This is a genomic window from Acidobacteriota bacterium (assembly GCA_026707545.1).
Lineage (GTDB): Bacteria > Acidobacteriota > Thermoanaerobaculia > Multivoradales > Multivoraceae > Multivorans.
The window spans coordinates 229,799-287,469 of sequence record JAPOWR010000005.1; the positions used below are offsets into that span (position 1 = coordinate 229,799).

General features: G+C 68.4%; 48 protein-coding genes, 2 tRNA genes and 1 pseudogene (2 of these 51 running past the window's edge). 24 read left to right on the forward strand and 27 right to left on the reverse strand.

The window, feature by feature from the left end; genetic code table 11:
- From OXG83_17030 to OXG83_17075, 10 genes are all read right to left on the reverse strand, one after another.
- Positions 1-337, reverse strand: partial view of a transglycosylase SLT domain-containing protein gene (locus OXG83_17030; protein ID MCY3966726.1) — the 5' portion only. 1,913 nt of this gene lie to the left of the window's left edge; only the first 337 of its 2,250 coding nucleotides appear in the window; it begins with the start codon at positions 335-337; its stop codon lies beyond the left edge, outside the window.
- A 222-nt stretch (positions 338-559) separates the two neighbouring features.
- A complete protein-coding gene (locus OXG83_17035) occupies positions 560-1,117 on the reverse strand; it encodes a hypothetical protein (protein ID MCY3966727.1) in 558 nt (185 codons plus the stop codon).
- Positions 1,118-1,763: 646 nt separating this feature from the next.
- Entirely contained in the window at positions 1,764-2,627 is an 864-nt protein-coding gene (gene prmC / locus OXG83_17040; protein MCY3966728.1) for a peptide chain release factor N(5)-glutamine methyltransferase, read from the reverse strand.
- 16 nt (positions 2,628-2,643) lie between these two features.
- Complete coding sequence (gene prfA / locus OXG83_17045) at positions 2,644-3,726, reverse strand: peptide chain release factor 1 (GenBank protein ID MCY3966729.1); 1,083 nt, start codon at positions 3,724-3,726, stop codon at positions 2,644-2,646.
- Between the two features lie 51 nt (positions 3,727-3,777).
- Positions 3,778-4,461 (reverse strand): methyltransferase domain-containing protein, encoded by a 684-nt coding sequence (locus OXG83_17050; GenBank protein MCY3966730.1) that lies wholly within the window; start codon positions 4,459-4,461, stop codon positions 3,778-3,780.
- 1 nt (position 4,462) lies between these two features.
- Complete coding sequence (locus OXG83_17055; GenBank protein MCY3966731.1) at positions 4,463-5,260, reverse strand: hypothetical protein; 798 nt, start codon at positions 5,258-5,260, stop codon at positions 4,463-4,465.
- Entirely contained in the window at positions 5,257-5,703 is a 447-nt protein-coding gene (locus OXG83_17060) for a hypothetical protein (protein ID MCY3966732.1), read from the reverse strand. The genes OXG83_17055 and OXG83_17060 overlap by 4 nt, the downstream gene beginning before the upstream one ends.
- A 36-nt stretch (positions 5,704-5,739) precedes the next feature.
- Positions 5,740-5,892, reverse strand: coding sequence for a hypothetical protein (locus OXG83_17065; GenBank protein MCY3966733.1), 153 nt, complete (start codon positions 5,890-5,892; stop codon positions 5,740-5,742).
- 11 nt (positions 5,893-5,903) lie between these two features.
- Positions 5,904-7,124: a DNA methyltransferase gene (locus OXG83_17070; GenBank protein MCY3966734.1), complete on the reverse strand. Its 1,221-nt coding sequence runs from the start codon at positions 7,122-7,124 to the stop codon at positions 5,904-5,906.
- Positions 7,121-8,110, reverse strand: coding sequence for an IS1595 family transposase (locus OXG83_17075; GenBank protein MCY3966735.1), 990 nt, complete (start codon positions 8,108-8,110; stop codon positions 7,121-7,123). The genes OXG83_17070 and OXG83_17075 overlap by 4 nt, the downstream gene beginning before the upstream one ends.
- 81 nt (positions 8,111-8,191) lie before the next feature.
- Between OXG83_17075 and OXG83_17080 the strand changes: the two genes are divergently transcribed.
- Both OXG83_17080 and OXG83_17085 read left to right on the forward strand, forming a co-directional pair.
- Positions 8,192-8,452 carry a DUF2513 domain-containing protein gene (locus tag OXG83_17080; GenBank protein ID MCY3966736.1) on the forward strand — a complete coding sequence of 87 codons (261 nt, stop codon included), beginning with the start codon at positions 8,192-8,194 and terminating at the stop codon, positions 8,450-8,452.
- An 800-nt stretch (positions 8,453-9,252) separates the two neighbouring features.
- Positions 9,253-9,708: pseudogene (locus OXG83_17085) on the forward strand (M12 family metallo-peptidase).
- Between the two features lie 1,701 nt (positions 9,709-11,409).
- On the opposite strand, the gene OXG83_17090 reads toward OXG83_17085, so the two are convergent.
- From OXG83_17090 to shc, 3 genes are read right to left on the reverse strand one after another with little or no spacing between them, the layout of a single operon-like run.
- Positions 11,410-12,342 carry an NAD-dependent epimerase/dehydratase family protein gene (locus OXG83_17090; protein ID MCY3966737.1) on the reverse strand — a complete coding sequence of 311 codons (933 nt, stop codon included), beginning with the start codon at positions 12,340-12,342 and terminating at the stop codon, positions 11,410-11,412.
- Positions 12,343-12,365: 23 nt separating this feature from the next.
- Positions 12,366-13,367 (reverse strand): adenosyl-hopene transferase HpnH, encoded by a 1,002-nt coding sequence (gene hpnH, locus OXG83_17095; protein MCY3966738.1) that lies wholly within the window; start codon positions 13,365-13,367, stop codon positions 12,366-12,368.
- Positions 13,368-13,372: 5 nt separating this feature from the next.
- Positions 13,373-15,358, reverse strand: a complete 1,986-nt coding sequence (shc, locus tag OXG83_17100; GenBank protein MCY3966739.1) for a squalene--hopene cyclase — start codon at positions 15,356-15,358, stop codon at positions 13,373-13,375.
- A gap of 356 nt (positions 15,359-15,714) precedes the next feature.
- Here shc and OXG83_17105 point away from each other — a divergent pair, with 356 nt between their 5' ends.
- Both OXG83_17105 and OXG83_17110 read left to right on the forward strand, forming a co-directional pair.
- The gene (locus OXG83_17105) at positions 15,715-19,038 is read left to right on the forward strand and encodes a carboxypeptidase-like regulatory domain-containing protein (GenBank protein ID MCY3966740.1); all 3,324 of its coding nucleotides are present in this window, start codon (positions 15,715-15,717) and stop codon (positions 19,036-19,038) included.
- A gap of 16 nt (positions 19,039-19,054) precedes the next feature.
- Entirely contained in the window at positions 19,055-21,373 is a 2,319-nt protein-coding gene (locus tag OXG83_17110; protein ID MCY3966741.1) for a carboxypeptidase-like regulatory domain-containing protein, read from the forward strand.
- Between the two features lie 1,178 nt (positions 21,374-22,551).
- Here the strand turns inward: OXG83_17110 and OXG83_17115 are convergent.
- Together OXG83_17115 and OXG83_17120 are read right to left on the reverse strand one after the other, a co-directional pair.
- Positions 22,552-23,220: a response regulator transcription factor gene (locus tag OXG83_17115; protein ID MCY3966742.1), complete on the reverse strand. Its 669-nt coding sequence runs from the start codon at positions 23,218-23,220 to the stop codon at positions 22,552-22,554.
- Positions 23,123-24,895 carry a GAF domain-containing protein gene (locus tag OXG83_17120; GenBank protein MCY3966743.1) on the reverse strand — a complete coding sequence of 591 codons (1,773 nt, stop codon included), beginning with the start codon at positions 24,893-24,895 and terminating at the stop codon, positions 23,123-23,125. The genes OXG83_17115 and OXG83_17120 overlap by 98 nt, the downstream gene beginning before the upstream one ends.
- Positions 24,896-24,994: 99 nt before the next feature.
- On the opposite strand from OXG83_17120, the gene OXG83_17125 reads away from it, so the two are divergent.
- The 6 genes from OXG83_17125 to OXG83_17150 all read left to right on the forward strand — a co-directional run bounded on the left by OXG83_17125 (position 24,995) and on the right by OXG83_17150 (position 30,609).
- Positions 24,995-26,239, forward strand: a complete 1,245-nt coding sequence (locus OXG83_17125; protein ID MCY3966744.1) for a thiol-disulfide isomerase — start codon at positions 24,995-24,997, stop codon at positions 26,237-26,239.
- 365 nt (positions 26,240-26,604) lie between these two features.
- The gene (hydA, locus tag OXG83_17130; GenBank protein ID MCY3966745.1) at positions 26,605-27,999 is read left to right on the forward strand and encodes a dihydropyrimidinase; all 1,395 of its coding nucleotides are present in this window, start codon (positions 26,605-26,607) and stop codon (positions 27,997-27,999) included.
- A gap of 57 nt (positions 28,000-28,056) precedes the next feature.
- A complete protein-coding gene (locus tag OXG83_17135) occupies positions 28,057-28,938 on the forward strand; it encodes an acyltransferase (GenBank protein ID MCY3966746.1) in 882 nt (293 codons plus the stop codon).
- Between the two features lie 125 nt (positions 28,939-29,063).
- Positions 29,064-29,279: a hypothetical protein gene (locus tag OXG83_17140; protein MCY3966747.1), complete on the forward strand. Its 216-nt coding sequence runs from the start codon at positions 29,064-29,066 to the stop codon at positions 29,277-29,279.
- A gap of 20 nt (positions 29,280-29,299) precedes the next feature.
- Positions 29,300-29,932, forward strand: coding sequence for a hypothetical protein (locus tag OXG83_17145; GenBank protein ID MCY3966748.1), 633 nt, complete (start codon positions 29,300-29,302; stop codon positions 29,930-29,932).
- Positions 29,933-30,030: 98 nt separating this feature from the next.
- Positions 30,031-30,609 carry a hypothetical protein gene (locus OXG83_17150; protein MCY3966749.1) on the forward strand — a complete coding sequence of 193 codons (579 nt, stop codon included), beginning with the start codon at positions 30,031-30,033 and terminating at the stop codon, positions 30,607-30,609.
- Positions 30,610-30,612: 3 nt separating this feature from the next.
- On the opposite strand, the gene OXG83_17155 is transcribed toward OXG83_17150, so the two are convergent.
- The 4 genes from OXG83_17155 to OXG83_17170 form a co-directional block, all read right to left on the reverse strand.
- Complete coding sequence (locus tag OXG83_17155) at positions 30,613-31,992, reverse strand: sigma-54 dependent transcriptional regulator (protein MCY3966750.1); 1,380 nt, start codon at positions 31,990-31,992, stop codon at positions 30,613-30,615.
- A complete protein-coding gene (locus OXG83_17160) occupies positions 31,989-34,745 on the reverse strand; it encodes an ATP-binding protein (GenBank protein ID MCY3966751.1) in 2,757 nt (918 codons plus the stop codon). The genes OXG83_17155 and OXG83_17160 overlap by 4 nt, the downstream gene beginning before the upstream one ends.
- A 248-nt stretch (positions 34,746-34,993) precedes the next feature.
- On the reverse strand, positions 34,994-37,045 hold the full coding sequence (locus OXG83_17165) for a carboxypeptidase-like regulatory domain-containing protein (GenBank protein ID MCY3966752.1): 2,052 nt from the start codon (positions 37,043-37,045) through the stop codon (positions 34,994-34,996).
- Position 37,046: 1 nt separating this feature from the next.
- Positions 37,047-37,763, reverse strand: coding sequence for a phosphoribosyltransferase family protein (locus OXG83_17170; protein ID MCY3966753.1), 717 nt, complete (start codon positions 37,761-37,763; stop codon positions 37,047-37,049).
- Between the two features lie 186 nt (positions 37,764-37,949).
- Between OXG83_17170 and OXG83_17175 the strand changes: the two genes are divergently transcribed.
- Both OXG83_17175 and OXG83_17180 read left to right on the forward strand, forming a co-directional pair.
- Positions 37,950-38,516, forward strand: coding sequence for a hypothetical protein (locus OXG83_17175; protein ID MCY3966754.1), 567 nt, complete (start codon positions 37,950-37,952; stop codon positions 38,514-38,516).
- Between the two features lie 160 nt (positions 38,517-38,676).
- Positions 38,677-38,752: transfer RNA gene (locus tag OXG83_17180), tRNA-Ala, on the forward strand.
- A gap of 15 nt (positions 38,753-38,767) precedes the next feature.
- Here the strand turns inward: OXG83_17180 and OXG83_17185 are convergent.
- Complete coding sequence (locus OXG83_17185) at positions 38,768-39,370, reverse strand: hypothetical protein (protein MCY3966755.1); 603 nt, start codon at positions 39,368-39,370, stop codon at positions 38,768-38,770.
- Positions 39,371-39,424: 54 nt separating this feature from the next.
- Between OXG83_17185 and OXG83_17190 the strand changes: the two genes are divergently transcribed.
- Positions 39,425-39,523, forward strand: a tRNA-Sec gene (locus OXG83_17190).
- Between the two features lie 272 nt (positions 39,524-39,795).
- Here OXG83_17190 and OXG83_17195 read toward each other — a convergent pair.
- The 4 genes from OXG83_17195 to OXG83_17210 are packed head-to-tail and all read right to left on the reverse strand — an operon-like array spanning position 39,796 to position 43,291.
- Entirely contained in the window at positions 39,796-40,128 is a 333-nt protein-coding gene (locus OXG83_17195; protein ID MCY3966756.1) for a zinc ribbon domain-containing protein, read from the reverse strand.
- A 52-nt stretch (positions 40,129-40,180) separates the two neighbouring features.
- Complete coding sequence (locus tag OXG83_17200; protein ID MCY3966757.1) at positions 40,181-41,407, reverse strand: molybdopterin molybdotransferase MoeA; 1,227 nt, start codon at positions 41,405-41,407, stop codon at positions 40,181-40,183.
- A 15-nt stretch (positions 41,408-41,422) separates the two neighbouring features.
- Positions 41,423-42,565: a type II secretion system F family protein gene (locus tag OXG83_17205; protein MCY3966758.1), complete on the reverse strand. Its 1,143-nt coding sequence runs from the start codon at positions 42,563-42,565 to the stop codon at positions 41,423-41,425.
- Between the two features lie 36 nt (positions 42,566-42,601).
- Entirely contained in the window at positions 42,602-43,291 is a 690-nt protein-coding gene (locus OXG83_17210; protein ID MCY3966759.1) for a hypothetical protein, read from the reverse strand.
- 15 nt (positions 43,292-43,306) lie between these two features.
- Between OXG83_17210 and OXG83_17215 the strand changes: the two genes are divergently transcribed.
- The 3 genes from OXG83_17215 to OXG83_17225 are packed head-to-tail and all read left to right on the forward strand — an operon-like array spanning position 43,307 to position 47,338.
- Entirely contained in the window at positions 43,307-44,671 is a 1,365-nt protein-coding gene (locus OXG83_17215; protein MCY3966760.1) for an asparagine synthase-related protein, read from the forward strand.
- 14 nt (positions 44,672-44,685) lie between these two features.
- Positions 44,686-45,678, forward strand: coding sequence for a radical SAM protein (locus OXG83_17220; protein MCY3966761.1), 993 nt, complete (start codon positions 44,686-44,688; stop codon positions 45,676-45,678).
- A gap of 34 nt (positions 45,679-45,712) precedes the next feature.
- Positions 45,713-47,338 carry a tryptophan 7-halogenase gene (locus OXG83_17225; protein MCY3966762.1) on the forward strand — a complete coding sequence of 542 codons (1,626 nt, stop codon included), beginning with the start codon at positions 45,713-45,715 and terminating at the stop codon, positions 47,336-47,338.
- Positions 47,339-47,668: 330 nt separating this feature from the next.
- On the opposite strand, the gene OXG83_17230 is transcribed toward OXG83_17225, so the two are convergent.
- Both OXG83_17230 and tmk read right to left on the reverse strand, forming a co-directional pair.
- Positions 47,669-48,556: a hypothetical protein gene (locus OXG83_17230; GenBank protein ID MCY3966763.1), complete on the reverse strand. Its 888-nt coding sequence runs from the start codon at positions 48,554-48,556 to the stop codon at positions 47,669-47,671.
- Positions 48,553-49,200, reverse strand: coding sequence for a dTMP kinase (gene tmk, locus OXG83_17235; protein MCY3966764.1), 648 nt, complete (start codon positions 49,198-49,200; stop codon positions 48,553-48,555). The genes OXG83_17230 and tmk overlap by 4 nt, the downstream gene beginning before the upstream one ends.
- Before the next feature lie 52 nt (positions 49,201-49,252).
- Here tmk and OXG83_17240 point away from each other — a divergent pair, with 52 nt between their 5' ends.
- From OXG83_17240 to OXG83_17255, 4 genes are all read left to right on the forward strand, one after another.
- Positions 49,253-50,338: a DsbA family protein gene (locus tag OXG83_17240; GenBank protein MCY3966765.1), complete on the forward strand. Its 1,086-nt coding sequence runs from the start codon at positions 49,253-49,255 to the stop codon at positions 50,336-50,338.
- A gap of 58 nt (positions 50,339-50,396) precedes the next feature.
- A complete protein-coding gene (locus OXG83_17245; GenBank protein MCY3966766.1) occupies positions 50,397-51,029 on the forward strand; it encodes a nitroreductase family protein in 633 nt (210 codons plus the stop codon).
- Positions 51,030-51,045: 16 nt separating this feature from the next.
- Entirely contained in the window at positions 51,046-52,101 is a 1,056-nt protein-coding gene (locus tag OXG83_17250) for a sugar phosphate nucleotidyltransferase (GenBank protein MCY3966767.1), read from the forward strand.
- A 65-nt stretch (positions 52,102-52,166) separates the two neighbouring features.
- Entirely contained in the window at positions 52,167-52,838 is a 672-nt protein-coding gene (locus OXG83_17255) for a tRNA (guanosine(46)-N7)-methyltransferase TrmB (protein MCY3966768.1), read from the forward strand.
- Here OXG83_17255 and OXG83_17260 read toward each other — a convergent pair.
- On the reverse strand, positions 52,805-53,992 hold the full coding sequence (locus OXG83_17260) for an HD domain-containing protein (GenBank protein ID MCY3966769.1): 1,188 nt from the start codon (positions 53,990-53,992) through the stop codon (positions 52,805-52,807). The genes OXG83_17255 and OXG83_17260 overlap by 34 nt on opposite strands.
- An 83-nt stretch (positions 53,993-54,075) precedes the next feature.
- Here OXG83_17260 and OXG83_17265 point away from each other — a divergent pair, with 83 nt between their 5' ends.
- The 4 genes from OXG83_17265 to secD all read left to right on the forward strand — a co-directional run.
- Complete coding sequence (locus OXG83_17265; GenBank protein MCY3966770.1) at positions 54,076-54,816, forward strand: outer membrane lipoprotein carrier protein LolA; 741 nt, start codon at positions 54,076-54,078, stop codon at positions 54,814-54,816.
- Positions 54,817-54,823: 7 nt separating this feature from the next.
- Complete coding sequence (tgt, locus tag OXG83_17270; protein ID MCY3966771.1) at positions 54,824-55,960, forward strand: tRNA guanosine(34) transglycosylase Tgt; 1,137 nt, start codon at positions 54,824-54,826, stop codon at positions 55,958-55,960.
- A gap of 66 nt (positions 55,961-56,026) precedes the next feature.
- Positions 56,027-56,338, forward strand: a complete 312-nt coding sequence (yajC, locus tag OXG83_17275; GenBank protein MCY3966772.1) for a preprotein translocase subunit YajC — start codon at positions 56,027-56,029, stop codon at positions 56,336-56,338.
- On the forward strand, positions 56,335-57,671 hold the 5' portion of the coding sequence (secD, locus tag OXG83_17280) for a protein translocase subunit SecD (protein ID MCY3966773.1). Its footprint extends 241 nt past the window's final position; the window shows 1,337 of its 1,578 coding nt (coding positions 1-1,337); the start codon lies at positions 56,335-56,337; its stop codon lies off the right edge, out of view. The genes yajC and secD overlap by 4 nt, the downstream gene beginning before the upstream one ends.

Sequence of the window (57,671 nt, forward strand, 5' to 3'; positions counted from 1 at the left end):
CGCCGGCGGCGATCTCCGGGGCGCCGAGCCGGGTCTGGGCGACCGCCAGCCGGTAGCGGGCCCAGGGTTCGAGCGCCGGGGTTTCGGTCAGGCAGGTGGCGTAGGCCTCGGAGGCGTCTTCGAGCCGCCCGAGTTCCTCCAGCAGCGTCCCCTCCAGGTAGCACATGCCGTAGGCGGCCCCGAGGTCCGGCTGCTCGCCGCGAAGCCGCCTGGTCTCCTCGAGCGCGGCCTGCTGCTGCCCGTCGGACTGTAATTCGACCAGGCGAATGCGCGGATCGTCCTCGGCTGCCAGCACGAGCAGCGGCAGCGTCAAGGCGATCGTGGCTGACGCGGCCATACGAAACGATAACCGGAAAGCCCGATTCTACATTCCCGCGGCGGGGGGAGACTACATACGAGAATTGCCACGGCCCGTCGCCCGGCTCGTGGCCGGTTCTAGGAGCCGTGCTTCTTCTGCTGGCGTATGGACGGGTCGGGCGGCTTGGCCTGGGAGAACAGCTTGCGGGCAATCTCCTCCGGGGCCCTGACTTGACCCAAGCCTAGCGAGTCGTCAGCCTCTTCACCATTCCTCCCTCGGATCGGCCGGTTCATCAGGCTGCACCACTCTCGCTCCTGCCGCGGCTGCTTCGCGGAACCAGCCCCACTCCGTCTCATCCATGTTAGACACAGAGTCGGAAGATCTCCTCAGCGAGGGCTTGGTCCACGAGGCCTCCCGCAGGTTCATCCGATATGAGAACCTGCGGCTCTCCCCCGAGGCGAAGTACATGACGACACGGCAATCCAAATTCGGGACAACGAGGGCTCTGATGCCCGTCAGGTGTCCGCTACCTGACGATCGAGCCCATGTCACGTATTCGCCGGAAAACTCGCTGTAGCAGCGGACACTCAGGTCTACGAAGTAGACGGCGTTCACGTTCCAGTAGAGGTCCACGAGGACCTGAGACGTGTCGTCCGCCGTGGTGAACTCGTAGATGTCGATCTGGTTGTAGGTGTCGAACTCGTAGTCGTAGTCCGTCGTGATGGTGCGGACAATCGAGTGTGGGTGCCTCTGGGCATAGCCAGAGGTGGCCAACAGACCCAGGGCGAGGAGGATGGGGGCAACTCTGCGTGTGATCATGTGCGATCTCCTGTTGTTGTCCGACTCCGGTGTTGCAACCGGCTGCCGGACGTACTATCTGGGTGCTGACTCAGCAACCCTGCCGATCAGAAAAACGGGCGGCGGGCCTGCTTCGAGACCCGTGACGGAACCTATGTGATGGGCCGTCGCCAGCACTCGGCAGCCCGCCGGACCAGACGGCCCCCTCTTGGGCTTCATATCGACAGTCGCTTCCATCGGCCAAGGCGGGCCACGGCGTTGCCGCCGTCGGGCGTTGTGGCTTGGGGCCATCACCCTTCGACCGGCCAAGCTAGCGCATCGTGAAGCCTTGTCAAGGCGGGTGGAACCGGCCCCCTCGTGACCGTCTCCGCACAGCGCGTCAGCCTGCCGGGAGTGCTCGGCTTTCAGCCGGTCAACTCGTCGTAGCGCATCCGCTTGCCGATCAAGCCTCGGGCGATGACCACCATCTGGTCGAGCGTGTCCAGCTCCCGGATGTTCTTCCGGCCGGAACACCGACCGGTCGAGCTCGAGGGCGACCAGGCCCGAGATCGGGTTCGTCTCCAGGAAAGGCGCGACGGTTCCTTCCTCTTCGTCGGTTATGGAGACGAAGCGAATGTCGTGCTCCGCGAGATCGTCCGCCAGTCCGCGGCGGGGGAGCCGCGCGTCGTCAATCCCGCCGCAGACGCATCACCCGGGCAATGCCCGCCAGGTCCGCCACGACCCCCTCCACGACGAAGCCGCCCTCCCTCGCCAGCTCCAGCACGCCGTCGAGCTGCCCCTTCCCAATCTCCAGCAGCAGCCGCTGACCGGCAGCGAACCGGCTCCCGGCCCCAAAGAGGCGACGGAAGAAGTCGAGTCCGTCGCCGGCGAACAGGGCCTCCGGCGGCTCGTGGTCCCGGATCTCCGGCATCAGGGTGTGCCATTCGCCGGTGTCGATGTAGGGCGGGTTCGAGACGACCACGTCGAAGGGCCGCAGGCGGAGAGCCGAGAGAAGGTCGGCTTGGACGAGACACACCCGGCCGTCCACGCCGTGCCTGCGGCAGTTCGCTGCCGCCACCGCGAGCGCGCCGAGCGAGAGGTCCGTCGCGACCACCGAGGCGTCCGGGCGCTCCAGTGCCACAGTGACTGCGATACAGCCGGATCCCGTCCCCAGGTCGAGCACCCGGGTGTCGGCGCCCGTGCAGTCGAGGGCCACCTCCACCAGGTGCTCCGTCTCCGGCCGCGGAATCAGCACCCGCGGATCGACTTCGAAGCCGCGGCCGTAGAACTCGCGGCGGCCCAGGAGGTAGGCCATCGGCACCCGGTCCGCCCGGCGCCGGATCAACTGTCCGTAGCTCACGCCGGCGGGTTCGGGCACGTCCTCGTCCGAGCGCGCATAAATCTCCGCCTCTTCGAGACCCAGGACCTCCCCGAGCAGCAGCGCCGCCTCGCGGCGCGGCAGTTCGACCGAACCGCTCAGGTGATCCCGACCCAGGTCGAGCAGATCGACGATTCGAGCGGCCCCTCGCAGAGGCCCACGGCCTTCCGGCACCGGGCTGGCGGCTTCCTCAGCTCGCGCTGCCGACCGACTGCTGCAGCCGCTCCGCTTCGAAGTGCTGGTGCAGCGGAACGATCAGCGGATCGAGGTCGCCTTCGAGAATGGAGGGCAGCTTGTGGACCGACAGCCCGACGCGGTGGTCGGTGACCCGGTTCTGCGGGAAGTTGTAGGTCCGGATCTTCTCGGAACGGTCGCCGCTGCCGACCATCCGCCGCCGCTCCTCCGACATCTCGGACTCGGCCCGGGCCTGTTCGATCTCGAGCAGGCGGCTCTTCAGAACCCGCATCGCCTTCGCCTTGTTCTTGATCTGGCTTCGTTCGTCCTGGCAGGTGACGACCAGGCCCGTCGGCTGATGCGTCAACCGCACCGCGGAGTAGGTCGTGTTGACGCCCTGGCCGCCGGGACCGGATGCACAGTAGGTGTCCACGCGCAAGTCCGAAGGATCGACCGCGATCTCGATGTCCTCCGCTTCGGGCAGCACGGCGACCGTGACCGCCGACGTGTGAATGCGGCCCGAGGCCTCGGTCTCCGGCACCCGCTGCACGCGGTGGACGCCGGCCTCGTAGCGCAGGGTGGCGAACGCCCCCTGGCCCTCGACGATCGCGGACACGTCCTTGATGCCGCGAATGCCGGACTCGGAGAGGTCGAGGATGTCGACCTTCCAGCCGTTCGCATCGGCGAAACGGCTGTACATCCGGAAGAGTTCCGCGGCGAACAGGGTCGCCTCGTCGCCGCCGGTTCCCGCGCGAATCTCCAGGACGGCGTTGCGCTTCTCGTTCGGATCCTTGGGCGCCAACTCCTCCTTCACCCGTTCCTCGAGCGTCGCGAGGGTCGCCTGCAGCAGGCGCTGCTCCTCGGTCGCCACCTCGAACAGATCGTCGTCACGGTCGAGTTCACTGAGGAGTTCCGCGGTCTGATCGAGTTCTTCCTGGGCCCTCTTGTACCGGTGGAAGAGCTCGACCACCGGGTTCAGCTCCGCCAGCGCCCGGCTCGTGTCGCGATACACGGCGGGATTCCCCAGCACATCCGGATCGGCGAGCTTGGCCGTCAGCTCGTCGAAGGTCTGCTCTATCTGTTCGAGCTTGTCGAGCATGGCCCGAAGATCCTCCTGCCCGTATCCTGCCACGGAAGGGGTGCGCCGGCGTCAGCCGTCACCGCCCTTGCGCCCCACCAGCACGGCAATCCCGACCTCCAGCCACACGCACTCGGTCTCGAACCCCGCGGCAGCAACGGCCGCCAGCTCGTCTTCGAGCGGAAAGTAAGTGTCCTCCTCCGACCATTCCTCGAAGTGTTCGAACGCCTTCTGCTCGTCGATGCCGTGGCTCATCAGGTGGTCGGCCCAGCCGCGCCAGGTGGCCTCGCGGGCGGCGGGTTCGGTCGGCATCGTCGCGTCGGCGTTGACGAAGAGGCCGCCCGGCTGGAGCGCGTCGTGGATTCGTCGGTAGAGCGCCCGCTTCGCGTCGAGTTCCGGGATGTGGTGGAGCGCCAGGGACGCCGCCACGCCGTCGCAACGGGGCAGCGGCTCGAGGAAGGACGCCTCGGTGAAGCGCGCGCGGTCGCCGAATCGCGCCAGCCGGGTTCTGGCCTGCTCGAGCATCTCGGCGTCGACGTCGACGAGCTCGACCGTCCCGGACTGCGACGTCTCGAGGATCGCCTCCGCGAGCGCGCCGGTGCCGGCCCCGAGATCAAGGACCAGACCCGAGGAAACCGGCGCCAGTTCCCGCGCGGTGGTCCGGAGCATCTCCTCGTAGCCGGGAATGAACTGCCGGATCGTCGCGTCGTACTCGTCGATGGCGACGCGGAGGTGGCGGCGGACGGAATGAGGCACGCTACTGCTCATTCTGGGACATTGCCGGGGCCGGTTGGTGGGACAGGGCGGCGGCTACTGCCGCGAGTCGCCGCACACAGCGAGCGGCTCGCAGGCGGAAGGCGGCCAGGGCGGCCCAGTTCGCCGGGCGCATGATCGCCGCGCGAAGGATGCGGCCTCGACCAGTTTCGCCTGCGTCCGGCGCGTCGACGCGCTGGAGGAACCCTGGCAGCTCCTTTGCGGCCGTATCGCTGACGGCCCGCAGAACGGCGAACGGCACCCCCGCGGCGTGAAGCACCCGCGCCGCCGGCCAGCTCTCCATGTCCACGGCGGCCGGGCTCGGAGAACCGGCGCGGCGCCAGAGCGCGGCGCGGGCGCCGGCCCCGGTGATGACGCGCGGGGCCGTGACCACGACGACCGCGCGGCAACCCCGGGTTGTGGCGGCCGCGACGAGCGCGTCGTCCAGGTCGACGGCCGGCCCGTCCGGCGCGATGGCGGAGCGGGCGACGATCAGATCGCCGACCTGAAGATCCGGCGACAGGCCGCCGGCGATGCCGACCCATACAACGCGGCGGCAGCGACCGTGACCGGCTAGCCGGACGCACGTCTCGGCGGCCTTCCGCGCCGCCTGTTCGCCGATGCCGCTGATTGCGATGACCGCCGGCCGTCCCCCCAGGCTACCGGCGACGACCGGCAGGTCCTGCGGATCCCGGATCCGCCGCTTGCCTTCCAGTAACCGCAGAAGCGCCGCCGCCTCGAACCGCATCGCGGCCAGGTAGACGGTCGCGTCCCTCGGGTAGCGATCGTGGGCGGCCGTCATGAGGCCCCGCCGCTCCGCCGGCCGGCACCGCGCCGTGTCACGTAGCCGTTGTCCTCGAACCAGCGCACGGCCCGCTCGAGCGCCGGCTCCACGGGTGCCTGTGGCAGGCCGAGTTCCTTCACCGCCTTCCCGGCGTCGAAGAACATCCGCTTGCGGGCCATCCGGGCGCTCTCGAGCGAAACCCGCGGCTCGCCTCCGGAGAGGCGCGCCCAGCCGGTCGCCAGAGCCGCCGCCCCGAGCGGCAGCCAGTGCGGCAGCCGAAGACGGGGAGCTTCGAGCCCCGTGATCTCCGCCAGCGCACGCAGCAGTTCGGCCAGCGGCATGTTGCGGCAGCCGAGGATGTACTTCTCACCCACCCGCCCGTGCGCCGCGGCCAGCAGATGGCCCGTCGCTACGTCGCGGACGTCGATCAGGTTCAGGCCCGTGTCGACGTAGGCCGGCATCTTGGGGATTATAACGCTGTTTAGCCGCCGCTCCCCTCAGTCGGGGCGGTTGTGAACGCGGATCGACGGATCGGGCGGCTTCGCGTTCGCGAAGATTCGGTCCGCGACTTCTTCGACGCTATTCGCTGGCAGCCGGATCACGTTCTGAGTGGGTCGCCCCGGCTTCTTCTTCGGCTTCTTCTTCGACATCGGTTTCTCCCTCATAGCGCGAGCTTCGCCCGCAGGTATTCCATCCCCCGATCTCCCTTCACGCGGTTGCAGGAGCCGCACAGCAGTTGAAGATTCTCGGCGTGATCGGTACCGCCCTTGCGTCGCGAGATGATGTGGTCCACTTCCAGGTGACGTAGCTCGAAGTGGGTCCGGCAGCCCGCGCAGTGGCCTTCCTGCTCGCCGTACAGCGCATGGCGGTGCGAGCGGTACGGCGGCAGCTTGCCCAGGTCCGTTCGGAGCGGAATGTCCGTGCGGTGCGCGCCCTCGTAGAACAGCCCCACCTCGTCCCGCATCCGCTGAGCGACCAGTTCGGCGGCCTTCGGCGAGATGTCGATACCGGCCCACTCGCGGCCCTCGAACTCCGCCGCGATGCAGGCCGTGGCGCATCCGCAGAACGGGTCTAGGACGGTCGCGCCTTGCACTGTGCTGGCCTGGATGACATAGCGGAGAAGCCTCAGTGGCTTCTGGGTGGGGTATCCCAGCCGTTCTTTGGAGGCGGGCATCAGGTACGGAAGCTCCCACACGTCGTCCACCTTCGCTTCGTGGACGGTCATGTACTGAACACGTCCGTCGCTGCCCTTCACGTTGACTAGGCGCTTGGTCTCTTTGTCCCAGACGCGGCGCAGATACTGCTTCGGCTTCTTGAGCTTCTCCATGACCGGCTTGAACTCGGCGTGCGGATTCGCATAGAACAGCAAGCGATCCGAGTTGCGAGCGAAGTGGCTCATCTTGGCTTTCTGGAACTTCTTGTAGCGCCAGACGATCTCGTTTCTGAATCGCCAACCCCCCCCCGGCAAATCCCGTGCTACCGCATCCATGACCAGCTTGAGGTAGTGGCTCATCGTCGGGTCGCAGTGCAGGTAGATGCTGCCCGTGGGCGCGAGCTCGCGCCGGAGTTCGAGCAGACGCGCCGCCATGTAGGCGAGGTAGCTCTTGTCCGAGTCCGTCATCGCAGCGAGCAGGACGCGGTACAGCGCCGGATGCTTCGCTTCGATGAGGTTCACCCACTCCGCGTCAACGTCCGACAGGCTCCAGGTGTCCTTGAACGCTGCGCCCGCCGCCTGGGAGCCGATGGGCGCGGCGTAGTTCGCGTTCGAGTTGAACGGTGGATCGAGGTAGATCAAGTCCACGCAGCCGGAGTTCATGCCCCGCAGGATGTCGAGGCAGTCTCCGGTCCAGACCGTCTGATGCGCCCAGTTCCGGTCGCTCACCGGCCAGACCGTGCGCCGGACGGCAGGCCGTTCGGCGCAATCAGGTCGCGGTACTTGAGGCGCTTGCCGATGAAGCCATCGAACAGTTCGGCGAGTTGCTCCACCGTGTCCAGGTCGCGCTGATTCTTCCGGCCCGCGAACTCGTCCACGTAGCGCCGGAGGTGCTTCGGCGACATCTTGTGGTACGTGCCGACGAAGCCACGCTTGAACATGGACCACAAGGACTCCACGGTGTTCGTGTGGACGTTCACGCCATTCACGTACTCGCCTACGGAGTGCTTCACGGTCCGATGCAGGTACGACTGCATCAGGTCGGTATAGCCGCCGTGATCGTCGGTGTAGACCCGCGAGGCGTGCCGGACGTTGCGTTCGACGAAGCGCGTCAGAGTGTTCGCGTCGGTGCCTGCAATCGGCTTCGCGACCACCTTCCCGCCCCGTTGCACCGCGCCGACCACGACCCGCTTGCCGTAGGTGTCCTCGGCGCTGTAGCGCTTCTGGTCCTTCGCGTGGCGGTTGGCCTGCTTCCCGCCCACGAACATCTCGTCTACCTCGACGGTGCCGAACAGCTTCTCGGCGTCCTCGCCGAAGAAGCCCTCGCGGATGCGCTGCATGAGGTACCACGCGGTCTTGTAGCTCACCTTCAACTCGCGGTGGACCTTCATGGCCGCCGTGCCCCTGATCCCCGTGACCATCATGTACATGGCGAGCAGCCACTTCTGATAGCCGATCCGCGATCCCTGCATGACGGTTCCGGTGCGGACGTTGAAGTGCCTCCGGCAGTCGCGGCAGCGGTAGGGCTGCGGCTTCCGGTTCTTCGTCTCGACCACGTTGCAGGAGCCGCAGTCAGGGCAGCACATGCCGTTCGGCCAGCGCCGTGCCTCGAACCACTGTTCGGCGGCGCGATTGTTCGGGAACAACTGGAAGAACTCGATGATCGAGAGTCCTTCGCGGTCTGAGCGGCCAGGTGCGTTGCGTGGGTCTGTCACTGTGTCCGTCCTCCGTTTCTGTGGCTAACAGAGTAACAGAATATGCGGGACGTGTCAAGCGGTTGTGATACCGTCTTAGCCATGAAGAGAATCGAACATCTGCTCTACCGCCTCCTGCTCTGGCTCGAAAGCAAGGACTCTGTTCGGGCCGAACGTCCGCCGCAGATCTGCGACTACACCGAGGCGCAGATCCACTACCACGCCGGACTTCTTCGCGACGCCGGATTCGCTACCGGCAACGAACTCGACACGCTCGGCCAAGAGTTCCCCGAGTACCGGCTTGGACGCCTCACATGGTCGGGACAGGAGATGCTAGCCGAGATGCGCGCTAGGCTCGGCTAAACAAGCGTTATAATCCCCTCGTAGACGTACCTGCTGTACTCTCTGACGACAAACCATTCCAGAGGAGCGTGACGATGAAGAGTTACGGACCGGTTGGATGCACGGTGCGGGTGGCGCGGATGTCGTGCCGCGCGGCGCGAGGACTGGTTCTCGTGGGCCTCACGTTGGCCGCCGGCCTGTTGACCGCGGGCGCTGCGCGCAGTCAGGCGCTGTTCGACTTCGCGGAGCGGGTTGATGACGCGCCGCATTCCGTCCGCTCCGCCGTCGCGGCGGGCGACTACGCCGCTTCGTGGCCGGACGAGATCCCGATCCGTCTCGACACGACGCTGTTGCCGTCCATGCCGAGCTGGCTGTCCGTGCCCACGGACGCCGGCTCGTTTCATATCGACCGCGTGCACTTCGAGGATCGCGGAGACGGCAACGTCGTCTGGACGGGAGCCGGAACGCTGCACCCTGAGCACGAAGACACATTGTTCACGGTCGAGGACGGCTACACCCTCGGCCGAATCGCGTTGCCCGGAGGCCGCTATGTTCTCGTGGCGGGGCCGGACGGCGCGGGCACCCTGACTCGTGCCGATGACGCTGGCCCGGTGCATGCATGGTGCGGAGCCGTGGGAACTCCCATGGACCCTCCGCTAATCCGCGGACTGTTCGGCGAGCCCGCCCCGCAGACGCCCGCCTATCCTCACGTCCACACTACCCATGCCCCATCTACCTGGCCAGTGTCCGTTTCGGCAGCTTCCAAGAGCCACACGATCATCGACATCGTTTTCGTCTACTCGCCGCTGGCGCTGGAGTGGATGGAGGGCCGCTCGGGTATCAAGCCGGAAATTCGCCACCTGACGGATTTCGCCAACCTGATATATCGCAATTCCAGAACCGGAGTGCGCGTCCGCGCTGTGGGCTGGGAACCTACTCCCATCCAACAGGACTTCGGCGCTGACGGAGATCTCGTCGAGATGGGCGTCCACATGAACAGCCTGCACGCCCTGCGGAGGATCTACGATGCGGATTTGGTTCACGCGCTTCAGCACAACGATCGTATCCGGGACTGGTTCGGTCAGTGCGGGGTCGCCTATGCCTATCTCGGTGACCGGGGCGGCCATCGTGACATCCGTGAGTTTGCTCCCTATGCCTTCGCCCAGACCAACGTCGCCTGTGAGAAGAGATGGCCCGGTTTCACGGCCTACGCTTTCGCTCATGAGATAGGGCATAACGTTGGGCTGCATCACAGTCGGGATGTTGGCGCTCCGCCCGAGTCCTACGCGCGGACAGCCTACGGCTATGGTCTGCGGTCGCTGCCGCTGTTCGCCTTCCGCTACCAGGACGGGTCGATCAGCGAGTGGAAGACGACGACGAATCCTTTGCTGAACCACAAGGGCTACGTTACGCTGATGTCATACGGCAAATCTGGGTTCGAGCGCGGTCCATACCTGTCCAGTTCCGACGTGGATATCGGCTTGGGCGGACGTCGTTCCGTGGATGGAAAGAGCCGGCGGCAGGTGGCGAACACGGACCCCGCGTTCTACCTGAACGGCTGCACGCCGGACAAAGCGAACCCGAAGCACTCCACGTTTCAGCGCAGGTGTCTGGCGAAGTGGCCGCTTGGCGATGAGACTACCGACGCGTCGAGGGCGATGCGTGAGACTGCTCCGGAAACCGCGACGTTGAGCGAGTGGCAGTTCCGGTTCGTGCGCGCCCCGGAGAACTTCCTGGTCCATCAACTCACGGCTATGGATGCCGGCATGGTGCGGGCCGACATGACGTGGACGGACCGCTCCAGCGCCACATCGTCCGATCCTGACGGTGCCGAGCTTGGCTTCCAGGTGGGGGGTGTGGTTCGTGAGACATGTGAACCAGATACCTATGACGACCACCACCCCAGAAGCGGCGCGGCTTGCGAGAACGAGGTGGGGAAGGTTGTTCGGACGCTGCCGTCTCTGTACCTGCCGCCAAACACCGAATCCGCTTCCTACACTTTCTCGGACCCAGGAGAGCACGTGATCGTTCTGGCCGTTGCGTCCCGTGGGGCCGACGGACCCTCATGGTCGCAGACGCAGGAACGCAACGGGCCGTTTCACGTGCCGGTTCCCGATGTTCTGGCCATGCCGTTATTCGATCCTGACGCTGGCGAGATGACGTTTGAGGTCCCTCAGATTCTGTCTGAAATGGTCACCGTCACGTTGTGGATTCGAGAGCCGGACGGCACTGTCGTATCGGACGACAAGGGCTGGCTCGTGGGTTCTGGCGGCAAGCGCGTGTCGGCCCAGCTAGGGAAGAAGAACGCCCGGTACACCAGGAGCTACCAGCCGGACGGCAAATACGAGGCGTGGCTGAGTCTGAAGAACGAGGAAACCAAATCGGAGGCCACCGGTGAGGTTCTGGCGTTCACCGCCGACGCGGCGACGGTCAAGGCCAACCTGGTTCCGGCGCCACTACCGGTGCCTCCCGTGCCGTTCTTTGAGGGAACGGACATGAGGTGGGAGTTCGATTTCGCGGTGCATGATGGGCTTGTCCTCGTCCTCGAACGGAAGACGTCTGACGGTTTCATAAGATGGAGGTGGCATTCGATCAACAAGGCCGATGGTATTTGGTTTTGGAAGGAACCCTATACGGTCGATACCGCTTATCAGGCTTACCACGCGGCGGGCACGGAAATCGGAGATCGCCAGAGTGAGCGGGTGACGTTCACCGCCGACGCGGCGACTATCGCGGCTAACCCAAGGCCAGCGACACCGACGGCGCAGCGGCCGCCCGCGCCGGCTGCGCCGACGTTCAGCGGCGGCAAGATGACCTTCAGCTTCTCGGATCCTTCCCTGACACCAGTTGTCACGGACGAGTCCGAGACATACTTCGATTACTTCATCTTTCCGACGGGCGAAGACGTCCAAGTCGCTGGCGGCTCCGTCGAACATGGCCCGTTCGCGTGGGACTCGGTCTCTTGTTCGTCCGATTGTTCATACTGGCTGTGGGAGCACGCGACGACCTACGATGTTCTCATCGAGAAAACGATCTACAACTGGATCCGGTCTGAGGAGTCCGTCAGCAGGAGCGACCGCGTGACGTTCACTACGCCGCCAAAGTAGAGTCGACGCCTCGATCGCGCGCTCACGGCCCGGCAGTGCGACCAGGCGGTCCGCTGCCGGCGTCCAGGTCCTCGCGATCCTGGCCGGTCCGCTGCCGGTGATCGAGGCGGTCCGCTGCCGGCGACTCGGGCCGCTTCGAAGTCCGCCGCCGCCGCGGTCCTGGAGGCTCCCAGGCCGCCGCGATGCGCGCCAGGCTCGGCTAAACAGCGTTATAATCCCCGGCATCTTCCGGTTCAGGAAGTCGAGGATGATCCGCCCGGTGGGCGTCGGCTTGACGTCCAGCTCGCCGACCGGCGTCGAGGGGTTGACGATCACCACCGGGGCGCCGGCTGCCGCGGCCTCTTCCGCCGCGCGCTCTGCCAGGTACTTGCTCCGCTTGTAGTGGCCGACCATGGAAGAGATTGTGACGGGTGTTGCTTCCGTGGCGGGTGTGCCGCCGGGTTCGAGCCCGAGCGCGCCGACCGAGCTCGTGTAGACGATCCGGCGGACGCCCGCCCGCTCGGCCAACTGCAGCAGGGTGCGCGTGCCGTCGACGTTCGAGGCATAGATCTCGCGCGGTCTCCGCGCGAACAGACGGTAGTCGGCGGCGCAGTGGTAGACCTCGCTGCAGCCAGCGCACGCCGCGCGGAGCGAATCGCGGTCGCGCAGGTCGCCGTCCACGATCTCGACGTCGAGACCTTCGAGGTTCGAGCGATCTCCGCCCGGCCTCGCGAGGCAGCGCACGCTCTCGCCGCCGCGTGCCAGCAGCGCCCGGACGACGTGCGCTCCGACGAAGCCGGTGCCGCCGGTCACGAGAGCCGTCACGGCTTGCTACGGGCTGCTGAGCCTCATCCCGACAGGTGCCAGGCGGCCAGACGCAGTGCGTCCTTCGGACTGCTCGGGAGCTCGCGCACGACCGAAGCCTCGAAACCGGAGTGCATCGCGCAGTTGGTGCACAGCGGATCCTGCCGGGACTCCCAGTAGCTCCAGTCCGTGTCCTCCCAGAACTCCTCGAAGGTCGGGTAGTAGCGCTTGCCGATCAGGTAGCACGGTCCCTTCCAGCCCAGGGGGGTTCTCGTGACGGTGCTCCAGGGCGAACAGGAGTAGTCCCGCAGGCCGGCCGCGAACTCGAGGAACATGGGTGTCGAGGTCAGCTTGTAGTCGTCCGCGATCTCGAGGATGCGCCGGAACTTCCGCTCCGTGTCCTGGCGGGTGAGGAAGATGTCGCGGTCGACGGACTCGTACTGGTAGCCCGGCGAGATCAGCATGCCGTCGATGTCGAGGTCGCGCAGGAAACGGCAGAGTTCCTCGACTTCGTCGATCCGGGTCTCCTTGAACACCGTGGTGTTCGTCGTCACGTGGTACCCGCGCTCCTTCGCCTCGCGGATCATCTCGACCGCCTTGTCGAACACGCCCTCGCGGGCGCAGACGTAGTCGTGGGTCTCGCGCATGCCGTCCAGGTGGACGTTCAGGGTGAGCCGCCGGTTGGGAGGCACGCGATCGAAGACCTTCGTGTCGAGGAGCAGGGCGTTCGTGCACAGGTAGATGTGCCGGCGTCGGGCGATGATGCCCGCGATCAGTTCGGGGAGCTCGGGATAGATCGTCGGCTCGCCGCCGCAGATCGAGACGACGGGAGCTTCGCTGACCTCTACCGCGTCGAGGCACTCGGAGACGGGCATCCGGTCCTTCAGCTTGCCGGTATGTCTCTCCACCGAACAGCCGAGGCAGGCCAGGTTGCACGTGTAGAGGGGCTCGAGCATCAGAACGAACGGATACCGGCGCCGGCCGCGAAGGGCGTTCTTCACCTGGACCTTCAGGTTGTCGGTCACCATGTGGAGCGGTGTGCGCATGCTGGTCAGTTCGCGGTCAGGTGGTGGCCGGTCGGGCCGCCGTTTCGGGCCGACAGTTCGAGGCGCCGGTAGGCGGCCAGCGCCTCGAGCGGGAAGTACTGGGCGTAGCCGTGGTAGCGGAGATAGAAGACGCGGGGAAAGCCGACGCCCGTCCAGTCATGGTCGTACCAGGCGCCGTCGTCGAGCTGGTGTTCGTGCAGGAAGGCGACGGCGCGGTCGAGCGCGGCGCGCACCCGTTCGACTTCGCGCCGGTCCGTCTCGGCCTCTGCCGCCGAGATCAGGCCCAGCATCGCCCAGGCCGTCTGGGAGGCCGTGCTGCGCCCGATTCCCCTGGCGCGCGGATCCGCGTAGGAACGCAGGGACTCGCCCCAGCCGCCGTCCTCGTTCTGCGCCTGCAACAGCCAGCGCCGGCCGCGCTGGCTCGCGCCCGCCAGCCGCTCGGGCGGGCGGCCCCGCCAGCGGCTCTCGATCTGCCGCAGGGCGGTCAGAGCGAGCCAGGTGCCGTAGATGTGGTTGGCGCCCCACCGGCCGGACCAGCTTCCGTCCCCCTCCTGCTCGCGCAGGAGGTAGGCGGTCCCGCGCCGCACGGGCTCGTCGCCGGGCCGATACCCGTTGGCAAGCAGTGCGCAGACGACACGGGCCGTGATGTCCGGCGTGCTGGGGTCGATCATCGCGTTGTGGTCGGCGAACGGAATCAGCGTCAGGATCCGCTTCGAGCAGCGGCGGTCGAACGAGGCCCAGCCGCCGTCGGGGTTCTGCAGCCCCAGCAGCCACCTGAGACCGCGGGCGGAGGCGTCCCGGCGACGCGTCTCCAGTTCTGTGGTTTCTCCGCGGACGCCGGCCAGGAGAAGGAGCACCTCGGCCGTGTCGTCGCAGTCGGGATAGAAGTCGTTGCGGTACTCGAAGCACCAGCCGCCCGGGGCGTCCTGAAGGCTCTTCTCCCGCCAGTCGCCGGGAACCGTGACCTCCCGGTTGAGGAGCCACTCCAGCGCTTCCTGAATCGGCGCGTCCCGGTGGTCCATGCCGCCGGCGAGCAGGGCGTTCACCGTCAGCGCCGTGTCCCAGACCGGCGACAGGCACGGCTGCAGGCGGACCTCGCCCGCCTCCTCGATCTCGAACCGTTCGAGCTCGCGCAGTTGACTCTGGACCAGGGGATGGTCTTCCTCGTAGCCCAGACAGCGAAGGGCGATGGCGGTGTTGACCATGGCGGGAAAGATCGCGCCCAGGCCGTCCGCTCCTTCGATCCGGGGGATGAGCCATCGCTCCACTTCCTCCAGGGCGCGCCGACGCCACGGAGGAATCGGCCCGACGACTTCGACCAGTTTGATCAGCCGGTCGATGCCGATGAAGACCTTCGACCAGACGAACTCGAACAGGCTCGTCCTCGGGGCCGCCGGGGCCGCGTCCGTCTCGAGTTCGTCGAGGGTCACGTCGAGCGGCACGCTCGGCTTGACGGCCCAGATCACGGACAGCGGCAAGGCGATCGTCCGCGTCCAGGAGGACATCTCGTAGGTGTTGAAGTAGAACCAGCGCGGCAGCAGGATGATCTCGGGGGGCACCGCCGGCGCCCGCCGCCAGTCCCAAAGGCCGAAGATCGACAGGTACAGCCTGGTGTACGAGTTGCACGCCCGCAGGCCGCCGGCCGCCAGGATCGCGCGGCGCGCCGCGGCCATGCGGGGCGAATGCGGGTCGTCGCCGGCGAGCTTCAGGCACAGGTAGGCCTTGACCGAGATGCTCGCGTCCGTGGGCCCGTCCGGATAGGTCGCCCAACCGCCGCCTTCCTGCTGCTGGCTGCGCAGACGCTGGCAGCAGGCGGCGACGCGCGGATCGTTGCCCCGGCCCAGGAAGTGAAGCAGCAGAACGTACTCCGACTCGAGGATCGTGTCGCCTTCGAGTTCGGCGCACCAGTGGCCGTCCCCCTCCTGCTGCCCCAGCAGGTTGCGGACGGCCGCGTCGATCATCAGGTCGATGACGCGCGGCGGCTGCGGCACGGCAGAACCCGGCCGATGGATGCTGACCTGTGACCCCACCACCGGCAGAGTACGGTAATGCGAAAGGTCTGGCCGGTCAACGGCGGTCGGGAGCCGACAGTCGAAAAAGGCACACTTGTACCGCGGACGATCACGTAATTCTCGCGTTGCTCTGATAGGCAACTAGATGTCTGAGGAACAACACGAGGCTGGCGTAAGGATGCGTCCGATGAAGTGCCTGAAGCTCGCGGGCTCCGTCGTGTGTGTTCTGGCGTTGAGCGGTCCAGCGGCAGGGGCCGTCCAGGGCGCCGGGGAGTACACGGACTGCGTGCCATCGTCGTCGCAGGTCACGTTCGAGCCCGGCTACGCGGGTGAGCATGTGCTTCGAGTACGAGCGGGACGGCCGGCCGGAGCAGGCGGACGCGATCGACTTCGGGCTGGGTTCGCCGCAGTCGGGTCTTCTCTGGTTCTTCGATCCGGACAACGCCGAGGTACTGATCAAGGTCCTGGACGGATGCGAGGTGAACGGCCACCGCTGGGTGTTCGTGGCGCCGGTGACGACGTTGGCGTTCAACCTGTCGGTCGAGGAGACGGCTACGGGGCAGAGGTGGGTGCACCGGAATCCTCGGGGCGGCGTGACCGCGGAGACAAGAAGCGATCTGACGGCCTTTCCGTGCGGACCGGCGGCGGCTTCATCGGTGTCTTCGAGGTGGTCCGGCGCCTCGCTGCCGGGACCCATGGCGGAAATCCGGCACGCGGTTTCCGGTGCGACCGCGAAAGTCCCCGGTGCGGCCGCCGATTGCACGCCCCGGCCGGTAACGACCCTCGGCGGCTTCACCGTCAGCATGTGCGTGGAGTACGAGAGAGGCGGCGCGTCGGTGGCGGCGGAGGTGCGGGACTACGGCCTGGACTCCAGCCAGTCGGCCCTCCTGTACTTCTTCGAGCGCGACAACGCGGAGGTGCTGGTCAAGGTCCTGGACGGGTGCGCCGTCAACGGCCACCGCTGGGTATTCGCGGCACCGGTGACGACGCTCGGGTTCAACCTGTCGATCGAGCCGCCCGGCGGCGGCGCCGCCTGGACGCACACGAACAGCCTCGGCCGGACGGCTTCGGCGAGGAGCGACGCCGAGGCGTTCCCCTGTGGCGACGACGAGCAGCCGGGAGGCCCGAACTCCTTCACCGGTCAGGTCGTCGGCCATCGGGGCGCCCGGCCGGACGTCGAGGTGCTGCTGACCGCGAAGGGTGTTCTCCGGGTCGCGACTCCGGACTCCTTCGGCCGTTTCCGGTTCGACGACCTCGCGGCCGGCCGTTACGCCGTCAAGGTCCACGCGGGCGGTCACCGCACGACGGCGGCTCGCATGGTCGACATCCCGTACGACGGCCGTACCGAACCGTTCGACCTGACGCCGATTCCCACGGACCCGTTCGTCTTCCACTGGGAAGAGGACCAGAGCACGGCCGGCACCGAGTACTCGGCGGCCGTCAACCGGCCGCACGAGATCGAGTTCGAGGACGAGCCGGTCAGGGTGGCCGACAACTCGTCGGCGAACGTCCTGGCCCACGACTACAACATCCTGCTGGTGGATTCCGACGAGGCTTCCTGGTCGCAGGAGCACGCGTGGCGCCTGTTGACGACGATGCGTTCCATTCCGCAGGAGACGAGGGATCCGTACGGCGCGCAGTCGCTGGCCGCTTCGCAGTGGCTGCTGACGCCCAGGTACGTGGAGGGCGACATCGAGATGAGGACCGACGGGTCTTCTCCCGTCGTCCTGATTTCCGAGGCCGCCTTCGTCAACGCGAATCCCCGGATAGCGACCGTGGACGGGAAGCGGGGGATCTGGTTCTCGAAGCGGCTGCACCATGCCCTCGTGCGCTACGTGACGGACAACGGCCGCGACGTCGACGCCTACGAGCGGATCTTCGAGGAACGCTTCGGCGTCACGACGGAGATACGCGACTACGCCGCCCTGACGCGATGGACCACCGGCGAGGGTGCGGGCCGTTTCCAGCGTTTCCACCCGGAGGAGATCGTCACGCTGCTCAACATGCTCGAGGAGTTCCCGAGCGGCATGCACAAGACGCAGGGGCTCACGCACCTCGTTCGGCGCCTCGACGGCACGCCCAATCCCCTGAGACCGGGTGCGCCGGCCATCGCCTGGACGGGAGCGGGCTACATCGAGTTCATGGACATTGCCTTCCTGCGGTTCGACCTCGACGACATCCACCGCCTGGTGATCCACGAGAAGGCGCACTTTCTCTGGGCTCACGTCTTCGACCAGCGGACCCGTGACGACTGGGCACGGGTCGGCCGATGGTACGAGGACCCCGCGCAGCCGTCCGGCTGGTCAACGACCAGCACGACGGAGTTCGTCTCCGCCTACGCGCATGCGCACAATCCGAACGAGGACATGGCCGAGAGCATCGCCTACTTCATCATCGCGCCGGACAAGCTGAGGTCGCGGTCGGTCGCCAAGTACGAGTTCGTCCGGGACCGGATCATGCAGGGGAACCTGTATCTCTCCCAATTCCGGGAGGACCTGACGTTCCAGGTGTACAACCTGTTTCCGGACTACGTGTTCCCCGGCAGGGTCCGTCGCATCGACGTCGAGGTGACGGGTGGAGCCAGGGACGACAAGGAGATTCGCGTCGAGATCGAGCTGCATGCGCTCGACCGGGATCTCGAGGGAGCCGCCTGGGCGGCCACCCGAGTCTTCAGCAGTGTCGGTACGTACTTCGATCTGTTTCTCCAGCCCGTGGACGGGAACGGCAGGAGAGTCGAGCTGGGGACCGTTCTCGTGGGCACGGTGAGGCTGAGCAGGTACAGCAAGGCTGGGTACTGGACTGCGGGTCAACTCAAGATCGCCGACCGGGTCGGCAACGAGCGCTACCAGAGAGGCGACGATTTCGGATGGAAGCTCTATGTCGACAACTTCCTGGAGGACTGGGTGCCGCCGGAGTACGTCCCCGGCACCGCCCGTTTCGAAAGGGGCCGGGAGAGAGTGGTGGAAGGCCGCGTCGTCCAGTTGATCGAAGCGACCTGGGAGGTGAGTGAGAACAACCTCATGCGGAAGAGCTGGCCATGCCATGCGTCCATCAACGACGAGATTCTCTCGACGTACTCGCGGGGAGAGGGCGGGGCTTTCGAGCCTGCGGGGAACCTGTGCCGAGTGAACTTTCCCATGCCGGACTACATGCCGTCTTCGATGTACTCCCTGAACTACGTCAGGATGGTCGATCGGGCCAGCAACTGGGGTGGCGCCAGGTTCACCAGCGAGCCCGAGGACGAGGACCCTCAATGGATCCGGGTGCGGACGGCCAACCCGGACACGGAACCGCCCGAGCTCGACCTGAACAGGATGAGCGTCGACGCGGAACCCACGAACCCTGAACAGCCGAACGGCGAGACGATCGTCAGGTTCACTTTTCGTGTGCGCGACAACATCTCGGGCTACATGAGTGGGGGGATCGTCCTCCGCGATCCGCAGGGGATAAGCCACTTCGTCTACGTGCGTTACGCGGATCGCCACCGCGTCTTTCCGCGGGGCGATCCCACGAAGTGGGAGGAGCTCACGGTCGTGCATGTCCTGCCGCCCGGCTCGGCGCCGGGAACCTGGGGCGTTGCCAACATGCGGCTCGCAGACCGGGCCCACAACTTCGTGCATCACGACTTCACGGAAGTGATCCACTTCGAAGTGGACTGAGGCGACGGGTCGTCAGATGGGCGCGAGCATGGAGCTGCAGGTCGCCCGGCTTGCCGGCTCCGTCGTGTGTGTTCTGGCGTTGAACGGTCCAGCGGCGGGGGCCGTCCAGGGCGTGGGGGACTACACCGACTGCGTGCCGTCGACATCGCAGGTCACGTTCGAGCCCGGCTACGCGGTGAGCATGTGCTTCGAGTACGAGCGGGACGGCGGGCCGGCGCAAGCTGACGCGATCGATTTCGGGCTCGGTTCGCGCCAGTCGGGCCTGCTCTGGTTCTTCGATCCGGACAACGCCGAGGTGTTGATCAAGGTCCTGGACGGATGTGAGATGAACGGCCACCGCTGGGTGTTCGTGGCGCCGGTGACGACGCTGGCGTTCAACCTCTCGGTCGAGGAGACAGCCACCGGGAAGAGGTGGGTGCACCGGAATCCGCGGGGCGGCGTGACCGCGGAGGCGAGGAGCGATCTGACCGCCTTTCCGTGCGGGCCGGCGGTGGCTTCATCGGCGTCCTTGACGTGGCCCGGCGCTTCCTTTGCGGCGGCGTTGCCGGGACCCATGGCGGACATCCGGTACGCGGTCGCCGGTGCGACCGCGGATTGCGCGCCCCGGCCGGCGACGACCCTGGGCGGCGGCTTCACGGTCAGCATGTGCGTCGAACACGAGAGAGACGGCGAAGTGGTCGTGACGCAGGCGCGGGACTACGGCCTGAACTCCAGCCAGTCCGCCCTGCTGTACTTCTTCGAGCGCGACAACGCGGAGGTGCTGGTCAAGGTCCTGGACGGGTGCGCCGTCAACGGCCACCGCTGGGTATTCGCGGCACCGGTGACGACGCTCGGGTTCAACCTGTCGATCGAGCCGCCCGGCGGCGGCGCCGCCTGGACGCACACGAACAGCCTCGGCCGGACGGCTTCGGCGAGGAGCGACGCCGAGGCGTTCCCCTGTGGCGACGACGAGCAGCCGGGAGGCCCGAACTCCTTCACCGGTCAGGTCGTCGGCCATCGGGGCGCCCGGCCGGACGTCGAGGTGCTGCTGACCGCGAAGGGTGTTCTCCGGGTCGCGACTCCGGACTCCTTCGGCCGTTTCCGGTTCGACGACCTCGCGGCCGGCCGTTACGCCGTCAAGGTCCACGCGGGCGGTCACCGCACGACGGCGGCTCGCATGGTCGACATCCCGTACGACGGCCGTACCGAACCGTTCGACCTGACGCCGATTCCCACGGACCCGTTCGTCTTCCACTGGGAAGAGGACCAGAGCACGGCCGGCACCGAGTACTCGGCGGCCGTCAACCGGCCGCACGAGATCGAGTTCGAGGACGAGCCGGTCAGGGTGGCCGACAACTCGTCGGCGAACGTCCTGGCTCACGACTACAACATGCTGCTGGTGGACTCCGACGAGGCTTCGTGGTCGCAGGAACACGCGTGGCGGCTGTTGACGACGATGCGTTCCATTCCGCAGGAGACGAGGGACCCGTACCGAGCGCAGTCGCTGGTGGCTTCGCAGTGGCTGCTGACGCCGAGGTACCTGGAGGGCGACATCGAGGTGCGGACCGACCGGCCTTCTCCGGTGGTCCTGGTTTCGGAAGCCGCCTTCGTGAACGCGAATCCACGCGTGGCGACCGTGGACGGCAAACGGGGAATCTGGTTCTCGAAGCGGTTGCACCATGCCCTCGTGCGCTACGTGACGGACAACGGCCGCGACGTCGACGCCTACGAGAGGATCTTCGAGAAACGCTACGGCGTCACGACGGAGATACGCGACTACGCCTCCCTGACCTGGCCGACCGGCAACGAGGGCGCGGGCCGTTTCCAGCGTTTCCACCCGGAGGAGATCGTGACGCTGCTCAACATGCTCGAGGAGTTTCCGAGCGGCATGCGCAAGACGCAGGGTCTCACGCATCTCGTTCGGCGCCTCGACGGCACGCCTCATCCCCTGTACCCGGGAGCACCGGCCGTCGCCTGGCCGGACGCCGGCTACGTCGAGTTCATGGACACGGCGTTTCTTTCGTCCGACGTCGACCACATCCACCGCCTGGTGATTCACGAGAAGGCGCACTTTCTCTGGGCTCACGTCTTCGACCAGCGGACCCGCGACGACTGGGCCCGGGTCGGCGGCTGGTACGAGGATCCACAGAGTCCGTCCGGCTGGTCCACCACGAAGACGACGGAGTTCGTCTCCGCCTACGCGCACCTGAAGAACCCGAGGACATGGCGGAAACGATCTCCTACTTCATCATCGAGCCGGACAAGCTCAGATCCCGGTCGGTCGCCAAGTACGAGTTCGTGCGAGACCGGATCATGCAGGGGAACCTGTATCTCTCCCGGATCCGGGAGGACCTGACGTTCCAGGTGTACAACCTGTTTCCGGACTACGTGTTCCCCGGCAAGGTCCGCCGCGTCGACATCAGGGTGACGGGCGGAGCCAGGGAAGACAAGGAGTTCCGCATCGAGGTCGAGCTGCATGCGCTCGACCGGGATCTCGAGGGCGCGAGCCACGCGCTAGTACGGGTAAGCAGCAGTATCGGTACGTTCTTCGATCTGTATCTCGATCCCGTGGACGGGAACGGCAGGAGAATCGAGCAGGGGACGGTTCTCGTGGGCACGAAGAAGCTGAACAGGCACAGCAAGGCGGGGTACTGGCGTCCGATCCAACTCAAGATCGTGGACAGGGCCGGCAACGAGCGCTTCCAGAGGGGCGACGATTTCGGGTGGAAGCTCTACGTCGACAACTTCCTCGAGGACTGGGTGCCGCCGGAGTACGTTCCCGGCACCGCCCGTCTCGGAATGGGCCGCGAAAGAGTGGTGGAAGGCCGCGTCGTTCAGTCGATCGAGGCGACCTGGGAGGTGAGCGAGAACAACGCCATGAGGGAGAACGGGGCGTGCTATGCGTCAGTCAACGACGAGGTTCCCACGACGTATCGCCTGCAGGAGTTCGGCCACTTTCGGCCCGCCGAGAAGCTGTGCAGGGTGGTCTTCCTCATGCCTGACTACATGCCGTCTTCGAGGTACTCCCTGAACTACATCAACATGGCCGATCAGGGCGGCAATTGGAATGGAGCCAGGTTTACCGAGGAAGCGAGGGATGAGAAGCCTCAACGAATCCGGGTCCGTACTTCCAACCCGGACATCGAACCGCCCGAACTCGACCTGAACAGGATGCGGGTCGACGCGGAACCCACGAACCCTGAACAGCCGAACGGCGAAACGATCGTGAGGTTGAGTATTCGCATCCGCGACAACATCTCGGGCTACACGCAAGCATCGATCCGCTTTCTCGATCCGCAGGGGATCACCCACCACGTCTGGGCGTATGACGACGAGAGAGACCTCGTCTTTGGGCTCAACGATCCCACCAGGTGGAAGGAGCACACGATCGTGCATGTCCTGCCGCCCGGCTCGGCGCCGGGAACCTGGGGCGTTTCCAACATGGCGCTCTACGACAGGGCACGCAACCTCGTTCACCACGACTTCACGGAAGTGATCCACTTCGAAGTGGACTGAGGCGACGGGTCGGGTTAGTCAGACCTCGCCCGGTTTGGGCATCCGGTAGCCGACGCCGCGCTCGTTGAAGATGTAGGTCGGGTCGCTCGAGTCGTCGCCGAGCTTGGTCCGCAGCTTCTTGACGAAGGCCCGGACGAGTTGCGGCTGGGCGTAGCCCCGGCCGCCCCACACCCGGCGCAGCAGGGCTTCGTAGGTCGTCACGTGCCCGGCGTTCACGGAGAGGACCCGCAGCAGTTCGTACTCGGTGGCGGTCAGCCGCACGGGAACTCCGTCGACCGTCACGCGGCGGCGGGCGCGGTCGATGGACAGGTTGCCGAGCACGAAGGGACCGGGCTCGAGCCGCTTGCGGAGCGCGACCCCCACTCTCGCGGTGAGCTCCGTCGGGGAGAACGGCTTGACGATGTAGTCCTCGGCGCCGGCCTCCAGGGCTCTCGCCACCGTCTCGTCCCGGCCGTAGGCGGAGATGAAGATGACGGGCACGTCGGCCAGTTCCGGCAGGCGCTGCAGCAGTTCGATGCCGTCCGTTCCGGGCAGGACGAGGTCGAGCAGGACGAGGTCCGGCCGTTCCGTCCTGAGGAGACGGGGCAGTTCACGCGCGTCGCCGGTGACGATCGGTGCGTAGCCTCGGGAGGCGAGCGCGTCCCGGGCGAAGCGGAGCGCCTGAGGGTCGTCGTCCAGCACGAGCACGCGCGGTCGGACGCCTCCGCGCCGGGCCCCTTCGGAGGTGGCCGCGGCGAGGGCTTCGGACGCCTCGCCGTCGGCCGGCTCTTCCACCGCGGGGATCGTGAACCTGATCCGGGTTCCCTGACCCTGGCCGCCGCTCTGGGCGGAGATGCGGCCGCCATGGGCCTCCACGAGCCCCCTTGCAGATCGCCAGACCCAGGCCCGCGCCCAGGCTCCCTTCCCCGCCGACCACGCCCGCGTGCTTGCTGAACAGGTGCGGCAGCAGGTGCGGGGGAACGCCGCTTCCCGCGTCCGCGACGATGACGGCGACGTGGTGTCCGTCCAGAGCCGCCTCGACCCGGATGGGCGACGACTCGGGAGAGTGCCTGGCCGCGTTCGACAGCAGGTTGTTCAGCACCTGGACGATGCGCCGCGCGTCCGCCATGACGCGCGGCAGGTCCCGCGGCAGGTCGAGGCGTACCGCGTGCCGCCCGCCGCCGCTCGCGAACGCGCTCCTTGCCCGTTCGACGAGGACGGTCAGGTCGACGGGCTGGGGCGCGACGGACAGCGTGCCGGACTCGAGGCGGCCCACGTCGAGCAGGTCGCCGATCAGGCCCCGCATGTGGTCGGCCTGGTCCTCGACGATCCGGAAGAACTGCACCATCTCCGACCGGTCGAGCTCCTCGGAGGCGCCCAGCACCGTGGCCGCCGAACCCTTGATCGAGGTCAGGGGGGCGCGGAGCTCGTGGCTCACCATGCTCAGGAACTCGGTCCTCAGCCGCTCGATCTCGTCGAGGTGCGCGAGATCCTGCATGGTGACGACCATGGACTCGGGCTCCCCTTCGGCGGAGCGGATCGTCGTGGCGTTGACGAGGGCCCTGACGCCGCGGCCGTCGGCGACCGAGAGCACGACCTCCTCGGCGCGCAGCGCGGGCGCGTCGTGGATCAGGCGGGACATCGGGACTTCGCGGCCGTCGGCGAACCGGCAGACGAGGATCTCGATCAGTTCCTCCGGGGGCCTCCCGGGTGGGGCCAGGTTCTCCACCAGTCGCCTCGCCTCCCGGTTGAAGGTGGTGGGAGCGCCGGTGGAGAAATCGAAGACGACGACGCCCACCGGCGACGTCTCGACCAGCGCCTCCACGCTGGCGCGCGACCGCTGTTCGTTGCGATGGGTGCGGGCGTTGGCGATGGCCGTCGCCGCCTGCGACGCGAACAGCACCAGCACGTCCTCGTCCTCGTCCGAGAACTCGAGTCCGCCCCGCTTTCCGCCGAGGAAGAAGCTGCCAAGGTACGTGCCCCGGTGGCGCATCGGCGTTCCCTGGAAGGTCTTCGCCGGCATGAGATCGGCGGAGAAGCCGAGCGAACGGATGTAGCTCGGCAGGTCCGCCAGGCGGAGCGGCGAGGACAGGTCGCGCAGGTGGTCGAAGAGCTGCGGTCCCTCCGGTAGCCAACCCTCCATCTGGCGGTGCTGCTCGGGAGTGAAGCCGGCGGAGACGAAGTCGCGGGGCGTTCCGGCGTCGTCGATCGTCGTGATGACGCCGTAGCGGGCGTTCGTGAGCTCGCAGGCGCTGTCGACGATCTCCTGAAGGACGGTGGCTTCGTCGAGGCTCGCCGTGACCCGCAGCGCGGCGGCGCTGAGCCTGGACGTCCGGTCGCGGAGCGCCGCGATCTCGCGATTGTGCTCGTCCGGTACGGGCATGTTCACGGAGGTTAACGAACCCGGTCACGAAATGAACGGGAAGTTCACCTTACTTGTCTAGGCTGCCGGTGGTTGTTGACTTTCCTGGGAGGAGTGCCGATGCGGACACTCTCCGTCGTGAGTTTCCCACTGCTCGTACTGCTGCTCGTCGGCGCGCCGGCGGCCGCGGGCGACGTCACGTTCAGTCGCGACGTGGCGCCGATCCTCAACCGGCACTGCGTGGGTTGTCATCGAGCCGGCGAGATCGCGCCGATGTCGCTGGCCACGTACCGGGAGGCGCGGCCCTGGGCGCGGTCGATCCAGCGCGCCGTGACGAGCGGCGCGATGCCGCCCTGGTTCGCGGCGCCTGCCGTGGGCGAATGGGCGAACGACCCGACGCTCTCCGAGGAGGAGATCGGAACGATCGTCGCCTGGGTCGAACGGGGCGCGCCGCCCGGGGATCCGAAGCTCATGCCCGAGCCGCCCGAGTTCACGGAAGGCTGGCAGCTCGGCGAACCGGACTACGTGATCGAACTGCCGGAGGTCACCGTACCGGCCGATGGTCCCGACCTGTTCCTGAACCAGTTCGTGACGCTCGACATCCCGGAGCGCCGCTGGATTCGCGCGGTCGAGTTCCGGCCAGGCGCGCCCCGGGTGAACCACCACCAGCTCGCCTTCAAGGCGGACTTCACGGGCATGGTGGAGGACGGCGTGCCTCTTACGCCCCAGGGAGCGTTGCGGGCGAGCGGCTCGGTCGACGGCCGTGGCTACTTCAACGTGCTGGCGATGTGGGGCGCCGGGACCGCGCCAACCGAGTTCCCGGAGGGCGCCGGGCGCTGGATCGAACCGGGCGCCGTCGTCGTCATGAACCAGCACTACCACCCGAACGGCGAAGAGCAGACCGACCGGACGCTCATCGGCCTCCACTTCGGCGAAGGCGAGCTGCGCTCGGAGATCCAGGCCGTGATCGCCGGCGAGATGGAGTTCCTGATTCCGGCGGGCGTGCCCGACCACCGGGTCGAGTACCGGCACGAAATCGCGCGCGACTCGATGATCGTCTCCTACCTGCCGCACATGCACCTGCGGGGGAAGCGGATGTCGTACACGGCGCGCTACGCGGACGGCGACTCGGAGCTGCTCCTGCATGTGCCCGAGTACGATTTCAACTGGCAGCTCTTCTACTACCCGGAGAAGCCGAAGCTCGTGCCGGCGGGGACCGTCATCGAGATCGTCGCCGTCTACGACAACTCCGAGGCGAATCCCAACAACCCGGATCCGACCCGCGATGTCGGCTTCGGGCTTCAGTCGACGGACGAGATGATGTTCGGCTTCTTCGAGCTGGTCGAAGTGGACGGCGGGCCGTAGAGGGGCAACGAGCGCTGCCGGTTGCCGCAAGACCGACGCGCTCTCTACGGCCCGCCGATTCACCGGGCCTCGGCATGGTCCGGCCGCTGCAAAGGGGGCCGGCGCGTGATCTCGGCCGCTAGTCCCGCCGAGTCACTCGCGAGGCAGGCCGGTGAGCGTGGCGCGGACCCGCTGATTCAGCCAGGCGCGGATACGGCGCCACAGGCCGATGAGTCGGTCAAGCAGGTCCGGCTTCACTTACACCGCCTTCCTCTATGGGACGATGACGCGGCAGCCAGGCTCCGACCGAACCTGGCTGAGGGAGTACGAGCGTCGTTCGTCTAGAGTGTAGCTGCCCGCAGCCCGCTGCCGGAAAGGAGGCACGCATGTCCCTGCTGATTCGTAACGGACGCGTCATTACGGCGGTGGACGACTACCACGCCGACATCTTCGTCGAGGACGAGACCGTCTCGTTGATCGGCCGCGACCTGGAGGTGGAGGCGGACCGGACGATCGACGCCGCCGGCCGCCTGGTCATCCCGGGCGGCGTCGACCCGCACACCCACATGGACATGCCGTTCGGCGGCACGACGAGCGCCGACGACTTCGAGACCGGCACCCGGGCTGCCGCCTTCGGCGGCACGACGACGATCGTCGACTTCGCGATCCAGACCAAGGGGCACTCGACCCTCGAGGGGCTCGAGACCTGGCACGAGAAAGCGGCCGGCAAGGCGGGCATCGACTACGGCTTCCACATGATCGTCACCGACATGGAGGACGACCGGCTGTGGGAGATGCGGCGGCTGGCCGACGAGGGCGTGACCTCCTACAAGATGTTCATGGCCTACCCGGGCGTGCTCTACGTGGACGACGGCACGCTGTTCCGGGCGATGCGCAAGGCCGGGGAGGACGGCACCCTGGTCTGCATGCACGCCGAGAACGGGATCGTCATCGACGAGATCGTGAAGATCGCGCTCGCAGAGGGCAAGACGGCTCCGAAGTACCACGCCCTGACCCGGCCCACGCGAATGGAGGCGGAGGGCGTCCACCGGTCGATCGCGATCGCCGAAGTGGCCGGCGTGCCGGTCTACATCGTCCACCTGAGCTGCGCGGACGCGCTCGAACAGGTGACCCTGGCCCGCGACCGCGGCGCCCAGGTGTTCGCGGAGACCTGCCCGCAGTACCTGTTCCTGGATCTCAGCCACTACGACCACGACGACTTCGAGGGCGCCAAGTACGTCATGACGCCGCCGCTGCGTGAGAAGTGGAACCAGGAACACCTGTGGCGGGGACTCGGCTTCGGCGACCTGCAGAGCATCTCGACCGACCACTGCCCGTTCTGCTTCAAGGACCAGAAGGTCCTGGGGATCGACGACTTCAGCAAGATCCCGAACGGCGGCCCGGGCGTCGAGAACCGGATGAGCCTGGTCTACAACGGCGGCGTGGTGGGCGGCCGGCTTTCGGTCAACAAGTTCGTCGAGCTGACCTCGACCGCGGCCTCCAAGCTGTTCGGACTGTTCCCGAAGAAGGGGACGATCGCCGTCGGCAGCGACGCCGACATCGTCGTGTTCAACCCGGATCGGCGGGAGACGATCAGCATCGACAATCCGCATACGCACCACATGCGCGTGGACTACAACGCCTACGAGGGCACCGAGGTCCAGGGGGTTTCGGAGATCGTGATCAGCCGCGGCCGCGTGGTGGTCGAGGACAACATCTGGCATGGGCGGGCCGGCGGGGGTAACTTCATCAAGCGGGGGCTGTTCGGCGGCCCGTTCTAGCCTTCGGCGGCCCCCGGAATGCCGGCCGGAAGGCCGGCGCACCCACGGAGAAGCGATATGAGCAGAATGTTGAAGTCCGGTCTGATCCAGATGTCGCTGCCGGCGGGCACCTGCGGCGACGGCGCGTCGGCCGAGGAGGTCGCCGCGACCGTCGAGGCGATGACGGCCAAGCACATTCCCTACATCGAAGAGGCGGGCCGCCAGGGCGTCCAGGTTCTCTGCCTGCAGGAGGTGTTCAACACGCCGTACTTCTGCCCCGGCCAGGACTCGAGCTGGTTCGCGGCCGCGGAGCCGGTGCCCGGACCGGCGACGGAGCGGATGGCGGAGTACGCGCGGCGCTTCGGCATGGTGATCGTCGTGCCGGTCTACGAGCGGGAGACCGCCGGGATCCTCTACAACACGGCCGCCGTCATCGACGCCGACGGCAGCTACCTCGGCAAGTACCGCAAGACCCACATCCCGCAGGTGGCCGGCTTCTGGGAGAAGTACTTCTTCCGCCCGGGCAACCTCGGTTACCCGGTGTTCGACACCGCCTTCGGCCGGATCGGCGTGTACATCTGCTACGACCGCCACTTCCCCGAGGGCGCGCGGGCCCTGGGCCTCGCCGGCGCCGAGATCGTCTACAACCCGTCGGCCACCGTCGCCGGCCTCTCCGACCACCTGTGGACGATCGAGCAGCCGGCCCACGCGGTCGCGAACGGCTACTTCATGGGCTGCATCAACCGCGTCGGCACCGAGAAGCCGTGGGACCTGGGTTCCTTCTACGGCAGCAGCTACTTCGTCAGCCCGAGGGGCGAGATCATCGCCCAGGCGTCGAAGGACCGGGACGAACTCCTGGTGGCGGACCTGGACCTCGGGATGATCGACGAGGTGCGCTCGGTGTGGCAGTTCTACCGCGATAGAAGGCCCGAGGCGTACGACGGGCTCGTCGAGCCGTAGCTCGAGCGCGAAAGCCGCTCGGGTCGAGTCCGGAACCAGGTTCCGGGGCCTCGATTCCGTCTAGGTCACCAGGGACGGGCCATGTCACGTTACGATCATCACATAGGTGAGAGGCGGGGATTGCGATGAAGGAAGCCGACGTCACGATCGACAACATCGGGCGCGTCGTCGCCGACCTGAACACCGAGATCTGCGAACTGCGGGAATGGCGCATCCGCGTCGACGAACAGACCAAGCATGTCGCCATGAAGGAGGACTTGGCCAACCTGCGAGTCTGGATGATGGCCACCACCCTCACGGTCGGCGGCCTGATTGTCGCTGCGATCAAGCTCATTCCTTGACTGAGAAGCGACGACCGAACATGACCACCCCCCACGAAGAGCGCGGCGAAGCGCCAACCCTCGAGCGGTTGCGGGAGCTCACCCGGGACATTGAGGCGATCACCGAGAGTGTCAGGGAGCTCAGGGAGTCTCAGAAAGAGACAAGCGAGCAGATGAGGGAGACGGGCCGGTACATGCAGGAGACGGCCCGGCGGATGCGGGAGACGGACCGCCGCCTCAAGAAGGCGGAGGACCTCTTCACGACGCAGTGGGGCAAGCTGATGGAGAGCCTGGTCAGGGGCGATCTGGTCAGGTTGCTGGCTGGCCGGGACATCGGCGTTCGGAGTCTCGCGCAGCGGACACTGGAGCGGCGAGGCGGCGAGAGCTACGAGGTGGACATCATGGCGGTGAACGGCGAGGAGATCGTCGTGGTGGAGGTGAAGACGACGCTCCGCCCGGAGGACGTCGGGCGGTTCCGTTCCAAGCTGGTCCGCTTCAAGGAGTGGTGGCCCGAGTACCGCGATCGCAAGGTCTACGGCGCGATGGCCTATCTTCAGGCGTCGGACGAGGTGGCCCTCCACGCCGAGCGGCAGGGGTTCTTCGTCATCCGCGCCACCGGCGACAGCGCTTCGATCGTGAACGCCGAGGACTTCGAGCCGCGCGTCTTCGCCTGACCCTTGAGTCGCTCGGCGGCGTGACTTGCACTTCGCGGCTGCCGGCCTGGAGCTGGCCTAAACCGGCTGAAGTCGCCGGGGAGTAGACTGGCTGTTCCGTGCAGAACCGATCTTCCCAGTTGTCGGGGCCGATCCCCGCCAAGCCGGCGAGTGGTCGGTGGCGGCGATTCTGGCGACCGTCAACCGTCTCCGGCGACCGGCAGACCCCGGTTGGAAACCTGCCCTGGCGCGACCTGCTGAACCGCCGAGATGCCCTGATTCTCGACATCGGGCCGGCACGGGCGGCCGGCCACTCCGACGTGCTCCAGATCGCATTGATCGACACGACCGGCGCGGCTCGGTTTGCGGCCAGGTTTGCTGCTAAAGGGACGTCAGCCAAGGTCGTGCCCTGGTCCAGGGTCCACGACCCCCTCGTCCGTGCGCTGGAGGGCGCCGGCGTCGTTCTAGCCTGGGACGCCCCGTCGAAGGTGCGGCTTCTGGCCCGGACCGCCCGGAAGCACGGGCTGCCGCCACCCACGGTCCCGTGGCGCGACCTCCGTGCCGAGTACCGCAGACTGGGCTACCTGAACGACAGCCTGACCACCGCCGCGAGGCTGCACTCAGCCGGCGGTGTGATTCCGGGACCGTTGGCCTCGTGCTATCGGACGCTCGCGGTCATGGACGCCTGCAGCAACTGAGCCCTAGCTCGCGCGGCTCTCGACGCGGACCTGGAGGCGCTTCATCATCTCGTGAAGCGTCGTCGGCTTGACCTTGAGGCGTTCGGCCGCTCGTTTCTGGACGCCGCCGCAGGCTTGCAGGGCCTTGACGATCAACTGCCGCTCGTAGGCGCTGACTGCTTCCTTGAAGGAGACGCCCTTGACGGGCAGCGTGTCGGGGGGCGGCAGCGTCGTGTCGGGGTTGCGGATGTTGCCCGGCAGCAGGTCGACGCCGATCTCCTCGCCGGTCGAGAGGACGACGGCTCGTTCGATCACGTTCTCGAGTTCGCGCACGTTGCCGGGCCAGTGGTGGGCCATCAGGAGGTCCATCGCCTCGGAGGTCAGCCGTCGCGGCTGCTTCTCGTTCTCGCTCGAGTAGGTGCGGAGGAAGTGTTGGGAGATCAGCGGGATGTCCTCGACCCGGCGGGACAGCGGCGGTAGCTGGATCGTGATCACGTTGAGCCGGTAGTAGAGGTCTTCGCGGAACTCGCTGTTCGCCACCCGCTCCTCCAGGTCCGCGTTCGTCGCCGCGACCAGCCGCACGTCGGCGCTCAGCGTCTCGAGCCCGCCAAGACGCATGAACTCCTTCTCCTGGATCACCCGGAGCAGCTTGGACTGTGTGTCCGGAGGGATGTTTCCGATCTCGTCGAAGAAGATCGTGCCGCCGTGGGCGACCTCGAACAGGCCCTTCTTGTGCGAGACGGCGCCGGTGAAGGCCCCCTTGACGTGGCCGAAGAGCGTGCTCTCGAGGAGTTCGCTGGGCATCGAGCCGGAGTTCACGGTGACGAAGGGACCGTCCCGGCGTTTCGAGTTGTTGTGGATCGACTTGGCGACGAGTTCCTTGCCGGTTCCGCTCTCGCCGCGGATGAGGATGTTGCTCTTCGACGGCGCCGCCCTGCGGATCAGATCGAAGACCTGCCGGATCGACCGGCTCTTGCCGATGATCTTGTCGAAGCCCTGCCGCTCGCGCAGTTGCTCCTTCAGGTCGCGGTTCTCGGCGGTCAGCCGGCGGCGTTCGAGACCCTGGCGGATGGTCAGCCGGACCTCTTCGTTCTTGAACGGCTTGGGCAGGTAGTGGAAAGCGCCCTCGCGCATTGCCTCGATCGCCCCCTCGATCGAGGAGTAGGCGGTGATGATGACGACGACCTGGTCCGGTTCGCTCTGCCGGATCCGGCGCATGACCTCCTTGCCGTTCATGTCCGGCAGCATCAGATCGAGCAGCACCAGGTCGATCTCCTCCTGGGCAAGCACGGTCAGTGCTTCCTGGCCCGAGGCGCAGCAGATCGGGTGGTGCCCCTCCTGCCGGATCAGGGCGGTGAGAACGTCCTGCAGGACTTCTTCGTCGTCGACGACGAGGATGTTCATGGTGAGATCATCTGCGGCAGCCGGACGGTGAATCGGCACCCGGTGGGCTCGAGGTTGGCGGCGGTGAGGTCGCCGCCGTGCCGGCGCACGATCTCCTGGCTGATCGAGAGACCGAGGCCGGTGCCGCCGCTGGCCTTGCGAGTGGAGAAGAAGGGCTCGAATACACGTTCAAGGTGCTGTTCGCGAATCCCGGGGCCCGTGTCGTCGATGAATACGTTGATCTGGCCGTCCATGTTTCTCACGGCGAGCGTGATTCTCCGCGTTTCGCAACCGGCTTCCGTCATCGCGTCGACGGCGTTTGCCATCAGGTTGGCGAGCACCTGGCCCAGTTCGGTGTCGTTACCCAGCACCCAGACCGTCTCGGCGGGGTCGAGGTCGACCTGGACTTCGACGCCCGTCTCGGCGAAACGTTCGGCGAGCATGTCGCAGCTCTCCTGGATGACCGCCCCCATGTCGACGGCGACGGGTTCATGGCGCCCGCGTCGCGCGAAGTCGAGCAGCGTGTTCACGATGCGGGCGGCGCGGAACGTCTGGCGCTCGACCTTGCGCAGCAGGCGCCGGCGCGGGTCCCGGTCGGAGGTTTCGGCCAGGAGCATCTGGGCGTAGCTCGAGATACCCGTCAGCGGCGTGTTCACCTCGTGCGCGACCCCGGCGGCCATCGCGCCGATCGCCGCCAGGCGCTCGTTCTCGGCCAGTTTCCGCTTCATCGCCTCGCGTTCGGTGATGTCGTGCGCGACGACGACGCGATGTCCGTGGGGGGCGCCCAGGAACTCGGCCACCGACAGTTGCAGGTGCTGTCCGCGCTCCTGTGAGTCCTCGAACCGGACCTCGACCGGTGGGTCGCCCTGCTTCGGGAAGAGATCGAGCGGGATCAGGTCGCCGAGGGCCCGGCCTGCAAGGTCGGTCCGGTCGTGCTCGACGAGGGCCGCGAAGGCGCCGTTCGCGGTCACGATCCGGTTGGCGTCGTCGACGACGGCGATGCCGGCCGGGGAGGACTCGATGATCTCGTCACTGAACTGCTTGAGTTCGGAGACCCGGTCGAGCTGCCGCCGTCTCTGTTCGAGCAGTTGAGCGTTCTCGATCGCCAGCGCCGCCTGATTCAGCAGTTGACGAACGAGCGCCAGGTCGTCGCTGGACAGCGGCGCGCCGCCGGTGTGGTGGCCGAGATACAGGAGGCCGACCTGTCGTTCCCGCACCGTGAGCGGGAAGACGTAGTGATACCCGAGGACCGACAGCCGCATCGGGCTTCGCTCCGCGGTGTCGGCGAGCGGCGCTGGCGCGAGCAGGAAGTGGGGTTCGCTCCAGATCGAGGCGTCCACGTCGCCGAGTTCCAGGGAGGGCGCCTCCGGTTCCTCCCTGACGGCGACGAGCCGATCTCCTTCGACCAGGAACAGGTTGCCCTGCTCCAGGTCCAGCCCCTCTTCGAGTTCCCTCAGGAGGCTCGACGCCAGCCGGCCGAGGTCGCGTTCGTGGAGGAGTTCTTCACCCAGTCGCTCGAGCGCGCGGCGGCTCTGCTGCGCCCGGTACTGGAGCCGCTGGAGGCCCGCGCCGATGCCCTGCCGGACGGGGATCGAGAGGGTGCCGACGACCAGGAGGGCGCTGGCGTTGAGGAAACCTCTCGCGACGACCATGTCCTGAGGAACGCCGCGGCGGATGAGCAGGCTGAGCAGTGAGAACCCGAGCACGGCCAGGAGCACGGTGAGGGCGTAGGTCGCCACGTCGCGGGCGATCACGGCCACGTCCCAGAGCCGGTAGCGCAGCAGGGCGTAGGCGAAGCTCAGCGGGACCAGGGCCAGGGGCACCGTGGCGGCGACGCTCAGCCAGGCGGGCGCCGGGAGCTCCAGGGAGAAGGGGACGACGTAGAGCAGCAGGAACGGCAGGTAGCCGCCGGCGACGCCGAAGGCGATCCACTGGGTCTGCCGGCCCTGTTCCCAGCCGTGACGCGACAGCAGGCTGCGACCGAGGACCGCGGCCGCCGCCAGCGCGAACAGGGTGAGCAGGACGAGTTCGATGCGGTCCTGCTGCTGCATGGCGGCGGCGCTCAGTCCGCCGGTCAGCCTGCCGCTGCCGAAGATCTGGTCGAGCTGCACGACCAGCAGTGCCGTGGCCGGCAGGTAGAGCCAGGGAATCGCGCGACGCAGCCAGCGCGCGCGCGGCCGCGTCGGGAACACGAGGAAGAAGTGCAGGGTGAGCGGAGGCAGCAGGAGACGGCAGACGCTGTCGACCAGGTAGAAGACGCGGTCGATGCCGTCGAACGGAGCGAGCGGCGTCAGCAGGTAGACGGCGGCCGACGCCAGCGTCCAGAGGTGGAAGAGCAGGATCGGCCGGCTGCGCTGCCGGCTCAGCGTGTAGAGACCGATCAGCAGGTAGGCGATTCCGGTCAGGGCAAGGACGATGTAGGCCCAGTCCAGGGTCACTCCGGGCAGGCGGTGGCTGGCCGAAACCAGTTCGTCGCCCCGCAACACCTCCAGGTCGCTCTCGCTGCAGCAGCGCAGCAACCGGTCCAGCTCGTCGGCCGACAGCGCCCGCTCGCCGTTGACCAGGACGATGATGTCCCCGACCTCGAGGTCGGACGCCTCGTTCGCCGACACGACGCTCAGGCCGCTGTCTGTCGCTTCGGCCACAAGACCGGTCGTCTGGAAGGAGGCCACCTTGCGGCCGACGGAGAACCCGCCCAGGCCGACGACCAGGATGGTCAGCAGGAGCAACGCCGCGGTCAGTCCGAGTCGGGCCGGTCGGGACTCGATGCGCATCGGGGATCTGCTCGCTCCAGGGTGTGGCTTCTGCGTCTCAGGGTGGACCCGGAAGGGTCCGCTCCGGGGGCCGATTCAGTATGTCGCAAGCACGTGCTGTGCCATCTGGAATCGGCGCTTGGCCCTTGATTCTAGGGCAAGTTAGGCGCGGCGGAGCCCGCCGGCGGTTCAATCTGTTGGTTCGGCGTCAGTTTCTTGAACCGCGCCGTCCGCGCGACGGCGCCGTCCAGCCTGCCGGATCCGAACTCCTAGAAGCGGACCGCGATGCCGGCCAGGACGCGGCGGCGGAGCTGATCCGGATCCTGGGCGGCATCGATCGGGACGTGACCGCGGCTGAGCTGCATCTCGAGCTGCAGGGCCCAGTTCTGCAGCCCCGTGACCCAGGGCAGGTCCTGGGTCAGCGCGATCCGGATGCGTTCCAGGGAAAGCACGGTGTCCGCGCCGGCGGGCCGGAAGTCGGCCGGGTCGTGCGTCAGGGGCGTGAGTTCCTGCTCGACCCAGCGATAGGCGATCAGGACGCCTGTGGAACTGCGTTCGAACTGCGTGTCGGCGCTGGCGACGAGGTAGCGAACCTCGTTGCGGAGGCTGCCGTCACCGTGTGCCGTCCGTAGCATGCCTCCTCCGCCGGCTGCCGCCGAGGAACTGACGCGGGTCAGGATCTTCTCGCCGAGACGCTGCTGGAGACCGAACTGGAATTCCTCGACCTGGTCGCCCTCGACCAGCAGCAGGCTCTCCAGGCGGTCGAAGACGTCGCGGCTGAAGTAGAGGCGGGCGTTGTCGGCGAATTGCCGCCGGTTGACGCCGAAGTCGACGCGGTGGTCCCCGTCCGATGCACCGAGGCGCCGGCTGAGCTTCACGCGGTAGCAGTGCTCGTAGGTCGTGCTGCAGTTCTCGTCGTCCTGGTACTGCACGGGCAGGAAGTCGCGGAACAGTAGCGGTTCGGAGTCGACCCGCTGGCTCGCGGCGATCTCGGCCAGCCAGCGGGATCCCAGTTCGACCACGAAGCCGGCCTGCGGCGTGAAGGAGAGGCTGCCGTCGGACAGGGTGCTGAACATCCCGTACTCGAGGATGACGGTTGGCTGGATCTCCCAGTCGCCCTGGCCGAAGACGTCGAACCGCTGATAGGAGGCGTCCCCCCAACTGGAAAGCCGGCCGTTGCCGTAGGCCTGCCGTTCGCGGTAGCTGATGCCCGCCTCGAGGGACGTGCTGGCGGTGAGCTGGCGTTCGTAGGCGCCGCGGAACTCCAGCGTGGTCGAGGACATGGGCGAGTCGATCGCCGCCAGGGCCTGGCTCTGGACTCCGCTAGGTCCGGCGTAGAGATCGCCGAAGCCGTGGTGGAAGTTGTTGTCGGCGGTGTACCGGGCCTCGAAGTGGGTGTCACCGGCGCCGGCGGCCTGCTCGAGCCGCACGCCGTAGCTGTCCAGGCCGGCGATCCCCGTGGGACCGAAGTCGTCCCAGGATCCGGCCTGGGGGCCCAGGAACCGGTGGCGCTGCGACGTGAACTGGATGTTGGAGCCCCGGTGGTTCACGTCGAGGGCAAACGCCTTGCTGTCGCCGAGCGGCTGCTCCGCCGTGCCGGTACTGCGGAACGCCTGGCGTTTGAACTCGCGCAGGTTGGAGCGGAGGGCGAGCTGCGTTTCGCCGAACCTGCTGCGGAGGTCGAGCTGGCTGCCCAGCACGAGCGCACCGCCGGTGCCCGCATCTTCGATACCGGAGAGGGTCCGGAGCTCCGCTTCGAAGCGCTCCCGCTGAATCGCCGTCTCGAGTCCCCAGTCCTGGTCGTTCGCGATCGCCTCCGCGATCTGGATCTGGCGCAGCACGTCGCTGGGGATCCGGGCGCGGATCGACCAGAAGTCCTCTTCGTCGTCCTTCTTGCCGGCCTTGCCCGAGCGGCGGCCCAGCTCGAAGTCGAGCGACTGGACCGATTCGCTCGTGGTCCTGGTCAGCTCCGCCACGGCGGGCACGTAACCGGGACGGTGCGCGATGACCCGGTAGATGCCGGCCGGCAGAGGCTGGAAGGCGTAGCGCCCGAAGCGGTCGGTCGTCGTCTGCTGCTTGCTGCTGTCGGCGACGTCGTAGACGTAGACATGGGCGGCGGGGAGCGCCGCCTTGCCAGTCTGAACGCGGCCGACCAGGCGCCCGGCCGTCGGGTCGCCGAGGCTGGGCACGTCGAGGCCGGCCCGGACAGGCGCGGCGGCGAACATCGCGACCGCGGCGACCGGCACCAGGACCCCAGCCGAGAGCAGGCGCACTCGCGCCACGGTCGACCGGGAGTCGCCGGGATGGTTCCGGCAATTCATGTCAGCCATTCACTATAGCGGAAGAGTCGGGGGCCGGGTCGGGCGTTCGCGCCGGCACGAAGACGATGACCTCCGCGGCGCCCGCGGCTCGCAGGCAGCGGGCGGCCCGACCTGCGGTGGCGCCGGTGGTCACGACGTCGTCGACCAGGAGCACGACGCGGTCGTGGACATCATCGGGCCGGTGACAGCGGAACACGACATCGGTGTTGGCGAGCCGCTGGCGGCGGCTCCGTCCGACCTGGGGGCGGCCCAGGGTCCGCCGCCGCAGGACGGATCGGAGGGGGCGTTCGAGTTGCACGGCCAGCGGACGGGCGATCGACTCGGCGTGGTTTCGCCCCCGAACGAGCCGGCGGCGCCAGTGCATCGGCATCGGGACGATCAACTCCGCGCGGCGCAGTTTGATTCCCAGGACGGCGACGGCCTCGGCCGCGATGTGGCGCCCCAGGTAGTCGAGGCGCTGGTGCTTCAGGGCCAGGATGACCCGGTCGATCGGCCGCCGATAGGCCCACAGCCAGAAGAAGGAGTCGCAGCCCTCCAGGCGGCCGCCGGCCGCGGCGCCTCCGGGAGGAGGCTCCAGCAGGCGGTGGCAGTCCGGACACAGGCTCAGTTTCCGGCGGGCCGGGGCCCCGCAAGCGAGACAGACGCGCGGCAGGAGCAGGTCGACGCCGAACCCGATGACGCGTCTGGCGCCGCGAACGGCATGGCGGCCGAATCTCAAAGCCGCGGCGGACAGTACGTTTCGCAGCCGGGATCCGTAGAAGGAAGTAGGCAGTCTTCCGGTGGGTGGGCCGTTCTGGGTCATTCCTGCCGACAAGGACGAATTTCACCCGCCCTTCCATGGGTACCTGGCTGTCGACGGGTGCCGGTTGCTAGAGTGCCCGCCGCGAAGAACGAGGAGAACCACTTGACCGCATCGGATTCTCAGTCCCGGCCCCGGCGTAGCTGGCCGGGGGCGCCGCGCCCCGTCGTCCCGCTACTGGCGATCGTCCTCCTCCTGCTGGTCGGCGCGAGCACGGCAGGGGCCCAGGAGCGGTACAGCTACACCGTCACGCTCAGCCCCACGATCGGCGGCAGCTTCAGCGAGGGAACCGACAACAGCGGCGTCCAGGCGTCGTTCACCTGGCGCACGCAGCCGCGCACGGCGGTAGGCGTTCGCTTGGGCAGCATCAGCCTGAGCGGCGATCAGGTGGGTTCGCAGGCCAGTCCGACCTTCAAGTACGCGACGGTCGCGGGCGAGTACCGCTTCCAGGAGCTCTACTACCAGTCGGGCGTGTTCTTCGGCCTCGGCCTCTACCAGCTCGGCAACGGCGTCGAGTCCGAGGAGGGACCCGGTTTGACCGCGGGCGTCACCGGCGACTTCCCGATCAACAAGCGGCTCTCGGTCGTGGTGGAACTCTCCGGCCACTACGCCGACATCGACGCCGCCAGCACGTACGCTTCCGCCCATGTGGGCGTGGCGTACCAGTTCTAGGAGCCGCCGCCGGTCGAGGTGCCGGCTGCTACCGCCGCCAAACCCGTCGCGGACTCCGTGTTTGGCCCCAGCCCCCACCTCGTCAGGAGCTTGCACCTCAGCACTCAACTCGTTTGCGTTCTGCGGTGCAAGCTCCTAGACTTTCGCGCCGCCGACTCGTGGGGCCGTAGCTCAGTTGGGAGAGCGCTTGAATGGCATTCAAGAGGTCGTGGGTTCGACTCCCATCGGCTCCACCACCGCGGCGCAGCTTCCTAGCCTTCCGGGCGGGCGTTGTCGAGCATGGCGAGGAAGGCCTGCCGCTGCTCCCGCATCGTCGCTCCCGGGCCGACGGCGCGCAGGTACCAGGGGCCGCCCGGGGCCTCGATGATCGCCCCGTAGAGCGCTGAGTCGGGCAGGTCGGTCGTGGGGAAGCTGCCAATCGTGCTTGCCTTGACCGTTCCCTCCAGTTCGATCCAGGTGCGGCGCACTCCGTCGCTCTCGCGGCTCTGCGTGATTGGCGCCGGCGCGCTGGGGTCAAGAACGACCTGGCTCTTCCAGCGTTCGATGTTCGCGGCCGGGCCCCCGCCCCCGCCGGGCCCGAAGTAGTACGCGGAGATCTCGCCGGGGCCGCCCGAACCGGGGATCTCGGCCTCCAGCATGCGCATCTGCGACCTGGGCTCGAGACGGTTCCAGGCCGCCGGCAGCGCGATGACGAGACCGCTGGCGGTGATCGGCTCCCCGAGGTCCACCACGGCCTCCGTCTCCTGGGTGCCGGCGCCTCCTTCGGCCGGGGCGTCGGCCCCGCACGCCAGGAGCAGCAGGGTGAGGCCGAGAGCCGCTTCGCGGCGCCGCGGCAGGCCAGTCCGAGTGTTCATCGTCGCGCTCCCCGTGTGGTTTCTACTTGAAGCACCGAGGATATGCTGACTGGCGGAAGCGCTCGGGGGCTGGTGCCTCCTGCGGTCTTCAAAACCGTTGTCCGGGGCGTGATGCGTCACGGGGGTGGGTTCGATTCCCATGCGCTTCCGCCAAGGGCTCACCCGCCGGCGAGGGGCCGGGGGGCGGATTCCAGGGGCCGCTCGCGCTCGATCGGATGGTGGGGGTGTGGCGCTCGCTGCATTCCGCTCGCTCCGGTTGGGCGTCGTTGTGTGCAGTGGCGTCGGGCGTCGCTCGCTCCAAGCCCCCTGGTATCCGCCCCCCGGACCCTCGCCGGCTGGCGGGCGTTGGCGGTTGAGGGCCTCGACCCAGCCCCGCTTGTAGGGGATGGGATCCGCTGGCGCGAGGGATGGGGATCCGCTGGCCGCTACGGCGTGGCGGAGGTACTAGAGGTCTCGCTCTTCGAGGGGGTCGAGTCGCTGGACTTCTTGCCCGAGTCGGACGAGGAGTCGGAAGAGGCGGCCTTGCCGCTGTCGGCGTCGCCGTTCGACTTGCTGCCGTCGCCGTTGCCGTTGGCCTTGCGGGCGTAGTCGTTGACGTACCAGCCGCTGCCCTTGAACTGGAAGGCGGGGGCCGAGAGCAGCTTCTTCAGGCTGCTCCGGCCGCACTCGGGGCATTCCTCGAGGGGCGGGGCGGAGAACGCCTGGATCGCCTCCAGGGTGGCCTCGCATTCGGTGCACTGGTACTCGTAGAGAGGCATGGCCGGCGGCGGATTGTAGCAGTCGTTAGCAGTCTTTGCCGAGGACTGCCAGCTACGTCCACTCGAGCGTCGGCAGGACCTCGCAGGGCGCGCCCGCAGTTGCCGGGGCGCTGTGTTTCGGCACCCGGACGAGGCCGGCGCCGGCTCCGTAGGCGACCAGATCGTGGGAACCGAGCGGCGGCCTCGGTTCGACCAGCACCTCGGCGGCCTCCACGTGGAACCGGCAGGGGAGAAAACGGTCGCGCCACTTGGCCCCGGGCAGGTCGGCGGTGAGCCGGGCGGCGAGCGCGCCCCGCCAGTAGCTGTCTTCCGCGCCGGTCATGACCCGCAGCAGGGGCCGCACGAACAGCCAGTAGGTCACCATGGCCGAGGCCGGGTTTCCGGGCAGCCCGAACACCCATCCCCGGTCGTGGCGAGCCGCGACCAGGGGCTTCCCGGGCTGGATCGCGACCGCGTCGAAGAGGAAGCGGCAGCCCAGACCGGCGTCGCCAAGGACCTGCTCGACGAAGTCGAACTCGCCCATCGAGACGCCGCCCGAGATCAGGAGGACGTCCGATGTCAGGCCGCGTTCCACCCTGGTCCGCAGTTCGGCCGGGTCGTCCCGCGCGATGCCCAGCGAGCGCGTCTCGATGCCGAGCTGCGAGAGGGCGCCACGGAGGAAGTCCCGGTGGGAGTCGCGGAGCTGCCCCGGACCAGGTTCCACTTCGGCCGGCACGACCTCGTCGCCGGTCGAGAGCGTCGCGACCGTCGGCCGGCGGTAGACGGGCGCCTCGTGGATGCCGTGGGTGGCCAGCACGCCCGCGCCCCCCGGGGTCAGGAGCTCTCCCTTCGCCAGCAGCGGCCCGCCGGCGGCGGTGACCTCGGCCTGGCGGCGGATGTGCCTGGACTCGGGCACCGGTTCCACGATGCGAACGGCGCCGCCGGCGCCCGTGGCGGAGGAGTCGTCGAACTCGGTCTGTTCGATCGGAATCACGCGGTCGGCGCCGGCCGGCGTCGGTGCTCCGGTCATGATGCGCAGCGCCGCGCCGCTTCGAAGCTCCGCTCCTGGCGGGTCACCCGCGGCGACGATGCCGTCGACCGGCAGGACGGTTCCCGGTTCGACATCCCCGCCGAGGGCGAAGCCGTCCATCGCCGAGACGTCGTGCGCGGGAACGTCCACGGTGGCGGTCAGGCCGCCGGCCAGCACGCGGCCGACGGCGTCGGCGCGGCTCACCCGTTCCACCTCCAGCGTCTCCGCTTCGGCCTCGATGGCGGCCCAGGCTTCCTCGGGCGAGAGCATGCGGGCGTCTGTCTATCACCCGATCTGCGTCAGCGCCGAGTACATCGGCAGGTACATCGAGATGACGATGATGCCGATCACGATGCCGAGGATGCTGATCAGGGCGGGCTCGAGGAGCTTCATCATGCTGTCCACGTCGTTGTCGACCTCCTCCTCATAGAAGTCCGCGATGCGGGTGAGCATGGGGCTCAGGGTGCCGGTCTGCTCCCCCACGTAGACGATCTGGCAGAGCATGGCCGGGAAGATCCCGGTGCGGCGGAGCGACCGGTTGATCGGACGGCCCTGCTCGACCTCCCGGCGGACCGTGCGCAGGGCGCCGGCGACGACGACGTTGCCGGCGGCGTCGGCGGCGATCGACAGCGCGCTCAGGATCGGTATGCCCGAGGAGAGCAGGATCGACAGCGTGCGGCAGGTGCGCCCGGCGACGATGCGGAGCATCAGCTTGCCGGCGACGGGCAGGCGCAGCAGCAGACGGTCGGCCGCCATGCGGCCACGCCTGGTTCCGAGGAGCCGCTTCGCGGCGAACGCGGCCGCTCCCGCGAGCCCGACTAGGACGAGCACGTAGGCGCCGATGAACTGGCTGATGCCGACCACGATCCGGGTGAGGACCGGCAGGTCGCCGCCCATGTCGTCGAACAGGTGCTGAAACACCGGGATCACCTTCCACAGGATCAGGAAGACGACCGCGGCGGCCACGGTGAGAATGGCGACCGGGTAGGTCAGGGCGGAGCGCACCTGGTTGCGCAGCTTCGCGACCTTCTCGACGTGGGTCGCCAGCCGATCCATCACCGTATGGAGTGCGCCGCTGGCCTCGCCCGATGCGACCAGGTTGACGTAGAGGTCGCCGAACACGTGCGGGCGGCGCTTCATCGCTTCCGCGAGGCCCGAGCCCGCCTCGACCTCGGCACGCATCTGGAGAAGGGCCTGCCGCAGGCCGGGGTGCTGGCCTTCGACGCTCAGGATCTCCAGGCTCTGCAGCAGGGGCAGGCCGGCGTCGAGCAGGACCGCGAACTGGCGGCTGAAGACGGCGAGGGTCTTCGGGCCGACGCGATGACCGGGGCGCCACCAGACGGGACCGCGGGTCGCCCCGGGTTCGTCGCCCCCGGCCTGCGGGTCCGGTTCGAGGAACTCGTCGTCGTCGAGCCAGCGGGGGAGCACGGTCAACCGCCCCCGCCGCGCCGGCGGATGGTCCGCCTATTCGGTCTGGGCTTCGCCTTCGGCCGCGGCGGCTTGCAGGTCGTCCGAACTCCGGAGGTTCTCCAGGAGAACGAGAAGATGGTTATTGATCCGCGCCGCCGAGTCCGCCCGGTCGACGGGCGGATGGTCGTAGACCAGGGTGACGAGCCGGTTCTGCGTTGGATGGACCATGAAGAACCGGATCCGCTGGAGCGTCGTGCCGTCCCCGGCCTGGAAGCGGCCGCGGCTGTAGCGCGCGGGTCCGAACGGTCCGTAGAAGAGCGCTCCGCCGACGCCCAGGAACTCGCCTCCGGGCAACGCCTCGAACAGGGGAGTCTGCTCCTCCCTGAGGACATCGAGCGCGGAAACGTCCGCCAGTTCGATGCCGAAGTCGCTGGTTTCGCCGAGTTCGAACCGGACGGTGCCCGCGGGCCCCGCCGGCGTCTCCGTCGTCTCGATGAGCTCGCAGACGAGCTCGAACGGCCCGTCGCTCGCCTCGGCCTGCGCACAGCCTTGCGGCAGATCGACGAGGCCGATCCCCAGTTCCTCGAGGACGATCGGGCCGGTTGCCTCCGGTTCCGGCTCGCCTCCGCAGCCGATGTGTGCGATCGAGACACCTGTACAGACCAGGACGAAAACCGCGGCGCGGAACGCGTTCCGGAGCCGTTCGGGGGTCCCTGCGGCGGTGCTTCGACTGTGCCTGAGCATTGGAGGGACAGTACCATGCAGGCAACCGCCGACCTTGCGGAGGAAGCCGCCGTGGACAAGCCGATCGCCCGTGTTCTCAACCTGATCGACGACAGCGAACAGCGCCTCTGGAGCCTGACGCCGGACGAGGCCCGGCAGCGGTTGCTGCGCGGGCCCGAGGCGGTTCTGGGCATCGACGGATCGTTCGCGCTCGCGGCCCGCCGGGGGATCGACGTCGTGATGGCCCGCAGTCTGGACCGGCCGATGCGGTACTTCCTGGCGAAGGAGTCGTCGGGACCGATGCTGGTCATCGCAGGGCGGATCGACGAGATCAGGGATTGCCTTGAGGCCGAGGGCTACATCGACCAGTTCCATCCGACCTACACGCGGATGGTGCCGGCTCACCACGCGACGACCCTGCGCCTGGTCGGCTGTCCGGACCCGACCCCGACCCACGACCGGTTCTTCGATCCGCCGCGGGGCACGCTGCCACCCGATCTCGACGTGATCGGAGAGCGCTACGTCGAGGCGCTGATGTACGAGCTTCGCGGCTGGCTGGCCGCGCTGCCGGCGGAGCGGGGGCGGGATCCGATCGGGGTCTGCTTCTCGGGCGGCATCGACAGCGGCGCCGTGCTGGTGGGGCTCTGCAGGGCTTTGCTCGAGTCGGGCGAGAGCGCCGCGAGGCTGAAGGCGTTCACCCTCCGCGTGGGCGACGGCGCGGGGGACGCCGGGCAGGCGCGCGAGTTCCTGCGGCGCACGGGTCTCGAGATGCTGGGCGAGGAGGTCGAGGCCGAACCGTCGGCGGTCGATCCGCTGGCCGCCGTCGAGGTGATCGAGGACTACAAGCCGCTCGACGTCGAGTGCGCCGCGGTCGGCCTGGCGCTGCTGCGGGCCATTCGGGCGCGCTACCCCGACTGGCGGCTGCTGGTCGACGGCGACGGCGGCGACGAGAACCTGAAGGACTACCCGCTGGAGGAGAACGACGAACTGACGATCACCAGCGTGGTCGGCAACCCGATGCTCTACCAGGAGGGTTGGGGCGTCGACGCGATCAAGCACTCCCAGACCTACTCGGGAGGTCTGGGCCGGGCGATCGTCCGCACCCACGCGCCGGCGCGGCTGCTTGGCTTCGAGGGGTTCAGTCCGTTCACCCGGCCGGCGGTGATCGCGGTGGCGGAGGCGATCCCCTTCGACGAGCTGACCAGGGGTTCGCACCAGGCCCTGTACGACCTGAAGGGCGAAGTCGTGCGGAGGGGGATGAAGCGGGTTCTCGGCGTCGACTTCCCGGTCTTCCCCAAGCGCCGCTTCCAGGAGGGCGCGGCGTCGGCGGACGTGTTCACCGCCGCCTTCGACCGCCCGCCCGAGCAGTACCGCCGGCACTTCCAGTCGCTTTACGGGTAGCGGCGATAGCGGCGATGAGGGCGGGGTCCGGGCAGGCGCCACCGGCCTTCGATCCGGCCGCCGTGCGGGCCCTTCGACCCCCGCGCCCGGTGCACGATCCCTGGCGGTCCCAGGGTGTGACGGTCGAGCTGGAGCGGGGCCGCGATGGTGAGCTCCGGCCCTGGGCGACCGTGTTCCTGACCGGGGCCGAGTGTCCGTTCACCTGCGTCTTCTGCGACCTGTGGCGGTACACCACGCCCCGACCGACGCCGGAGGGCGCGCTGCCGGCGCAGTTGCGGGCGGCCCTGGAGGATCTGCCCGGCCTGCTCGACGAGGCGGGTCTCGAACGCTGCGACCGGCTCAAGCTGTACAACGCGAGCAACTTCTTCGAGCCGCGCGCGGTGCCGGAGGCCGACCTGGAACCGATCGCGCGGCTTGCCGACGCGTTCGAGCGGGTGGTCGTCGAGTGCCACCCGCGCCTCGTGGATGGCCGGGTGCGACGCTTCGGCGACCGGCTCCGGGGCCGTCTGGAAGTGGCGATGGGCCTGGAGACGGCGCATCCCGAGGCCCTGCCGCGGCTGGGCAAGCAGTTGACCGTGGAGCAGTTCGACCGGGCCGCGGCGCGGCTCCAGGCGGACGGCATCGGCCTGCGGGTGTTCGTGCTGGTCGGCGTGCCCTTCGTGCCGGCGGAGGAGCAGGCTCACTGGGCGGCGGCGAGCGTACGGCACGCGGTGAAGGTCGGTGCCCGCTCGGTGGCGCTGATCCCGGTACGGAGCGGCAACGGTGAACTGGAACGGCTGCAGCGGCTGGGCTGGTTCGAGCCGCCGGATCTGGCGCTGGTGGAGGAGTCGCTGGCGCGGGGGATGGAAGCGGCCGGCAGTCGTGCAGCGGTGCAGGTGGACCCCTGGGATCTCGGGCGCGTGGAGTCGGCGTGCGGCGCCTGCCGGGCGGCGCGGCTGGCGGCGATCCGGGAGATGAACCGGATGGGTGTGGCACTACGAACCGGGTGCGATGAGTGCTGCGGCTGAGCGGCGGGGAGGGGGTCGTATAGCGGCCACGACCGTGGCCCGGGCCAGAAGGCCCGGGTTACTCGGGGATACCGTCGAGCGGCGCGAGGTAGTTATTGCGGGTGGGGGTTTTGGGGGTTCTGTGCTGGGGCGGGCGCTTCACGCGCAGGGCCGGGACGTGCTGTTGCTGGAGCGCGGCCGCCACCCGCGGTTCGCGCTGGGCGAGTCCTCCACTCCGCTCGCCAATCTGGCCCTGGAGCGGCTGGCGGTGCGCTACGGCTTCGACGATCTCTGGGCGCTGGCCGCCCACGGGCGCTGGCGCCGCCGGTTGCCCGAAGTGGGCGGTGGGCTGAAGCGGGGATTCTGCTTCTACTCCCACCGTCCGGGCCGGGCCTTCGTGCCGGACACGGCCGGCAGCGGCCGCCTGGTCGTTGCCGCTTCGCCGGACGAGGAGGTGGCGGACAACCAGTGGCTCCGCGCGGACGTGGACCGCTTCGTGTTCGAGCGGGCGCGGTCCGAGGGCGTGGACTGCCGCGAGGAGACCGCGGTCGAGGTGCTGTCCATTCCGGATGAGCCGGAGGCCGGCCCGGTCCGGATCCGGGCGGGCGACCGTCTGGTCGAGGCCGGGCTCCTGGTCGACGCGACGGGCGGATCGCCTCTTGCCGGGCGTCTGGGCGCGCGGTCGCTGCGGCCGCGGCTGCAGACGACGCTGGTGTACTCGCACTTCGACGGCGTCGCTTCCTTCGACCGCGGCGACGACTGGCCGGATTCGCCCTTTCCCGAGCGCTGGAGCGCTGCCCACCACCTGCTGGAGGAGGGGTGGATGTACCAGCTCGCCTTCGACGACGCCTCGGTGAGCGCGGGCGTCCTGCTTCCGGAAGACCGTCCGGCGGCCGCCGCGGCGATCGAAGAACTCGGTGGCGGCGGTGCGGATGCGTCCGGGGCCGAAGCGGTCTTCGCCGGCCTGCTCGCTCGCTATCCCTCGCTGGCGTCCCAGTTCGCCGGCCACCGGCCTCTGCGGGACCTGGCGGCGCGGTCGGGCGTCGCCTACCGCCGTGACCGGGCCGCGGGCCCGGGATGGCTGCTGCTGCCTCACAGCTACGCCTTCGCCGACCCCATGTTCTCGACCGGCATCGCCTGGAGCCTGCTCGCCGTGGAACGGATCGCCGATCTCTGCCGCCGCGGGCTGCCGGCGCCGGCGGAGGTCGAAAGGTACGGCCGGCTCCTGGCCGTCGAGGCGGACCACATCGACCGGCTGCTCGTCGCCGCCTACCGGCTGATGAACGACTTTGAGGGCTTCACCGCCGCGGCAATGGCCTACTTCGCGGCCGCGAGCTTCGACGAGCTGCGGCAGCGGTTGCTCGACCCTCCGGAGGGGGGCTGGTGCTGGCTGGGTTTCCTCGGCGCGGACGAAGAGGTCCGCCGCCGGCTGTTCGAGGAGCTCGACGAGCGCTCGGCCGACCCGGTGACGGCGGGTGGGCTGGCCGGGCGGATCGGCCCGGCGATCGAGTCACGGAACCTGATCGGCCTGGACGATCCGAGTCGGCGGAACGTCTATCCGGTGGATTTGACCGACATGGCGCGCCGGCAGGACCGGATCGCGGCCCGCCTTGGAGTGGAACTGGAAGAGGTGCGGCGCCGCTGGCCACGGCTGCGGAGTCCGGAGCGGATGCCGGGCTAGGAGGCTGCGGTCGCCGGCCGCTGGCCGGCGGCAGTGTTCCCGGGGCTGCGCCGCTTCGCGGCTCCGCCCCTGAAGCGGACCAGAAGGTCCGCGCACCCAGAGCACGGCCTTGCCCGGCGGGAGAGTCTCTACTGCAAGCTCATTGCTCGCAGTGACGTCATGACATCTGCATGTAGAGAACCCCGCCGCTCCGGGGTGGCTCTCTGGGTGCGCGGACCTTCCGGTCCGCTTGCCGCCGAAGGCGGCCACAAACCCGCCGCCGCGAAGCGGCGACCGCAACCGCAGCGGCGCCACGTCATCCGCATGTAGAGAAGCCCGCCACGCCGGGGTTCAAGGCGGCCCGAGCAGTTCGTTCACCGAGCTCTCGAAGCCGGTCTGCGGACGGTCCCTCCGGAGGCGGCGGACGGCCAGGCCTTCGATGATCCGGCGGGGCTGGATCGAGCGCTGCCGCAGGCGGTGGGCATCGAGGAGGTCGGCGGCCAGGGCCAGGGCGGCGGCGCGGTCGGCCCGACGTTCCAGGCCGGACGCCGCAGCGGCCACGGCGCCGGCGATCCGCGTCCAACCCTGCCGGGCGCGGATGTCCTCGAAGCCGCCGCCTTCGAGAAGACGTGTGGCCAGGGCAGAGACCCACAGGGCGAACGACTCGTCGCCGGGGCGCCGGCGCCACAGGTCGAGCAGGTCGGAGGCCAGTTCGTCGTCGTCGCCGGCGTCGCCGGCGCCGAGGTAGACGGTCCACGACCGGCTGCGAAGCGTCGGCAGCAGCTCGCTGGCGGACGAGGCCAGGAGCAGGAAGTTCCTGGGCGACCTGTCGGCCGGCTCCTCGAGGGTCTTGAGCAGGACGTTCGCCCCGGCCGGATGGAGCACCTCCGCTTCGACGATGACGAACACCTGGCCACGGGCTTCGAACGGCGACACCTGGGCCGTCTGCAGGAGGGCTCTGACCTTCTCCACGGGGATGACCGTCTCCCTCTTCTTCGGATCGCGGCGGGCGAACACGAAGTCGGGATGGAAGACACCGTCGTTCTCGATGTCGATTCGCCGGCAGTGCTTGCACCGGCCGCAGGGCCTCGTTTCCGGCTCGCCGGCGCACAGGAGCGCCCGCGCGATCTCGTTGGCCAGGGCGAGCCGGTCCGCCGGCTCGCCGCCGTGAAGGATGATCGAGGGGTACAGCCGGCCGGTGGCGGCGAGCGAGGGCAGTTGCTCCGCGGCTCGACTCATGCCCGGCGTACCTGATCGCTCTGCAGTTGCGGGAAGAGGTCCGCCAGCGCGTCCTCGACGGCTCGCGCAACCGTCTCGATGGGCGCCGCCGCGTCGATGACCCTGAAGCGATCCGGTTCGCCGGCGATTCGCTCCCGGTACGCGGTATGCACGCGCCGATAGAACGTCAGGTTCTCCCGGTCGATTCGGTCGGCGGCACGCCCGCTGCACCGCCGCTGCGCTTCTTCCGGCGGCAGGTCGAAGAAGAGGGTGCGGTCGGGCGTATGGCAGCCGGTGGCGAGCCGGTCGGCCTCGGCGATCAACTCCGGCTGCAGGCCCCTGCCGCCGCCCTGGTAGGCGTAGGTGGAGTCCGTGAAGCGGTCGCACAGGACGATCGCGCCCGCGGCCAGCGCCGGCTCGATCACTTCGATCAGGTGCTGGCGGCGGCTGGCGAACACGAGCATCAACTCGACCAGGCCGTCGACCTGGGCCGCCTCCCGTCCCAGGAACAACTCGCGCAGCAGATCGGCGAAGGGGGTGCCGCCTGGCTCCCGGGTGACGACGTGGGCGACTCCATGGTGCTCGAGGCGCCGCGCCACGCGTTCGAGTTGCGTCGACTTGCCGCTGCCGTCGAGGCCCTCGAAGGTGATGAACCGTCCGGTCATCCAGGTGTCATGGTAGCGCTCCGGTAGAGTGAGTTTCCGGAGGAGGCGAGCCTTGAGTACACAGATTCCAGCGCAGAGGAACCGGCCCGGTTGGACCCTGCACGCGGCGCTCTACGTGGTCCTGCTGGCGGTGATCGCGTTCCTCGTCCTGCGCCCCGAATCCGGGGTTTCGGCGCAGGAGGAGAGCGTTCAGGATCGGGCCGCGGCCCGGCTCGACGGCGTGGACATCGGCCACGGCGAGGCCCTGGATCGGGCGGCCGCGCAGTTGGACCAGTTGGAGCAGCAGCGCATCCAGTGCGACCTGCAGGTCGACTCCGAGCGGCACCAGTTGATCGAGCGGACACTGGAGGGGATCGTCCGCGACCGGCTGGTCGTCGCCGCGGCCGGCGAAGCGGATCTTTCGCCGGAGGCCTGGCGGGAGGCGGAGATGGAGCGTCTCCAGGCCGAGTTGACGGACGAGGAGATCGACGCCTTCTTCGTCGAGAACGAGGGGCGCATCCGGGGCGGGCGGGAAGAGCTCGAGCCCCAGGTTCGGGTCTATCTGGCCCAGCAGCGGTTCGTCGAGGACCTCGAGGAAGGGCACGAGATCGAGTACCTGCTCGATCCGTACCGTCTCTCCGTCGAACCCGGAACGGGGCCGGAACGGGGCGGGGCGGAGGCCCCGGTGACGATCGTGGAGTGGTCGGACTTCGAGTGCCCATACTGCAAGAGCGTGCTGCCGACCCTGGAACGGATCCTCGAGGAGTACCCGAACGACGTGCGGCTCGTGTTCCGTCACTTCCCCCTGCATGCGATCCACCCCAACGCCCAGGCGGCGGCCGAGGCCGGGATCTGTGCCCAGGATCTCGGCGCCTTCTGGGAGTTGCACGACCTGATGTTCGAGGAGCAGGATGCGCTGAGCCTGGACGACCTGAAGGACAAGGCGGAGCGCGCGGGCCTCGACGCGGAGGCCTTCGCCGCCTGCCTGGAGGCCGAGGACACGGCGGATCGGGTGGAGGCCGACCGGCGGGCCGGCATCCTGGTCGGCGTCAACGGGACGCCGGCGCTGTTCGTGAACGGCCGGCCGCTCGCCGGAGCGGTGGCCTACGAGGAACTGGCCGGCGTCGTCGAGGACGAGCTCGAGCGAACGAGTGGGTAACAGCCCGGACGCTCCCGTCTTCGTTCCCTACCGGCCGGCCCGCGTGGAGCCGGCGGAGATGGAACGCCGGGCGGAGCGGATCTTCGAGGAGTTCGACAGCCGGCGCAGCGTGCGCTTCTTCACCGACGAGCCGGTTCCCCGCGGGCTGATCGAACGGGCGATCGAGGCCGCGTCGACCGCGCCGTCGGGAGCGCATCGCCAGCCCTGGCGGTTCGTGGCGGTCAGCGACCCGGGGATCAAGGCGCGGATCCGGGAGGCGGCGGAAGCGGAAGAGAAGCACAGTTACCTGGGTGGGCGCATGCCGGACGAGTGGCTCGAGGCGCTCAAGCCACTGGGCACCGACTGGCGAAAGCCGTTCCTGACCACCGTGCCCTGGATCGTCGTCGTGTTCGCCGAACTCTTCGGCTTCGACGAGCAGGGGGCGAAGCGGAAGAACTACTACGTCAAGGAGAGCGTCGGCATCGCCTGCGGCCTCTTCATTGCCGCCCTGCACCGAATGGGACTCGCCACCCTGACCCACACGCCCAGCCCGATGGGGTTCCTGAGCGAGATCCTTAAGCGGCCGCCGAACGAGAAACCGTACATCCTGTTTCCGATCGGCTACCCGGCGCCGGACTGCGAGGTGCCCGACCTGCGGCGCAAACCACTGGCCGAAGTCGCGCTGTGGCGCACGGATGGCGCCGGCGACTGAGCGGGCGGCCTCAGCGATGATCGGTCTGATCCTGGCCGGCGGCGTGGGCTCCCGCTTCTGGCCGGTGAGCAGGAGGCGCCGCCCGAAGCAACTCCTCGATCTGCTCGGCGGCGGCTCGCTGCTCGCCGCAACGGCGCGCCGCATCGAGCCGCTCTGCGGCGCGGACGGGATCTGGGTGTGCACGACCGAGGAACTGGCCGCCGCGGTCGCGTCCGAGCTGCCGGAACTCGCCACTTCGCGCGTGCTTGGCGAACCGAGCGGCCGCAACACGGCGCCGGCGATCGGCTGGGCGGTGCGATCGATGCCGGAGGAGGTGCGGGGCGGCGTGATCGCGGTGTTTCCGTCCGACCACTGGGTCGCCGACGAGGACGCGTTCCGGGAGGTTCTTCGCCGGGGCGCGGTTGCCCTCCGTGAAGGCGCCTGTGACGTGGTCACGGTCGGTGTCGAACCCGCCTGGGTCGAAACCGGGTACGGCTACCTGGAACTCGCGAAGCCCCCGGTCGAGGGCGGAGTGGAGCCGGTCACGCGGTTCACCGAGAAGCCGGACCCGGAGACCGCGGCCCGTTTCAAGGCCTCCGGCCGCCACTTCTGGAACGCCGGGATCTTCCTGTTCCGGGGTGACGTCCTGCTCGATCTCTACGGCCGGCACCTGCCGGAGCTGGCCGCCGGCCTGGAGCGCCTGGCGGCGGAGGACGGCGATGCACAGCGCCGGCGCGCGCTCTACGCCGATCTCGAGTCCGTGTCGATCGACTACGGCCTGATGGAGAAGCTCTCTTCGATCGGCTGCGTGGTCGCCGACTGCGGTTGGAGCGATCTCGGCTCGTGGGCGTCCCTGGCCGAGGCGTTGCCGGCGGACGGCGACGGGAACCGGACGGTGGGTGACACGGTCGCCGTCGATGCGCGCGACAACCTGCTGTTCGCCGACGGCGGTACCGTGGCGGCGATCGGAGTCGAGGGCCTGGCCGTCGTGCGGACCGGCGACGCGGTGCTCGTCGTGCCGCGAGAGCGGGCGCAGGACGTGCGGCGAATCGTGGACCGGTTGCGGGCTCTCGGCCGCCGGGATCTGCTCTGAGCGCGTCACCCACGGTCGTCTGGCGCGGACCCGGCGCGCCGGGAACCGGGAGTGCCGAAGCCGGATTGCGCGGTCTGGGGGCGTGCCGGTCCGAGCTGCTGGCGACGCTCAAGTCGCGCTCGGATTGGGAGGTCGAGCTGGGGTTCGGCAAGGGCCGGTACCTGCTCGGGTCGGCGTCGGCGATGCCCGGCCGGCCGTTCCTGGGCGTCGAGATCGTGTCGAAGTACTTCCGCCTGGCGGTGCGGCGGGCTGCCGCTCGACGGCTGGACAACCTGATCCTGCTCCGCGGCGAGGCGCTCTACCTGATCTCGACCCTCTTGCCGGAGGCGATGGCGCGCACCGTCCACATCTACTTCCCCGACCCCTGGCCCAAGAGCCGGCACCACCGCCGGCGTCTGCTCGATCCGCGCACGGTCGATCTCGTGCTGTCCCTGCTCGAGCCGTCCTCGGGACGGCTGTGCTTCGCCACGGACCACGACGAGTACGGCGAGGCGGTGGTGGAGACGCTGGAGCGCCATCCGGCGGTCGAGGTCGAGCGTCTCGTGGGTGGCTGGCCCGAGGGGCCGCGCACGAACTACGAGGCGAAGTTCGAGGCGCGCGGCCGGCACATCCTGCGGCTGATGGCGGGGCTTCGGCCCGGCGCCGCCAGCCTGCTCCATCCCGCCGGCCGGGATGCGATCCTGGTCGCGCCGGCGGCCGCGGATCAGCCCGCCAGCTCGAGCCGCACTTCGTCGTAGACGGCGTCGCTGCAATAGACGCGGTAGCGGTCGATGCGCCGGAGGTGGCGCATGAAGTGGCTGGCCTCCCCGAGTGGCACCAGCCGGCCGCCGGCCTGGCGCACCGGGACCCGGCCGCGGCCGAGACGGTGCGGATCCTTGGCGGAGTTCGAGATCAGCAGACCTCTGCCGTACCGCTCGCGCAGCGGTTCCAGGCGCCGCTCGAACGCCCGCTTCTCTTCGGGTTCCAGGTGTTCGTCGGTCTCGTGCGCGAGCCGGAAGTGGGCGCGGTCGGTGATGGCGCGCGCGTGCAGGCTGTCCGAGCGCCGCATCCGGGTCATCATCTCGGCGTCGTCGTCGGCCAGGAAGCGTTCGGGTTCGCTGCTCCAGGTGATCTTCTGCTCGTGCAGCCACTCGTTCAGGTGGAGCTCCAGGGCCTTGCCGGTGACGTGGAAGTAGACCTGGGTGAACATGTAGTAGCGGGCCAGGATGAGGCTTTCGACGGCGTGCAGGCCCTCGGCGTCGATGCCCAGCCGGTGCTCGCCGGACTCCGGGTCGAGCAGGGGCCGCACCGTGGAGATCACCTGGTCGAGGTCGAAGGTCCCGTAGCGGACTCCGCAGAACAGGGAGTCGCGCAGCAGGTAGTCCATCTTGTCGACGTCGAGTTCGCCGCTGACGATGGGAGAGAGCAAGCGCTCCGGTCCTTCGAGCCGGTCGCCGAGCAGCCGGATCACGTCGGAGCTTGCGATGCCGTCGCCGAAGCGCTCGAAGACGCCGTAGATCTCGTCGCCGGCGAGCAGCCGGCGGCTCATCTCCTCATGGTCGATGCCGTCCTCGAACAGGTCTTCGGCCCAGTGGCTGAACGGGGCGTGGCCGAGGTCGTGGAGCAGGGCGGCGGCCCGGACCAGGCGCCGGGCGCGCGCCTGCGGCCCGGGGTCGAACGGTGTTCCCTCGACCCGCGCCAGGGTGTCGTAGACGCGCCCGGCCAGGTGCATCGCGCCGAGCGCGTGGCCGAAGCGGCTGTGCTCGGCGCCCGGGAATACGAGATGCGTCAGACCGAGTTGGCGGACCTGTCGCAGGCGCTGCATCGGCCGGGTGCGGATCAGCGCCGCTTCCAGTTCGTCGGCTTCGATGAAGCCGTGGATGGGGTCGCGGAAGGAGAGACTGCGAGGCACGTGGAACGGATACGGAGTCTTCCGGGTACGAGGTTCCGACCCGGGGTTGCTACTCTACGGTCAGGTTCGCCCCGCCTGCAGTAATGAAGAATCGCACCGTCAATGCGCCGTGGGTCAGTGCGCTGTTCGCGGCCCTGGTCGCGGCCCCTGCGCTTTTGGGCCAGACGCCGGAAGCGCCGGCCGCCCCGCCCGATCCGGCGGCTGGGGGCATCGACCTGCGCGAGCGCATGAGCCGGTTGGTGGAGCGTGTGAAGTACGAGCAGAACCGGATCGTCACTCTCCAGGCGCGCCTGGTGCAGCACGAGACCAGCGAGCTGCTGCTTGAGCCGGAAGAGAGCTGGGGCTGGTTCCGCTACCGGCCGCCCGAGGAAGTGCGGTGGGAGATCGTCGAACCCAAACCGATGGTGATGACCGTGCGGGGCGACGTGGCGACCACCTGGTACGAGGATCTCGGCACCGCGAAGGTGGCCGAGGTGGGTCGCCTCTCGGAGCAGGTGCTGACCTATCTGGGTCCGGCCGGCAATCTCGAGACGCTGATGAAGTACTTCACGGTCCAGGTGGAGTTCCCCGAGGAGGAGGGCGCGCCGTACTTCCTGCACCTGACGGCGGACTACCGGAGGGTCGAGAAGTACGCCAAGACGATCGACATCTGGATCGCCCCGGAGACCTTCCTGCCGCAGAGGTTCAGGGTCGTGCACGTCAGCGGCGACGAGAGGCTGATCGAGCTGGCGGACATGGTCCTGAACGAGCCGATCGATGACGGCGAGTTCATCCTCTCGCTGCCGGACGACGTCGAGGTGACGAAGGTCGACCTCAAGCGTTAGGTATCGGGTGGGGGAGCTACGGTTCCGCGTCGAGCGCCGCGACGGACTCGCCCGTCTGGGCCGCCTCCGTACGCCGCACGGCGAGGTGGAAACCCCGGCGTTCATGCCGGTGGGCACCCTGGGAGCGGTGAAGGGGATGGGCCAGGACCTGCTTGTGGCTTCCGGGGCGCAGATCCTGATGACCAACCTCTTCCACCTGCTGGAACGGGTGGGCGTCGAGCGCATCGTCGGCCTGGGCGGCCTGCACCGCTTCATCGGCTGGGACGGTCCGCTGGCGATGGACAGCGGCGGCTACCAGGTCTTCAGCCTCGCCGGTCTGCGCCGGGTCAGCGACGGCGGGGTGCTGTTCCAGAGTCCGCATGACGGCAGCCGGGTGGAACTGACCCCGGAGAGGGTGGTCGAGGTCCAGGACCTGATGGGCGTCGACCTCGCGATGGTGCTCGACGAGTGCCCGCCCTGGCCGGTGGAGCGCGAGGTGGCGGCCGAGTCGCTCAGGCGTACGACGCTGTGGGCCCGCCGTTCTCTCGACCGCTGGGGGGCCGCCGGAGGCAGCGGCGCGGCCGGCCTGTTCGGGATCGTCCAGGGCAGCTTCTTCGAGGACCTGCGTCTGCGCGCGGCCGCGGACCTGGCCGCGCTGCCGTTCGACGGCTACGCGATCGGCGGCGTCAGCGTAGGCGAGGGACGGGACCTGGGACGGCAGGCGGTGTCCTGGGTGGCGCCCGCCCTGCCGGAGGACCGGCCCCGATACCTGATGGGCCTGGGCACGCCGGAGGACATCCTTCACGCCGTGGGTCTGGGCGTCGATCTGTTCGACTGCGTGCTGCCGTCGCGCAACGCCCGGCACGGCACGCTGTTCTCCTCGACCGGCATGGTGCGGATCAAGAACGCCCGCTACCGGGACGACCCGCGCCCGGTGGACGCCGCCTGCGGCTGCTCGCTCTGCAGGCTGCACAGCCGCGCCTTCCTGCACCACCTGTTCCGCTGCGGCGAGATCACGGCCAAGGTGCTGGCCACCGAACACAACGTGCGCTTCTTTCTGCACTTCATGGCCGGGCTGCGGCGGGCGATCGCGGCCGGCGAGCTTGCCGATTTCGGCGGGGCCGGCGGGCGGGAAGGCACTGCGGCGGAAGCAGAACGGCGATAGGGTTACGCCTTGCGGTGCGGGCTGCGAGAGGCTTGCTTGCCCGCACCACCCTAGGAGCACCCCGAGATGATTCCTGATTCCCTGTTGTTTGTGGCCGCTGGCGGCGCGCCGTCGGGCCTGATCTCGATCCTGCCGCTGATCCTGATCGGCGGCATCTTCTACTTCCTGCTGATCGCGCCGGAGCGGCGCCGCCGGAAGCAGCTCCAGGCGACGGTCGAAGCTTTGAAGCGGGGCGACCGGATCCTGACGCAGGGCGGCCTCTACGGCGAGGTCATCTCGACCGAGCCGAACGCCGTGATCGTGAAGATCGCGGACGGAGTCAAGGTCAAGGTGACCAAGGCCGCGGTAACCGGCCTCGCCGAGGAGCCGAAGTCATGAACAGGAACCTGCTCCTGCGGGGCCTGCTCGTCGTCGTCGTGGTCGGCACGTGCGCCTTCTGGGCGTTCCCGCTCGCCGACAAGATCCAGTTGGGCCTCGACCTGCGCGGCGGCATTCACCTGCTGCTCGAGGTGCTGACCGACGATGCGCTGCGGGCGGAAGCGCAGAAGGACATCGACAGCCTGGTCCAGGAACTGGACGAGAAGGGGGTCTCCGGCGTCGCCGGCGCGACCGAATCCCCGGTGAGCTTCCGGCTCACGGGCCTGCCGCCCGACCGGGACGAACTGTTGCCCGGCATCCTCGAGGAGACGATGCCGTACTGGACCTGGAGGAGAACCGGCGAGGACGTCGTCTTCGACCGCCGGCCGGACGAGGTGAACAACATCCGCGAGCAGGCGATCAACCAGGCCCTTCAGACGATCCGCAACCGGGTCGACGAGTTCGGCGTCGCCGAGCCGGTGATCCAGCGCCAGGGTCTGGGCAGCAACCGGCTGGTCGTCCAGCTCCCCGGCGTCGACGATCCGGAACGGGTGAAGAACCTGATCAAGAACACCGCCTTCCTCGAGTTCCGCCTCGGTGTGTATCCGCCCCCGACGGGTGCGCCGGCGCTGGACACGCAGGAGATCCTGAGCCAGTACGGGGGCACGCTTCCGGATCACCTCGAGATCGTGCCCCAGGACCAGCGCGACGCCGACGGCAACGTGATCGGTCAGGTCTACTACGCGCTCGAGAAGCGGTCGGTGATCACGGGGCGCGATCTGAAGACGGCGCGGGCCGGGCTCGGACAGTTCCAGGAGCCGGTGGTCAACTTCTCGCTCACCCACGAGGGCGCCCAGATCTTCGAAGAGTGGACCGGTGCGAACATCGGCAATCCCCTGGCGATCGTGCTCGACGGCCGGGTGCAGTCGGCGCCGACCGTGGAGGGACGGATCTCCGACTCCGGGATCATCCGCGGGCAGTTCACCCAGCAGGAAGTGGAGGACCTCGCGACGGTGCTGCGTTCCGGCGCCCTGCCGGCGGGCATCGAGTACCTGGAGCAGCGGGCGGTCGGTCCGTCCCTGGGACAGGACTCGATCGAGCAGGGCACGCGCGCCTTCGCCTACGGCATCGCGCTGGTCCTGGTGGCGATGCTGGTCGTGTACCGGGGTTCGGGCATCAACGCGATGGTGGCCCTGGGGCTCAACTTCGTGCTCGTGTTCGGCGTTCTGGCGTACTTCGGCGCCGCCCTCACCCTGCCCGGCATCGCGGGCCTGATCCTGACGATCGGCATGGCGGTGGACGCCAACGTACTGGTGTTCGAGCGGATCCGCGAGGAGCTCCACAACGGGCGCAC

Coding starts and splice junctions, on each gene's coding strand:
- OXG83_17035 (MCY3966727.1), bottom strand. CDS start 1,117: ATGATCACACGCAGAGTTGCCCCCATCCTCCTCGCCCTGGGTCTGTTG.
- prfA (MCY3966729.1), bottom strand. CDS start 3,726: ATGCTCGACAAGCTCGAACAGATAGAGCAGACCTTCGACGAGCTGACG.
- OXG83_17055 (MCY3966731.1), bottom strand. CDS start 5,260: ATGACGGCCGCCCACGATCGCTACCCGAGGGACGCGACCGTCTACCTG.
- OXG83_17060 (MCY3966732.1), bottom strand. CDS start 5,703: ATGCCGGCCTACGTCGACACGGGCCTGAACCTGATCGACGTCCGCGAC.
- OXG83_17065 (MCY3966733.1), bottom strand. CDS start 5,892: ATGTCGAAGAAGAAGCCGAAGAAGAAGCCGGGGCGACCCACTCAGAAC.
- OXG83_17080 (MCY3966736.1), top strand. CDS start 8,192: ATGAAGAGAATCGAACATCTGCTCTACCGCCTCCTGCTCTGGCTCGAA.
- hpnH (MCY3966738.1), bottom strand. CDS start 13,367: ATGCGCACACCGCTCCACATGGTGACCGACAACCTGAAGGTCCAGGTG.
- OXG83_17105 (MCY3966740.1), top strand. CDS start 15,715: ATGTGCTTCGAGTACGAGCGGGACGGCCGGCCGGAGCAGGCGGACGCG.
- OXG83_17110 (MCY3966741.1), top strand. CDS start 19,055: ATGGGCGCGAGCATGGAGCTGCAGGTCGCCCGGCTTGCCGGCTCCGTC.
- OXG83_17120 (MCY3966743.1), bottom strand. CDS start 24,895: ATGCCCGTACCGGACGAGCACAATCGCGAGATCGCGGCGCTCCGCGAC.
- OXG83_17125 (MCY3966744.1), top strand. CDS start 24,995: ATGCGGACACTCTCCGTCGTGAGTTTCCCACTGCTCGTACTGCTGCTC.
- hydA (MCY3966745.1), top strand. CDS start 26,605: ATGTCCCTGCTGATTCGTAACGGACGCGTCATTACGGCGGTGGACGAC.
- OXG83_17135 (MCY3966746.1), top strand. CDS start 28,057: ATGAGCAGAATGTTGAAGTCCGGTCTGATCCAGATGTCGCTGCCGGCG.
- OXG83_17140 (MCY3966747.1), top strand. CDS start 29,064: ATGAAGGAAGCCGACGTCACGATCGACAACATCGGGCGCGTCGTCGCC.
- OXG83_17145 (MCY3966748.1), top strand. CDS start 29,300: ATGACCACCCCCCACGAAGAGCGCGGCGAAGCGCCAACCCTCGAGCGG.
- OXG83_17155 (MCY3966750.1), bottom strand. CDS start 31,992: ATGAACATCCTCGTCGTCGACGACGAAGAAGTCCTGCAGGACGTTCTC.
- OXG83_17160 (MCY3966751.1), bottom strand. CDS start 34,745: ATGCGCATCGAGTCCCGACCGGCCCGACTCGGACTGACCGCGGCGTTG.
- OXG83_17165 (MCY3966752.1), bottom strand. CDS start 37,045: ATGAATTGCCGGAACCATCCCGGCGACTCCCGGTCGACCGTGGCGCGA.
- OXG83_17185 (MCY3966755.1), bottom strand. CDS start 39,370: ATGAACACTCGGACTGGCCTGCCGCGGCGCCGCGAAGCGGCTCTCGGC.
- OXG83_17195 (MCY3966756.1), bottom strand. CDS start 40,128: ATGCCTCTCTACGAGTACCAGTGCACCGAATGCGAGGCCACCCTGGAG.
- OXG83_17200 (MCY3966757.1), bottom strand. CDS start 41,407: ATGCTCTCGCCCGAGGAAGCCTGGGCCGCCATCGAGGCCGAAGCGGAG.
- OXG83_17210 (MCY3966759.1), bottom strand. CDS start 43,291: ATGCTCAGGCACAGTCGAAGCACCGCCGCAGGGACCCCCGAACGGCTC.
- OXG83_17215 (MCY3966760.1), top strand. CDS start 43,307: ATGCAGGCAACCGCCGACCTTGCGGAGGAAGCCGCCGTGGACAAGCCG.
- OXG83_17220 (MCY3966761.1), top strand. CDS start 44,686: ATGAGGGCGGGGTCCGGGCAGGCGCCACCGGCCTTCGATCCGGCCGCC.
- OXG83_17230 (MCY3966763.1), bottom strand. CDS start 48,556: ATGAGTCGAGCCGCGGAGCAACTGCCCTCGCTCGCCGCCACCGGCCGG.
- tmk (MCY3966764.1), bottom strand. CDS start 49,200: ATGACCGGACGGTTCATCACCTTCGAGGGCCTCGACGGCAGCGGCAAG.
- OXG83_17245 (MCY3966766.1), top strand. CDS start 50,397: ATGGAACGCCGGGCGGAGCGGATCTTCGAGGAGTTCGACAGCCGGCGC.
- OXG83_17250 (MCY3966767.1), top strand. CDS start 51,046: ATGATCGGTCTGATCCTGGCCGGCGGCGTGGGCTCCCGCTTCTGGCCG.
- OXG83_17265 (MCY3966770.1), top strand. CDS start 54,076: ATGAAGAATCGCACCGTCAATGCGCCGTGGGTCAGTGCGCTGTTCGCG.
- yajC (MCY3966772.1), top strand. CDS start 56,027: ATGATTCCTGATTCCCTGTTGTTTGTGGCCGCTGGCGGCGCGCCGTCG.